Source organism: Providencia sp., from assembly GCF_003533305.1.
Taxonomy (GTDB): domain Bacteria; phylum Pseudomonadota; class Gammaproteobacteria; order Enterobacterales; family Enterobacteriaceae; genus Providencia.
Window position 1 is genome coordinate 57,672 of the sequence record NZ_DOEH01000021.1, and the last position, 57,671, is coordinate 115,342.

Here is a 57,671-nt window from a genome sequence, read left to right on the forward strand (position 1 = left end):
CATACCCTCACTGCCTTGTTATATAAGATAATATTCAGGTTATTCACAACTGAACCCGACGGTTATCCACAGTTAATGTGAACAACTTTATTCATCAGTTGAATGATTTTTCTCCACGTAAATACTTAATCCCTAACTTGTTCCAACAACCTTAATCTGTAACCACCATCTGCTAATCTACAGATTCATAACAATTTTTGTTATAGTCCCATACATATAGTTTTTACATCGCACTTATTGATATCTGGAATTATTTATATGACAAATTTCCTAGAGCTTTTTCAAGCTGTTGGTATAGGGCTCGTTTTACTGCTACCACTCGCTAACCCTCTGACAGCCATTGCCGTTATGCTCAGTTTGTCAGCGAATATGACAAAAGAACAACGAAATCATCAAGCATTTCTCGCATCGATTTTCGTCTTTATTATCATGACTGTTGCTTTTTATGCAGGCCAACTGGTTATGAATACTTTTGGTATATCAATACCAGGTTTGAGAATTGCCGGAGGACTTATTGTTGCATTCATTGGTTTTGGCATGCTGTTTCCAAGTAATGATAATTCTGATGAAAATAACTCCCCTTCTTTAGATGATCCTAATGTCTCGAAAAAACGTCAAGAATCACCCAGCATTGCATTTGTTCCTCTGGCGATGCCAAGCACTGCCGGTCCCGGAACGATTGCAATGATTATAAGCTCCACGGCATCCTTACAAGGCGATGTTGGCTTTGCACCTTGGATACTCAAGGTAGCACCTGTTATTACTTTCGTGATTACTAGCTTAATTGTTTGGATAGGTTTAAGAGGAGCAACTTCAATTATGCGTTGGCTTGGAAACAGTGGAATTGATGCAATTGGCCGGGTGATGGGTTTCTTGTTGATTTGTATGGGAGTGCAATTTGTTATCAACGGTATCGTTGAAATTGTCGCGCAGCTCCCACACCTAATAACTGAATATCAATAGCTTACGGCTAATGCATTATAGGCATTTTTAACTTTCCATAAATAACGTGGAGCCTGTGATGCAGGGTGTTTAGCCTGTACGTGCTGATAAAACTCTTCAGGAGATAAATTATTAATCATAGCAATAGCTCTGCCTTTATCATTATCAAAAGTTCTTAATAACGCTCCAGCGCCATTTACGTATGCGACAACCGTTGCATAGTACATTGTTTGCGGATGATTAATGCCTGCTAAATGTTGCTCTTTTAAAATACGAATATAAGTAGTGCCAATATCAATATTCTTTCGTGGATCTTTTAAATCCCCAGAGGTAGGTTCGCCAGATTTACCATGATAGCGATATGCATCACGCCCTGCCGTAGAAGCTTTTATTTGCATTAGTCCTATCGCGTTAGATTTACTCACAACTTCTGGCCTAAAATTAGATTCGACTTCAATAATGGCTCTGATTAAAGTCTCATCAACGCTATAGCGGGAAGCTGATTCTCGAATGAATTCATCGAATGGAGTACGAGGAAATGCCGTATTTTGTGTTGTGATTGGTTGTTGATTAGTGTTGTCCAACATACGCTGTTTTTTCACGGGGCGCTCGGAGGTACTTGAGCAACCAGCAAGTAGCAGAAGCACAAAGGCACTGCTTATCATTTTTTTCACTGTAGTAACCTCTGCGAATCAAGAAGATGAAAGAATAACTAATCACAAGAAAAATAAAATAATTTTTACTTAACTTTTACTAAAGGACGTGTTTTAGTCATAGATAATAGTAATCATAACCATAGATGAAATAACAAATTTAAATAGATAAAATGCTCTTTTCCATTATTTATACTCATTTTTCACAAATGATATTGATAATCATTATCAGTTGAGTTATAAAATATATTGGTTACATAACCACAGTAACAATACAGTTAAAATAATACTAAGCCAATAATATCAGGGTCAATTTTTATGAAGAACAAATTATCGCGATTATCTGCACCTCTACGAGCCATCCTATTTGCTTTAACTGCCATTTTATTTGTCAGCCAACCTGCTTTTGCTAAAAAATTCAAAGTAGTCACTACCTTTACGATCCTACAAGATATGGCTCAAAATGTAGCTGGTGACGCTGCCATTGTTGAATCAATTACTAAACCTGGTGCTGAGATTCACGGATATCAGCCTACTCCTAAAGACATTATGAAAGCTTATGACGCTGATCTTATTTTATGGAATGGCATGAATTTAGAAGTGTGGTTCCAGCGTTTCTTTGAAAATTTTCAAAATGTGCCAGCCGTTGTGCTAACTGAAGGTATTGAACCAATGCCTATCCGCGAAGGTGAATATAAAGATAATCCAAATCCACATGCGTGGATGTCACCTGCAAATGCAAAAATTTATATCGAAAACATTCGCCAAGCATTCGTTAAATATGACCCAGAAAATGCTGAGATTTATAATGCAAACGCCAAAAAATACGCACAGCAAATCGCAGAACTTGATGCGCCATTGCGTGAACGTCTAAATCGTATACCAGAAGATGAACGTTGGCTAGTTTCAAGCGAAGGTGCCTTTAGCTATTTAACTAAGGATTACGGATTTAAAGAAGTCTATCTATGGCCAATAAATGCAGAAGAACAAGGTTCTCCTCTACAAGTAAAAAAAGTCATAGATACCGTACGCAAGCATAAAATTCCAGTTGTTTTTAGTGAAAGTACAATTTCGGATAAACCCGCACGTCAAGTCAGTAAAGAAACGGGCGCGAAATATGGCGGCGTCCTTTATGTAGATTCCCTTTCTACCGAAAATGGCCCTGTACCCACTTATATCGACCTATTAACGACCACTGTAGACACGATTGCTAAAGGATTTTCACAGTAATATGAGTAACTCAAATCAATACCAAAATCCAAATCTAGTCGTTGATAATGCGACGGTGACTTATAACAATGGTCACACCGCCATTTATGATGCAAGTTTTAATATCTCTGGTGGATCAATTTGCGCACTTGTTGGCGTAAATGGTAGTGGTAAATCAACACTATTTAAAACGGTGATGGGTTTAGTGACCCCATCATCCGGTAGTGTCACCCTAAACGATCAACCAATAAAAGCCGCTTTGAAAGAAAACATAATTGCCTATGTTCCGCAAACAGAAGAAGTTGATTGGAACTTCCCAGTATTGGTTTCTGATGTGGTGATGATGGGACGCTATGGAAAAATGGGTTTTTTCCGTATCCCTAAAAAAGAAGATAAAGAAGCCGTCAAGGTAGCATTAGAGCGAGTTGACCTTTCTGGGCTTGAAGACAGACAAATTGGTGAGCTTTCCGGTGGCCAAAAAAAACGAGTATTTTTAGCTCGAGCCCTTGCTCAGCAAGGTAAAGTTTTGCTACTAGATGAGCCTTTTACTGGTGTTGATGTCAAAACGGAAAATGCAATCATTGACTTACTGCGTAGTTTGCGTGATGAAGGGCATTTAATCTTAGTCTCTACTCACAATTTAGGTAGTGTGCCAGAATTTTGTGACCAAGTTATTTTGATTAATCGTACCGTATTGGCAAGCGGTCCAACAGAGACCACATTTACACAAAGAAATTTACAACAAGCCTTTGGTGGTGTTCTGAGACACATTAACCTGTCAGGTCAAGAACTACATGACGATGATGATCCACGCTCAATTACCGTTATTACCGATGATGAACGAGCAGCTGTTTTCTATGGTCACGACCATGATGCACCGGTTAGGAAAAACCAGCCTAAGGAATCAGAATGATTGAGTTGTTACTACAGCCTTTTGAGTACAACTTTATGGCGAAAGCTATCTGGGTCAGTGCCATTGTTGGCGCAGTGTGTGCTTTCCTTTCGGCTTATCTGATGCTCAAAGGCTGGTCATTAATGGGAGATGCACTCTCCCACTCGGTTGTTCCGGGTGTTGCAGGTGCATATGCATTGGGCTTACCTTATGCCGCAGGGGCATTTTTTACCGGTATTCTGGCTGCACTTGCTATGACATTAGTTAAACATTTAACTCGTTTACGTGAAGATGCGGTCATTGGTTTTATTTTTTCGACTTTCTTTGCCGCCGGACTGTTAATTGTTTCGCTAAACCCAACTTCAGTAAATGTACAAAGTATTATTTTTGGTAATATTCTCGGTATTGCAGACGCCGACGTTCTACAAGTCGAGATCATTATCGCTGTGTCGTTCGTGGTATTAATGTGCTTATGGAAAGATTTATTAGCTGTCTTTTTCGATGAAAGCCATGCCCGCTCGATTGGATTAAATCCGTTACGCTTAAAAATAATTTTCTTTACCTTATTAAGTGCCTGTACCGTTGCTGCATTACAAACTGTCGGAGCAATATTAGTCATTGCGATGGTAGTAACCCCGGGTGCAACCGCTTATTTGCTAACTGATCAGTTTAAACGTTTACTGATTATTTCAGTCACTATCGGTACAGTAACCAGTGCTGTTGGTGCTTATGCAAGTTACTTCTTAAATGGCGCGACGGGTGGCTTAATTGTCACATTGCAAACTGTTATTTTCTTACTTGCGTTCTTCTTCGCCCCTAAACATGGTTTATTTGCTTCTCGCCGTAAGGCACGAAAAGAAGTCGCAATCTTGCACCAAGAAAAACAACAAGGAGCCTCAAATGAGTGATTTTATTGACTTGTTGATGGCACCATTTGCATTTCCATTTATGCAAAAAGCCTTGATTACCGCCATTGTGACAGGTACTGTCTGCGCCATATTGTCTTGTTTTTTAGTTTTAAAAGGTTGGTCTCTAATGGGAGATGCGATTTCTCATGCAGTGCTTCCCGGAATTATTCTTGCCTCTTTAATTGGGATACCTCTCGCCATTGGTGCATTTGCGTCAGGACTTTTTTGCGCAGTCGCAACCGGATACCTAAAAGAAAATAGCCGAATAAAAGAAGATACCGTGATGGGTATTGTCTTTTCGGGTATGTTTGCTATTGGTCTGGTTATGTTCGCAAAAATCGATACCGCACAGCATCTTACTCATATTTTGTTTGGTGATATTTTAGGTATTACCGATGATGAATTTAAGCAAATTTTATTATTTGCTGGCATCACAGTAGCTATCATTTTATTAAAACGAAAAGATTTCATGCTGTACTGTTTTGACCCTAATCAGGCTCGTGTCATCGGCCTTCCTGTCAAATTAATTCATTATGGATTACTTTCACTACTAGCCTTAACCATTGTGGCTTCGTTGCAAGCAGTTGGGATCATATTAGTCATTGCAATGCTAATATCCCCCGGCATCATTGCTTTCGTTCTATGTCGTAGCTTTGGCTGGATGCTGATTATTGCGGTAATTGCCTCTGTCACATCGAGTGTAATTGGGACTATTTTAAGTTTCCATATTAATGCAACCACAGGGCCGACTATCGTCGTGACTCAAGCGGTCTACTTTATTGTTGCATTAATATATAGCAAGTTAGTTTTAGCCCGGAAAAAATCAAAAATTTCGACTAATAATAAATTGCACGCTGCTTAAGATGTTATAAAAAATAGAACTAAATAAAAAAGGCCGAGTCAGGATATTTACCCTATTCGGCCTTTCTATTTGTCATTATCGTACTAGTAGTGAATTTATTTACTCATCGTACGAGGGCGGTTATATAGCACCTTATTGTGACTTTGATTTTGTTCATTCTGATTTTCATACACTTTCATTTCGCCACTGCCGGCAGCTAGCGCACGTTCAACAACTAATTCCCCGTCTGATGTACTAATAATTTCTTGCAACTGTTGATGTTGGCTACACCATATTGCATCTACATCTTTGTCTCGGTTAATATCTCTATCAGCTGAAAAAGCCACTGTACGTGTTTGAAAACGCGTTTGAGTTCCCCCTAATTCCAATCCATAACCTGGAGTTGAAGGATGTGTCACAACCACTTTTCCATCATCTAGCCATGACTTAACTGCATTATCGTTAACTTGATAACCTAATTGACTCAGACCATCTAATACCGTTTTTCTCTGCGCTTGAGCGATGATTTTCTGTTCCGCTTGCTCAATAATTACCTCAAGTTTTTCAATCATTTGTGTATATTGAATCAAGGTACCACTATTCATCAGTTTTAATGCATCCTCAATCACGGTACGGTCTGCATTTTCAAAAATAGCTAATTCATCAATTAATTGTTCAATTCTATCAACTAATTCTATTTTTTGCTGACTCTCTCTCAGCTGAGAAGCCATTGTTAATAGGAGTGAATCTGCACGCAAATGACGTTTTGAGCTTTGTTCCATTGCCTGAATCAAATTAAGCTGTTGCTCACTACTTTGAACTTCCTGAGTCGTACCGATTTGTTTTAGTTTTTCAATCATCAGTGCAATTTGTTCGCACTGTAAAGAAAATGGACTTTGGGGTGCACCACTATGCCAGAATTGCTTAACCTCTTCCGATTGCGCTTTTAATTCGCTCAATAACTGCTTTTCAACATCAGTTGGTTGTGTCGAATTAATTTCTAATACAGAAAGTGCGCGGAAAACTAACAGATTCATCTGCTCGACACTTAAACTACTCGCTTGTTCTAGCGCTGAAATCAAATCCGTTTCTGTTGGTAACTGCTGGCGAAGAAGTGCAATGAGCTCAATATAATTACGTTGTCGATATATCTCAGTCCTTGCGTTTAACGCTTGTTGATCAAGCCTTTTTTCCCTGACATCACGCATTTCCTCCATCAAGACCACAGTAAATTCTTTTACATCTTTATTGAGCTGTACTAAATGACGAGACGTCTGTTTTGCAATTTCTAGGGCATCCCTCTCAATTTTTGTATATATCGTATTCAGTTGTGAAATTCGCTTTTCGTTATAGTTTCCCTGTTGACTCAATTTTTGCCATTGTTTGAACAAACGATTCATCACCGCAAGCTGGCGACGACATTTGATTTCATTCATTTCTCTAACGGTAATGCGGTGAACGGATGAACTCATCTCTAAGCTACCTAACTGTTTTGGTTACAAATGCTCGTCATTGACGTCTTTGTGGTGGATGAAAGTAATAAAGCTTGATTCACAGCCTCAAATAAATGTTGTTGTGCCATAGTGCGGTCATAATACCATTCCTTGATGGAGACACGATGAAACACTGGAACCACTTGTTTTAGCACCATTTTACGCCATAATTCTCTTGCTCGCGCATTTTTCAATAAAGGATGAAAGGGCATATCGCACTCAATACCAATTAGAAAATTGCCGCTATTTTCATCCTCAATTAGGCAATCAAAATAAAATAAATCTGTCTGTTTTGATTGAGCAATTTTCCAGCCATTTAACTGAATAAATGCTTTAACAGATTCAATAAATGCATCTTGCTGATGATAACTAGATTCAATCGCAGTCTGAGTATGGCACATACGATTAAGCAAACGTTCATTCTCTTTTTGCATTAATGGGTTACATGCATTTGTCGCATAGGCTAAATAGCCTTGAAGATAATCGCGAGGGATATCAGGCTTTCTAAAGGTATTCAATAAGTCAGAAATTTCATCAATTGGCATTGATGACATAATAATGACTTGTTGACGGGCTCGCGTAATCGCAACATTTAAACGACGTTCCCCTCCTGTTTGCCCTAATACACCGAAATTTCGTCTAAATGTCCCTTGGGCATTTCGTCCAAAAGTGGTCGAGAATAAAATAACGTCCCGTTCATCACCTTGTACATTCTCTACATTTTTCACAAAAAATGACATGTCCTCATCATTTTTCTGCCGCTGGTTTTCTTGCGTATAAGCTTGTAAGAAATACTCATCTTGTTGCGCTTTAGCTCGAATATGTTGATTAATTAATAGTGCTTGCTTTTGATTAAACGTTACCACACCAATTGAAGGACGTTTTTCGAACGGCATTTGCCAAATTTTTTCTAGATGCTCAACAACTGCAATAGCTTCCGCTTCATTACTTTGATTGATATAAGTACCACCCACGGAGATTAAATGTAGTGGTTTTATTTTATTAACGGCGGTTGTTGAAAGCTGCGCTGGAATATTGAGACGATTTTCATAGAAAGCAAAATTTGAAAAATTAATTAGCTCTCGATAAGCAGAACGATAATGAATATCCAAAGTATGTACTGGCAATACAGTTCGGGCTAAATGCAATAAGTCTGGGCAATCAGTGATTTGACGATAGTCCCATTGAGCATCAGCTTGATCTTGCTGCTCATCAAATTCTTCATCATTGTCCTCTTCTTCTATCTGTTTACCCGTAAAAAACTTAGAAGGTGGCATCTGTTTTTCATCGCCACTTACAATAGCTTTTTTTCCTCTAAACAGAGTCGAAAGTGCAAACTCAATTGGCATTTGTGAGGCTTCATCATAAATTACGCTATCAAACATTGCCGCTTTAAGCGGTAAGACTTGGCTTGCAACATCAGGTGTCATCAACCAAATTGGGCGTAATTGCATTAATCCCATTTGGCTCCCTTCGCTAATAAATTCACGTAAACGCCTAGCACGAGGTCCGGCCAAACGCGTAATCTCTTCCCAATCCCGTCTCGACGCTAATTTCTCAATTTCAATATTTAGGGGAAGCGCTTGTTTATTAAAATCATGTAATTGCTTTTGAGCGTCTGTTAGTTGAGCCACATCTGACATAAACTGTAAATTATCCATTGCTAAAGCCGGTCTTTGCACTTCAAATTGTCTTTTTACGTAGATAAAAAATTCATATTTAATGGATTGAATTAATTCGTCAACCCAATCGCTTTCAACATAAGATGCCGTATCACCAAGCTTAGAATGCATTAAAGACAAGAAATACCAATGGCTATCAGTAAAATGCGCAGTTTGTTCTCTAAACAATTGAAATTTAGCTAGTTTAGGTAGCTCATTATTTAATTTCTCAAGCTCATTTGCCAGCGACTGTCCTAAATCGATCGCTTGACTAAATTGTTCAAAGCTCTCTTCTGTGAATGCATTTTGTAATACATGTAATAACCGTAAACTTTTTGCCTGCATTGTCGCTTTTAAAATAGCAGATTTAATTTCTAAGCATTGCTGAGTAAATATAAGCTGAGTAAATTCAGCCTGTGGCTGATTGGTTATCCCATTAATAATATGCTCCTGCTCGGGATATTGAGCTAATATCACCGCTGAGGATTCAACCTGTTTTAATTGTCCAATCAAAACATGCAATGCTTGCCGCCATTCACCATTTTGGGTATTAGTTTCAATGGACAATTGTTGATAAAAAGGTAAAAGCTCTTGATATAATAAGCGCCACTGTTGTTCAACTTTGATATTTTTAAGTAAAACAATGAGTTTTTCTTTATCACCAAACATTCCACTGGAGGCGATAAAGTTATTTAATCGACCTTGACGCTGATAATAAAATGGATTGATGAAACGGAAGAATGAACCTTCGAGTTTATCGGTAATAGCCCATGATAATTGTGCTAAAACTTGATTATTTATTGGTGCCAATAATTGAAATAATAAAGGATCGCAACCTAAGTCATCAATGGCTAATAATCGTTGATTTAATTGTTCGAGTTGAGCAATTAGACTATTTTCCACCCGCTCATCATCTCGCCGATTTAGAAACAGTACTAACCATTTCGATAAACATTGCCACTGTTCCACTGATTGTGATAACAAATGTTCTTCACATTGCTTAATCGCTTGCTCATGATTAGTTAACTGTGTAATCGTTATTTTGTTATAAGCAGAAGCATAAGCCTGTTCACGTTCCTTTTCTGTTTGGATAAACGGCACAATATATTGATTAACTAATTCATATTGCAGATCATTGACTGAAAATTGTGCTAACTTTCTTAACGCACTATTTTCATAGTCAAGTTGCCACCATTGTAGGCCATGTTGTCTTAAATCTTCGGTTAATACCTCAAAACTGTGTTTATTTAATAAACATAAATGTTCGGTAATTTTTTCGTTATCAAAATAATAATGTGATTTTTGCTCTAATTGAATTAGCCCTGTGAGCGCCTCTTTATATGACAACTTATATGTATTATCGACCTGATACATTGATTGATAATAATGGTCTAGTTTTTCTTCAAAACGTTGAACACGAGAAACAAGGTACAAACGCTGTTCTAGCCAATTTTTTTCATTATTTTCCTTGGCCCATAGCTGCTCAATTTGTTCTCTAACCGCTAAAATAATCTCTCTGCTTTTTTGGTTCTGATTAACCATCAGCACTCTGTCTGATAAACCACTCGCAACCAACCGCTTATAAACTACCTCTAATGCAGCAGGTTTTTGGCAAATCACTAATGCTGTTTTTTGTAAACCAATTGCATCTGCAATTAAACTCACAATAGTTTGGCTCTTTCCTGTTCCTGGCGGCCCTTCAATCAATAGCCCAGTATTGGTACGAGCGGTATTTACAATTTGTTCCTGTGAAGGATCGAGTAATGAAAGTGTGAATTGATTGATTGTAGATGCGTCAAAATGGACATCAGTCGAGCTGGATTTTTCGTTATCGCTAGAATGTAAAGGCAAGTTCAACATCGTGGCTAGAGCGGTTTGGTTAATCGGCAATGAGGCGATTTGCTGTAAGTCACTGCTCATTGCTTGACCAATAAATGAAGTATGGAACAACACCGCCGAACACACAATTTCAGCACTATTATCGGCGATTGCGTCGTCAATTATCGGTAACGGGGTCAAAATTGATTGTTTTACAGGCAATAAAGATGACAACGTATCCATAATATCTTCAATACTTAACCCTGATTTCGATAGTAATTTATCTAATACTTTTTGCCATTCATTGACAGCAGGGATCCCTACAAAATTAGCTAACGCCGGATTTAAACGAATTGCTGCTCTTTCATTATCGAAACTTAATTGAATTGGACGATTTTGAGCAATTGATGACAACAATGATACTGGCCACAAAAATAACGGGGCAATACGTGGTTTCACAAGATTCGGCTGAGTGTTAATCAATAAGAATGGAAAGCCAAGATACATGCCATTAATACCAGTATCTCTTTGATATAACTGCGTATTAGACTGTAGAATACGTAAGCGATTATTGACACCACTGCGTTGTAATAATAAGTCACTATCAATAGATACGCCGCTTTTTTTTCGGTTAATAATATGTTCGAGTAACACACTAGCACTATGTGCTGATGAGCTATGCAAAGAATTATCACATTCGGTTAGATCAACTCTGCCTGTATTTTGCGTTAAGCGCATACGAACTAAACTACCGCGTTGGGTGACAGAAATGAGTTTTTGCGAGAAAAAATGTAATACTTCTAAGATATATTTTTGTGACTCCGGAACTTGCCATTGATTTATAGGCACAGCCAACATCACTAATATTTTATTCAATGGTAAGCGACGAGTTAATAGATATCGTTCAGACCAGCTATCTAATTCTGCAATTCCAATTCTTTTAAAATCACTCAAACATTCACTCAATAATGAATATAACTCATTGCGAGGTAATAAAAGCTGCTGTCTCGCACTATCATCATTAAAATTATCAACATCATGTTGTTTCGCTAATACTGATGCTTCATTAATGATAGTTTCGAGGGATATTAATTGACCAATATCTGCACTTAATAACAAAATATAATCGACATCTTGCTTATTTTGACGATCAAATAGCGCTTGTAAACTTTCATTATGTGAATCAGGAAATTGCTGGTGAATAATATCCCAACGGGCTGATAATTGGCTTATAGATGTAATCAGTAAATAAAGCCGTAAGCTTTGTTCACTCAATAATATATTTTGTTGTTGTGCCCGCTGACGAACTTGATTTTGGCGATAATACAGCTGAACCAACCAATGCTGAGCATCAATCGCTTGTATATATTGACTTAATGGTTCACAAATAAGTTGATAAGCTAATGAAGGATTATCAAGTAACCATGATGGTGTAATAATCTCGCCACGATAGACAAATGGCATATTAGGATTGAGTATCTTCAACGCCAAAGTAAGTCTAATACTGTCGTCCATATCTTGATGAACTTGCATATCAACCAAGTTCTGTAATTGCTTAATCACCTGATTTGCATTAGTAAATTTAGCGACCCATGAGCTAATTTCACCACGCATCAATAATTGAACAGCCTCATCCCAATGCTTTTTCTCACCCGCCACCATCGCAAATGCATCGAGTTGACTGAACTGAAAACTAGCAAATTGGATTTGATGATTTTGTGGTTGAAAATTCTCGATTGAAGATTCAGGAGCCTGGACAGGATGACCTTGCAACCAAGCAGAAACTTGTGGCCACTGCCAACGCAAAAAGCGATCGCGGCACAATAACCCACGAAGTAACAATTGTGTATTGCTATCAATATCATCAGGTAAATCAATACCATTGGTCATAACTTGAATCAAAAAGGCATTATCTTGAATATGAGCAAAGCACTCACCTTGAGTCAATTGCTCAAGTAAAATAATCCCCAAACTCCACCAGTCTGACGCTGCACTCACTCCCCCAGCCAATGTTTCAGGCGCGCTATAACGGGAAATATCTAAAGGAGATACAATATCAAGATCAAATTCAGATAAGCATGCAGAACTATATTCAATCACAACAATATCAAGAGGATCACGACTGCGGATCAATAAATTTGATGGACGCAAGTCGCGATGCCGCAATCCGTGTTCAGTAAAAACAGCAATCGCTTGGCCCATTTCTTCAATTAATTTTGGGATCTCAGTGGGCTGCCAAAAGTCACCTTGTTCGATAAATTGGCTCAATGAACCACCACTAAGGCGTTCAGTGACATGCCAAGCCCGTTGCTGCCAGCGACCAATTTGATAAAATTCAGGAACATGGTCGGTAGGAATTAATTTTAGTACTTGATAAACAGCAGGATCGGGTTCTTCACCTTTTTGATAAAGCGTGAGAATGCCACATTGCCCTGTCGTTACATGGTTAACCAGATAGCGTTCTCTTGTACTATCAATCCCATTAATACGCTGCTCTAATTGCCAATCACCAATAATTTGTTTTGGCGATTCAGGAGCAAGCGCGTCTGTGTTTTCATGTACATGAGATGGTGCAGCGTCAGCGCCACAAGTAAAGCAGATGAAATCACCGTCGTTCATAGGATGACCATTGGTACAAACAAGCGATGATAACGACGGATTATCTGTATTTATTGATTCCGTTTCAACAACTGGTATGTCAATAAGACCAACACTTTCACCCGTTAATGGTCGCCAACCGGACTCATGAATAGGCTCAAGCGTTAAATCCCAGCCACAGGTTTTACTGTTATTTTGTTCAAGATTAATCATCCCTGCGCAAAAAATTTCAGTTAAAGGGCGTTCTGTATGGCAATGGGGGCAAAAGCGTATCATGGTCATCCGTTGTTCCAATATCGTTATTTTTTTAGTTGTTTTAATGGTTGTTCTTGCTGCTCAAGTAATAATCGTAAACGCTGCATATCATCACGCTGAGGAATACCGGTTAGAAAAATCCGTCCCGTTTCATCAACCGATAAATCCAAAACTTTATCTTTTGTAGTCATCGTTCTTTCGTACTGCTCAAAACGTTTTCGACCTAGCGCTGTTAACATATGTAATTGTTGGTTATCACTACCTCTGAGTATTTTAGTTTGTGTCGCTTTAACTTGAAAAGGCTCGCTGATCAGCGCATCTATTAATCCTTTCATAGCAGAAACTTGCGACTCAATTTTATGCCACTCATAACCGCTATAAACTAAAATATCTCCTTGAGAAATTTTGCGTATTGCAACTAACAAAGAATGCAAGGCCTCAGGTTGCTCAAAGGGTTCTCCTCCAGAAATAGTGATACCATCGGCAAAAGGCAACCAATCTTTCATTTGTTCAACCAGTACCTCAACCGTGATGCCATTATTTTTTACAGACCAAGTATCCGGCGATAAACACCCTTTGCAGCGTAGAGAGCAACCTTGCATCCAAATACCAATACGGTTACCTGGCCCTAACGTTGTGACTGGAAAATGCATGCGAGACAAACTAATTTCCATTACATTAATTCACCACAGGAGATAACGAAATTTGAGTTGTTCCGCCAAGAACAATATCAGTGATTTGATAAGCAGTACCGACTTGTAAATCGTTATCAAAAATTGCACGGGACAATGGATTAATTAAATGAGTTTCGAGTTGGTTACGAATACCGCGCCCACCATTGGACAGGTCAGTTAAACAGCAGTTATTGAGTATTTGCTTAGCGTTATTTGATATCGATATAACCAATCCTTGCTTCTCTATACCTAAAAGAATACTACTCACCATTTGTTCGAAAATTTGTTCAGCAACATCAGGACGAATAAAATCAAAAACAATAATATTCTCACCAATACGATTAAGTAATTCAGGGCGATTCAACACTAATTTAAAATGACGTTCTATCTCGCTTTTAACATTTCGAGTCACGGTTTCAAAAGGTTCATGAGGCTGTACGTTGGCAACTCGTTCCCCATTACTATCAAGTCGATAGATACCTAAATTTGAAGTAAAAATAATTAAAGATTCAGAGAAATAAACACGGTCGCCTCGCCCCGATGTTAAAACACCATCGTCAATAATTTGAAGAAACTTATCCATTAAATGAGGATGTGCTTTTTCAATTTCATCAAATAGAACAACACTAAATGGCTTTTCTCGAATTGCATTAGTCAATTCACCGCCAGAATCATAGCCAACATAACCTGGAGGAGCACCAATTAGCCGTTGGTCAGCATGTTCGGCACTGAATTCAGACATATCGAAGCGGATATACGCATTTTCATCACCAAAAAGTAATTGCGTAACCGTTTTTGCGAGCTCTGTTTTACCAACCCCTGTAGGTCCTGCTAAAAATACCACGCCTCGGGGACGCCCACCTTTATTACTTCCCACACCAGTCATTGCGCGTTTAATAATATCTAATAAATGGGTGACCGCATGTTGCTGGCCTTTAACTCGACGTTGAATAACGTCTGGCGCATGATGGATTTTTTGTTTATCAATTTTCTTCCAAGGGTCTTCGGTGATCCCGACTTTATAACGACGGACGGCATCACCGATTCGAATAACATCTACGTTTTCAATTCGTGCCAATTGAATAATTGCCGTTAAATCAAGTAATAACAATCCTTCTGTCTCATCGATAAAGTCATTTAAAAGACTTTCTTTTTCTGGCTCGCTAATTTGAGTAAAACCAGATAATGATCCTAACAATGTAGGCGCAAGTATACGCCGTATTTGACTATCCGGTTTTGCTACAGGAATTGCACGGATACGGGGGTTATTCACCAAGAACCAATCAGGTAAATCCGTTTCTTTTTCAACAATCCAAAATAATGAATTATAAAACGGTAAGTTATTCTCTCCAGCAGGACGAGCTTTGACTTGGTGTGAAGCCACTAATGCGCGCGTAAACAAGCCGTGTTCTGCTGGTGTTAAGTTATCTCGATGAGAAATTAAACATGAGGCAAAATCAATACAAAGTGCAATAGGTTGCTCTTTATAGTTTACAAATTTATCTAATATGTGATTGAGCATATCAATGCCACCTGCCGCTTTATCATCTGTGGTATTAAGGCCCAGATTTTGCATCAGCAAAGCGCCCTCTTGCGCATTATGCGCTAGGTTTGGTACCCATTGAAAACCCAATAATGGCGTATAGGTAATGATATGCGTATAACCAATTTCAAATAAGCTATTAAATAGCGATTGATTAAACGGTAAAGGCGTCACAATATTTGGTGCTATTTCACTGGCTTGTAAATCTCGAACATTACCAAATAAAACAAACTGGCTTTTCAATGGAATAAATCGAATTAAATCTCTTAACCAGCGTGGTTTTTCAAAATCAGCGCCCATATCATCCCTTATCTCAATCTTGATTTTGTTTGTCAGTTTACCTTAAATTGTGAATCAAAAGCTCGCTGATATTGTTTTGTATCCAGATTATCTGAACATTCTCAATTTAGATAAATTGTGATGTACTTCATTTACTGTGTCTTAGAATTATATGCAGACAAAATATCCTGCCAATTATTTCGTGATAGGCTCTTCTTTTTATACAATTATCACTATTAATTCCTAAACTGTCGCTATAGTATTGTATTAATGAAGACCAAAGCAAAGCGAGGTGGATCATGTGGCAAGCAATGTGTCGTTTATTAAGTGAACACTTAGGTGAAGCGGAGCTACGTAATAAAGTCATGCTATCAGGGGGTGACATTCACCATACATTACGCATTGACTACGGTGAACACACCGTATTCATTAAGCAAAATCGACGCGAGTTTTTGCCGCTGTTTAAACAAGAGGCTGAACAGTTAGAAATATTAGCAAAAAGCCAGACCGTCACTATCCCTAAAGTGTATGGTGTTGGTAGCAATAAACATCATAGCTTCCTCCTTCTTGAATATTTCCCATTAAAACCCTTTGACGCCACAAACGCTTGGCACTTTGGTCAACAACTTGCTCGCTTGCATCAATGGGAAGAACAACCGAGTTATGGTTTTGATTTTGACACTATGCTAAGTACCATCACCCAACCAAATAGCTGGGAAAAACGATGGAATTCATTTTTTGCAGAAAAACGCATTGGATTACAATTACAGCTTGCCTCTGAAAAAGGGATGGTATTTGGTGATATTCAATTGATTGTTGATATTGTTAAAAACCGTCTTTCGGGACATCAACCTCAGCCGTCTTTATTACATGGCGATTTATGGCCAGCTAATTGCGCAGTAACAAATCATATTGACGGTGTTCTCTATGATCCTGCCTGTTATTGGGGAGACAGAGAATGTGATATTGCTATGTTGCCTTTATATCATGAGCTACCAATTCAAATTATTGATGGCTATCAAAGCGTATGGCCGCTACCTAATGGTTTTTTGGAACGACAACCGATTTATCAACTTTATTATTTACTCAATCAAGCCAATATTTTTGGTAATGAACAAAGTTACCTGCAAGCAAGAGCGATCATCGATAAATTGATTGAAACACAATAAAATACTACGCTAGCGTAATGCCGAATCACTTAACTTTTTAAGTGATTCGGATAACTTATTAGACTCAATAACTATAATTTCTACGGTTAACAGAACCTACCAATTTAAAAAATTCAACATAAAGAAAATACCAATTCCTAGCACAACTGGCCAAAAATATAAAATAAAGAATTGTGTAAAAATAGTGTGTCGAGGGATAGTCACTTTAGCTTCTAATTCTTCTTTTGAAATCTCTATACCTTTGGCTTTTTCCAAAATTACGTGATCTTCAAGACTTTCACGAATAAACTTAATTTGTCTGTACATCCGCAATCCTGAAGCACTTAAAGCAAGCCCAACAAATATAAAAACAAAAATTACCGTAAAACTAATATTGTTAGCCGATAAACCATCTGCGGCATGAGGTATTGGTGAGTTATTCCAAAAAATATTAAGGAATGCGGTACTTTGGCGAGTCATTTCGGCCATCAATTTTATAAAATCATTCGCGACCGCATTAATCCCTTCACCTTCTAATCCTTTTATCGCTGCTAGTTTAATTAAAGAAGCTAACGTAGAAACTAACGCCACAAGAAATACAACCCACCCCAAAATACGTTTACCAATAGCGATATAACTAGCATTGCGGAAATTCATTGCAACTATTCCTTAACAATATTTATTTTTGTCACCCAATTTTCCTATTAATAATAGCTGAAATTGCCCATCCTCTACAAATTTCCATTTAGAAATGATAGTTTTGTTATCACTTTCAGATTATTCAAGTGCCCTATGCACTACCCTATGCACTAATGGGTTCAATATTAGCGCTAGCTGTATATGTCTAATCGGGTGCTGACTTGCTACAATGCATCACTCAAAGTAGGCGCTAACACTTTCAAGTTGCCAATCACAATGAGAACACTGTCTATTGTGATGTTTTATTTAGATTCAATCACTTGAAATCTGGCAAGAATACACTCATACATGAATGGAGTTTTGACATGTACCATAAATTACCTATCCAATCCGTTATTTTTGATATGGATGGCTTGCTAATAGACTCAGAGCCTTTTTGGGCACAAGCAGAACATGAGGTTTTCTCACAGTTGGGGCTTGATCTTTCTATCGCTGATTCACTTCCAGACACACTTGGGTTACGTATTGATCACGTTGTTGAACTTTGGTATCAAGCTTCACCTTGGCAAGGTTGTAGCCAAGAAGAAGCGAAACAACGAATTATTGACCGCGTTATTGGTCTAGTTGAAGAAACTCGTCCTGTTCTTCCTGGTGTCGAACATGCAATGGAATTATGTCGCTCTTTAGATTTAAAAATTGCCCTAGCCTCTGCCTCGCCGATGTATATGTTAGAAAGAGTTCTAGAGCTGCTTAATATTCGCCATTATTTTTCAGCGGTAGTTTCTGCGGCTGATTTACCCATGAGTAAACCGCATCCTGAAGTTTATCTTAAAGCAGCGGCACAACTGTCGACAAAACCAATCCATTGCGTCTCTTTAGAAGATTCATTCAACGGTATGATAGCGGCAAAAGCGGCAAGAATGCGCTCTATTGTGATACCGGATCGTCAACATTTCAACGATCCTCGTTTCGGATTAGCTGATGTGAAACTGGCATCACTCAATGACTTAACTGCTGAATATTTACGCTAATCATCGCCTCATAAATTAATAAGTGCGCTCCCCTATCCACTTTCGATAGGGGAATTTGCATCAGAGAATAAAATTCTTTTGTTATCTGCTAATAAATAAGAGTTTTTTTAACTTACTCCCTCTATCATATTCTTTTTAAACGTTTTATACTGCCATTTAACTGTATAGATAAACAGATGGTATTTTATCCACCATGACTGCTGAAGGGCATCTGCTTTTTTCCGTCGCCTCGTTAATAATGGCTCATAAATTACAATTAACGCCTGAGCTTGCTCAAGGTGATTGGCTGCACATGATCCCAGGAACGTTATTAGGTGCATTACTGCCCGATATTGACCACCCTTCATCTATCCCTGGGCGTCTGTTACGTATAGTCTCCCTTCCGATATCAAAACTCTGTGGCCATCGTGGCTTTACTCATAGCTTAATAGCATGGCTTATATTAATGATTTCCTGCTATCAATGGTTACCTGTTGATTGGGGTATTCCCAGTGATTTAATTCAAGCTTTTTTATTAGGTTATCTGAGTCATCTTGTCGCCGATATGCTCACTCCATCAGGGGTTCCTCTTCTATGGCCTTTACCTCAACGTTTTTGCCTACCATTATTACGCAGTAAAAATAGCAAACGAGGTGAGCGTTTTATTTCTGTTGTTTTGACTGTTTGTGCATGTTTGTTACCGGCAGGCTACCAGTTGGATTTTTACTTTCAAATTGAGAGCGCAATAAAATATATTCATAATCAAATGGATATACACTTGTCTACATAAACGCCGCTTTTGTAATATACTGTAAGCATGAATAAAACTATCTTATTACTTTTCATTATAAGAAATGTGTTTTATCACCTGATAACATATAACCAATTGTTAGAAGAAATATAATCCTTATAACCATGAAGGATTAAATAACAAGCAACGTAATTTAAAATCAGCGATTTGGAGTCCGGAATGAATATTCCTCTAATTATAAATTTACTCGTTTTTGTGGCATTACTAATACTGCTAGCAAAACTTGGTTCAAAAGGCTGGAGCCTGTCTAAAAAAGTATTGGTTGGTCTCGTTTTCGGTGTTGCTTATGGTGTCGTACTACATTTAGTGTACGGCAGCGGCCACCAAACAGTAAAAGACTCCATTCTTTGGTTCAATATCGTAGGTAATGGTTACGTTCAACTATTACAAATGGTCATTATGCCATTAGTTTTTGCCTCTATTTTGAGTGCGGTAGCAAGGCTACATAAGGCCTCATCACTAGGTAAAATTAGCTTTCTAACAATCGGCACGTTGTTATTCACTACGGCAATCGCTGCATTGGTTGGTATATTAATTGCCAATATGTTTGGGCTGACAGCTGAAGGCTTAGTTCAAGGCCAATCAGAAACAGCACGTCTAAGTGCTATCCAAACTAACTATATTGGTAAGGTTTCAGATTTAACGGTTCCACAACTGATTTTATCATTTATCCCTAAAAACCCGTTTGCTGATTTAACTGGCGCAAGTCCAACTTCTATCATCAGTGTTGTTATCTTTGCTGCATTCCTCGGTGTAGCTGCACTGCAACTATTTAAAGATGATAAAGAACGCGGTGAGAAAGCATTAGCGGCTATTGATGTGCTACAAGCGTGGGCAATGAAATTAGTGCGTTTAGTTATGCGTTTAACCCCTTATGGTGTTATGGCGTTAATGATAAAAGTCGTTGCGAGCTCTAATCTTGCAGACATCATTAACCTAGGGACATTCGTCATTGCATCTTATGTCGCTATTGCCATTATGTTTGTTATTCACGGCATATTAGTCGCATCAACAGGTTTGAACCCTATTACCTTTTTCAAAAAAGCAGGGCCTGTACTAACTTTCGCGTTTACTAGTCGTTCAAGTGCCGCAAGTATCCCGCTAAATATCGAGACACAAACACGTCGTTTTGGTATTCCTGAGTCGATTGCGAGCTTCTCTGCCTCTTTTGGTGCAACTATTGGTCAAAATGGTTGTGCGGGTATCTACCCTGCAATGCTTGCAGTCATGGTTGCACCGACGATGGGAATCAATCCATTTGACCCTCTGTGGATAGCAACGTTAGTGGGTCTGGTGACTATCAGCTCAGCAGGTGTCGCAGGTGTGGGTGGTGGTGCAACATTTGCAGCGCTAATCGTGCTACCTGCGATGGGACTGCCCGTCACACTTGTTGCTCTATTGATTTCCGTTGAGCCACTAATCGATATGGGCCGTACTGCACTTAACGTCAGTGGTTCTATGACAGCAGGTACCGTAACAAGTCAATTAATGGGCGAAACTGATAAATCAGTTTTCAATCAAGAAAATGATACTGAATTAAAGCATGTTTAATTATTAGTTCAGCTAATAGACCTGCCTTCTTAGGCAGGTTTTTTTTGCTTTAATTTATTGATTCTTAGTGACTATATACAAAAAAGGCCACACAATGCGCAGCCTTTGATTAAATTGATACAAGTAAAGCTTAAAAATGAAACTAAAGCTTATTTAAAATACCTCACATATACTTTTGATTATTTTATTATCTTTCTATTTTCATCAACAATATTTGAAAACTATGTTTCTATTACCTATATGAGAATAAAACATTGACGGTATTGCTAAACGGGCCTTGTTTAATCGTTGAATTATTTTCTTTAGATAATTCCGCTGAATAAAGGTAATTACCCGGTTTTTGCTGAGAAATAACACCTTTATAATATTCTTGATCAAAGCGAATTTCTTGCCCTAAACTTCTGTCTGTAATCGCCATCTGTAAGCCATTATCAAAAACTAAATATTTATTATTGACTACGCCTTTATTACTTTGAAATTTAACACTAACTTCCAGTGCGGCTTCACATGTTGAAACAGGCGTTAATGTTAAATTAAAATTTTCTTTTACTGTTTTATTATTTTCAAATTGGTCTGTCGTAAGCTCTTTAAAATCGACCACCTCATCACTCATCGTAACAATAGGTGTCGGGCAATAGTTAACTAATGTTCCTACCAGACGGATAGTGTAATTATCACCAATACGATTTCTCACACCATCCGTGTGATAACCGAGAGTAAAATTACCTGTATCAAATGATTTTAATGGTCCCGCTCCGCGCTTTATAGTAAACGTATGCCATAAAGCTATTGAATAATTACCTGTATTCCAATACCCAACCATTAATCTAGGTGTATTCAGTGCTGTAATTTCTACTTCATTAGTGTCATAAGCTGATTGATAAACTCTAACGCCACTAGAGAGAAGATAAGCTTTAGTTGATTCGGGCGTTTGATTGTAAAACCAGATAGTTCTATCCGCTTGAGATCCTGAAAAATTACAATTCCATGATATAGCTGAAAAACCACTACCTAATGTTGTTCCAGCAGGGATATTTCCTGGTATTGTATTCATATCAATAGATAGTAATGGCAAAGGGAACCACGCTCCTAGAGGAGTACATGTAACACCGGCATAAGAAAGCGCACTGAAAGTCAGTAATAACGAACTAAACACCCCTTTCTTAACTCTATTTTTTATTGTTTTGTTCATAAGGGATTTCATTTAAGTGTTCCTTAGCAGTTTTTATATATCTCACTGATATTTAGTAGGTTTGCATACTTTTTATCATTGCCATGTTAATGCAAATGCTAAATTTCACCTTGAACACATTTGCAATAATTTATTCTTAGCAAAATTGCATTCATGCTTTAGTAAACTTATAGTCACCAGTCGCTCTTCCATACTATTTTAGCTGTTTTAAATAAACATGCGTTGTTGGCTACGAAGAATACTACTCAGGTGGTGAGTAAATTGATATTCATAAGTTATTAATTTCGTCTATAGTGTGTAACTAAATATATTAACTGTATCAATACATATATCGTCTATATTTTCTATTAACGTTTCTTTAACTGGTCTAAATACTAACTCTGTTAATATTTGCATTATCAATTCCTCAGAAAACAGAAAATCCCGCGTTAAGCGAGGTTTCAATCTATAAATTATGTGGTAACCCATTAATTATTATCTAAATTTTTAATTAGTAATTTTGATAATGCAACGTTTTGACTTTTATTCTCAATAAGAATGAATATCATGCATCTGATTCATTGCCATTATAAGATTGTCTTCATAATGATAAAGGGATTCAGGGTAGTTAGTGACATCTTCAGACTGAGAAAATTTAATTTCTGAGAGTTTTATTTCTAAATTCGTATCAGTCACATTCATGTGAATTCCTTCCAGAACTTGCTGTAATTGATGTGCAGCTTTACCCCCTCCTCTATTTGCGTAGCTGACCATCATCGCCGGTTTTTTATTCCATTCTTTATACAAATGATCTATAGCATTTTTCAATGCCGCTGGGTAACCCCAATTATACTGTGGAAAAACGAATATATAGGCATCTGCTTCTTGAATTTTTTTGCTCCACGCAATTGTATGCTTATGCATATAAATACCTTCAGCAGGCAATCCAGGTTCATCATCCATTGGTAAATACCAATCTTTTAAATCAATAATTTCTGTAGAGTATTTTTGGCTTACCACATCTTTAACCCAGCATGCTATTTGTGGCCCAATACGCCCCTGACGAACACTACCAATTAAAATCTGAATATGCATACTTCAACACCCATAATTTTTAGAAATTTCATATCGTCAATAGAGATTTCCAGTAGAAAATAAGAACAGAGGCCAGCAACTGAATGAAAGCCCCCTGCATATAGTACAACGTCAAATGTCAGTCTTGTTTCTCTGTCATATAAATCTATGTTAAATGAAGCTTTAAATTTTTGGTTGATTATTATGCATAACTACACATGCAATAAAGATCATTATCAAAAAAATTGTATCGATATCAAGGTGTAAATACTCAAAAACTATTGGATCACAGATCACAAAAATTGGCAGATAATTATGACGATGACCATAGAAAAGAATGGCAAATTGATGTAATTTTAATAGTCTACTTTCTGTACTATTTTGAGGGTGAATTTCGCTAAGGTTTTGGGTAACTTTTTTAGCTTAAAAGATAAATAAGCATATAGGATTATTTTTTACTTAAAAAGTAATACTGCATAACTCAGCAATAAAAAAACAATAAAATACAATAGACTAGCCATCAACACTAAACAATTTAATTGCAGTTAATATTAATATTTCTAATGATTTTATAAATATGGACTCCTGTAATTATATGACCAATATTCATATACTAGAAACTAATTCCTCAAATAACCCTTGTATTAGCTGCGGTGCTTGTTGCGCCTATTTTCGTGTTTCCTTTTATTGGGCTGAAGCGCAAATAGGTGGCGGCACTGTACCACAACATCTAACAGAGCAAATCACACCATTTATGAGTTGTATGCAAGGAACTAATCAAAAACAAAATACACGCTGTACTGCGCTTAAAGGGAATATTGGGGAAAATGTTTCTTGTGCAATATATCACCAAAGACCAACGCCTTGTCATGAATTTGAGCAATCTTGGCTTAATGGGATACATAATGAAGCTTGCGATAAAGCTCGCGCGGCTTATGGATTAGCACCACTCGAGCCAAATCGGCCGCAAATTGCTTGTTAATCGTCAATGACCCAGAGCATTTCTGGGTTATCTTCCAAGCTAACTCAATTAGTATTGCAATCAACTCATCATGAGATTTCATTCATCACTTGCATTGCCAATTCAAATGAATATAACCGTGCTTGATGATCAAATATTTGTCCATTAACCATGATTTCATCAGCTTGCGTTTGACGTAATATCGATTCTAATCCATGACGAATTTTAGCTTTATCGCCGACCAAAGACATAGCGAGTGCCTGCTGAACCCCAAATTGTTCTGCTGGAGACCAAATAGTTTCCATATTTTCGACTGGCGGTGGGAGTTGAGAAGTTTGTCCACGACGCAACATAACAAAAGCTTGTTGCATAGACGTAAATAGAAACTCTGCATCACGATTGCTATCTGCGGCAATAATATTAATGCATACCATTGCATAAGGCTTAGCTAGCCTATCTGAAGGTTTAAAGTTAGCACGATATAATTCCAACGCTTGTAATAACAAATCGGGGGCAAAATGTGATGCAAAAGCAAAAGGTAATCCCATTTCAGCCGCAAGCCTTGCACTATATAAACTGGAACCTAATAACCATACGGGTACCTTTTCACCAAATCCAGGAACTGGACGCACGGCAGGATCAGGATCGGTCGCATCAAACCAATTCACTATTTGAGCAACATCTTGGGGAAAGTTATCGATATCATTATTCATATGGCGACGCAATGCTTGCATCGTTTGCTGATTACTGCCCGGAGCACGCCCTATTCCAAGGTCAATACGTTCAGGATACAGTGTATTTAATGTACCAAATTGCTCAGCAATGACCAAAGGTGAATGATTTGGTAGCATAATGCCACCAGAACCTAAACGAAGTGTGCTTGTATTCGCCGCAAGGTAACCAATCAAAACGGACGTAGCCGCACTCGCAATTCCCGTCATATTATGATGTTCTGCTAACCAATAACGATAATAGCCTTGCTTTTGTGCCATTTTCGCTAAATCTAGAGAATGAGAAAATGCCTCTTTTGCAGTCGAACCTTGAGTAATCGGCGCTAAATCGAGTAAGGAAAGTGGAATTTTTTTATCTGACATGACAACTCACTTAGTTAGTTTTTTATTAACTCTGTAGCCATCCTAGACGATAACCTCCCTGTTCACCAGCTATTGGAATGTGCTCAGCACAACTGGACTAAAACTTAATATTTTGACTTTTAATCGGTACAGAAATAGCGAATAAATAGCAATATGAGCCAAACATGAATAAAAAGTGCAGTAATTATGAAGCTTCAGTCAACAGAGGTAAAAGCGATTGCGAGAAGAAATGAATTCATCGAGTATCTAGTTATCGAAAACATAGAGGGATAGATGATGAAAAAAATTAATTCAGGTTTACTTGCTTTAGTCTTAATGTCAGTAGGGTTTGTAGCAGTCGCTAACAGTGCGAATAATAACCATACTCCGCGCCAAAACATGGAAAACAGCTCGCCACGCCAACATATGGGAAATCACCATAACATGGTGTATAGCGTAACGGAACAAACAACTACACCTAATGAAACAATAAAAAAAATAGCCAATAATGTGCCAAAAATTGAAGATGGTAAACGCTACATCGTTAAGGTTGCAGTAATTGAAGTTCCTGAAAATTCAAATAAATATACGATGCCAGCACCACTGCCAGTGAACAAACCCGTAACACAATAATCTGATTGTATTGGTGAACAAATGGTTGAATATAATTTAAGTGTTCGGTAATACCTTTCACAACGATATGTATAACCGCATAGTATCTATTGCCAATAAAATATATGTTAATCAGATAATAAAAATTTTATATATATCCTACGATTGCCTCTGTTTACAGAGGCTTTTTTTTGTACTTAATCCTAATTACTTTTTAAGCACTGGTAAAATTACATTATTACGACTAATCTTTAAATCGAAGTAACTAAAGATAATTTGTTGTAAACGTAATTTCCATTAATAGTATCTATAAAAGTTATTGATAATATTCCATTTTCTCATATAACTTGAATTACCTTATATATTGAATACCTTATACAAACTGAAGTTTTTATATAGATTAAATTTCCAACCTCAATCAACCTTAATATAGTTAAAATTATTTTGGAGCTAACCATGGGTTATTTTGAACTAAAAAAATCGACCAAAGATGTGGCTCAGCCTTATTACTTTGTTTTAAAAGCTGCAAATCATGAAATCATTGCGACAAGTGAAATGTATGCATCAAAACAATCAGCACTAAAAGGCATAGCCTCTGTCCAGAAAAATGGTTCCACCGAAACAATAAATGATTTAACTGCTTAAATGTCTGTTCCCTACCGATAAGGTAGGGACAGCTTTGACAATATCTATTTTAAAACCAAATGGTTATGATTACGCTATATCTCGATGTTACTACTAAAGAATCCAACGTAGCAACGCGGTTACCGCCGCCGCAGATAACACAATCAAAATAAATGGTTTTTTAAACCACGTTAAAATACCAGCCACCAAAACACCAACGACTTTAGGTAAATCAGACAGGTGACTTCCATCAAAGATTGTTGAAGTCACTGCAACAGAGAATAAGATCACAATCGCCGCCGCTGAAAATAGAGCCTGACTGTTGTCGGATAAAACTATTTTATCTTTTAGAATAGCGCCAGATGCGCGCATCAAATACGTACCAATAGCCAATATTAAAATACCCGCTAAAATAAGCCATGGATTATCCATCATAATTATTTCCTTATATAAATAACTAGGCTCAATAACGCAAGCAAAACGGGTATTCCCGCCGGTAATACTGGAGTCACAGCAACAGCAATCACAGCCCCAATAATTGCAGTGATCCTCAAACGTTTATCTTTTAGCGCCGGTAATGATAATGCTAAAATGATCGCGGGAAACATTGCATCCATTCCCAACACATGAGTATCATTAATGAAGCTACCCAGCGCCTCACCAATCAAAACACCTGCGGGCCAACAAATTAAGATCCCTATCCCACATAACCAAAATGCAGCACGTTTTTCTGTTTTATTTTCTTGTGCTAAACCAAATACGACACTTTCATCATTCATAATATGATATCCCAGTAGTGCTTTTGGCCCTTTTCCTGCCAATTCGCTGACAGCAAAGCTAAATGGAATATGTCGCGAGTTTACCAATAGCCCCGCTAATGCCGCCGAAATAGGGCTTCCTCCCGTAAAAATAACACCAATAAATAAAAATTCTGATGCCCCAGCTAAAACTAAAATAGACAGAGTCAGGGGCACCCATAAATCAAATCCTTGGGAATGGGCCAGTGCCCCATACGAAATTCCAACAATAAGGTCTGCAATACACACCAGTGTAATATTTTTCACTGTGTTATTATTAAGTGTAGAAGTTAGCATAATTCAACCGTTCGATATATAATACGTTCGTTCATTATGTCGATGATTATCGCTAAGTCAATCAAAATAGGATATTAAAATTGAGCTTACTTTCGCCCCCTATCGAACTGATATCAAAAGCACTCGCCCGTGAGAGATTAAAAAGCGGGTTATCTTTATCTGAATTATCTCGTCAGGCAGGGATCGCTAAATCGACTTTATCCCAATTAGAATCAGGCCAAGGTAATCCCAGTATTGAGACGTTATGGGCACTTTGTATTGCTTTAGATATTCCATTTGCTCGTCTCATTGAAGATAAACGAGAAACAGTAACGGTGATCCGTCATGGTGATGGTGTCCAAATCAGTGCTGAACATGCTAATTATTTAGTTTTTTTACTTTCGTCGGCACCCTCTGATTCACGACGTGATATTTATACCGTGGTTGCTCAACCAGGTCGTGACCGCATTTCAGAACCCCATATGCACGGTGTGAGTGAACATATTATTTTGATGTCAGGTAGAGCCTTAGTCGGCCCGCTTGATAACCCAACAGAGTTGCACCCCGGCGACTATATTCATTATCCTGGAGATGAGCCTCATATTATGCGGGCACTTGAACCTGATACGATGGCTGTAATGGTTATCGATAAACAAAATTAGCACTTAATTAGATATAATTATCGATAATGCATTTAATATTTTCATATCTTATAATTTGACCTTTAAATTTACAGGACGATGCGCAATGACATATTACGAAGAAATAGTTAAAAAAGTTGATTTAAAATTAGACGAAAATATTGTTCATAACATGAATGAATTGCTCACACAGTTATCTCATGATGCGGGATTAACAGACGAACAGAGGTTTGAGCAGCAGCAACGTTTAAGAGACGCCATTTTTGTTCATCATAACCAATAAAGATTATTAGGGTTTCCACCCTAATAATCCATTAGCATCGTTTAAACAAAAAGCACTGGCAATAGGGTTAACGCTAATCCTGGTATAGGTAATAATATCAATCCGAAAGCCATAATAGAGATCATTTAAAAGTTCTCTTGCTGTAAATATGACCAGGCGTACTGTGCATAAAGCTCTGCACCTGTTGCCATCGCGTCTTCATCAACATTAAAACAACCATGATGATGCGCCCATTGGGTATCTTTTTCTGCATTACCTGAACCTAATAAAGCAAAACAGCCCGGTATATTTTCGATATAGAAACTAAAATCTTCACCGCCCGGTGTCGGTTTTTCAAACATTAACGTTTCTTCGCCGAAAGCCTGTTTAATCACAGATTGTGCTAGCAGTGCACTACGCTCTTCGTTGATAACTGGTAATGTTCCATAAATGTAATCTACTTCTGCCGTTGCGCCATACATTGCAGCTGTATGCTCTGCATAACGACGAATAGCCGCTTCAATGCGGGTACGAGTTTCTAGATCAAAACAGCGAACAGTCCCGTCTAACACCGCATTTTCTGCAATAACATTAAAGCGGGTACCCACCTCCATTTTTCCGATGGTGACAACCGCAGAATCAAGTGAGGAAGTTTCACGGGAAACTATCGCTTGTAAGTTCATCACAAAGGAAGAGGCAACAATAGCTGCATCAACGGTAGCTTCAGGCATCGAACCATGTCCACCGCGACCTTTAAATTTTACAATAAGTAAATCCGCAGAAGCAAAAGTTCCGCCTACATTACAAGAAACCTTGCCTGACGCCGTAGTAGACCAAATATGCATACCAAATACGTTATCCACGTTTTCAATTGCACCTTGTTTGATCATTGCGCTTGCACCTTTCGCGGTTTCTTCAGCTGGTTGAAAAATCAACCTAATATTACCTTTTAGCTGATCACGCACTTCATAAAGAGCTTTTGCGGCAGTCAGTAGCATTGAGGTATGCGCATCATGTCCACAAGCATGCATTTTACCTTTGATTGTCGATTTATACTCTAATGAATCATTCAACTCTAAAACAGGTAATGCATCGATATCCGCTCGCAATGCAACGGTTTTACCTGGTTTACCGCCTTTGATTTCAGCAATAATTCCCGTTGGCTCGGTAAGTCGATATTCAATGCCAATTTTTGCCAGCTCTTGGGCGATGCGCTGGGTCGTTCGGACCTCTTCCCATGATAACTCAGGGTTTGCATGGAGCTCACGACGAAATGCAATCATATCTTGTGTATGTTTTTTGATTGCAGCTGCAATTGTTGTATTGACCATTTTTTTACCTTTTGCTTTTTTGCAGACACTTTAATTGCAATTTACTTTTTACAATTTAGTTATATGCAATTTATTGTTCTAATAATTTATAATGATTAACATTCAGTCAGCGATTTTACTGTAGCAAACATCAGATCCACACCGCGTGCGATTTGTGCATAATCAGTCCATTCATCAGGGTGATGACTTAAACCGTTACGGCTAGGCACAAAAATGAGTCCTGTCTGAGTAATGCCTGCAAAAATCATCGTGTCATGACCTGCACCGCTCACCATGGTACGAAAACGTAAATTTTGTGCACTGGCGTGCTGTTTCATTAATTCACAAATATCACTATTCAATACTGTCGGCTTCACATACAAAGGCTGAGCAATAGCGCTAGTAATATTGAATTTTTCGCTTTCTTGCTCTGTTAATTCAATAACTTGCTCAATGACCTTTCGTAACGCAACATCATTTTTTGAACGAATATCGACACTAAAAATAACTTCACTTGGAATAACATTTGCACCATTGGGCATCACATTTAAGCGCCCCACCGTCGCTACCGTATTATCGCCCGCAGCCTTAGCAAGCTCGGGTATATGACTAATAATATGGCTAGCACAAACTAATGCATCTGCACGCATATTCATTGGCGTAGTACCTGCATGGCCTGCTTTGCCCTGAAGTTTTATTTCTAATTGACTAATACCAACAATGGTATCGACAATTCCAACATCTTCATTGGCTTGCTCTAATACAGGACCTTGCTCAATATGTAATTCTAGAAATGCTTTCACCGACTCTGGTTTCAGCACCGCTTCATGGGCTTTATCTGCATTGAAGCCTACTGTCGCCATACGCTGCGCGGCACTTATACCTTGCCTATCTTTTAACTGATGAAGTTCTTTACTACCAATCAGTCCGGTTATCACACTAGATGCCATCAAACCACGACCAAAGCTCGTTCCTTCCTCTTCAACCAGTGCGATCACCTCAAGTGGATAACGTGGCTGGAGGTTTTGCTCACGCAGACGCGCGACCACATCCAATCCAGTGATAATGCCTGCTGGGCCATCAAAAGCCCCACCATTAGGCACCGAATCAAAGTGGGAACCAATAATCACCGCCGGAAGCTCAGGCTGTTGTCCTTCTAATCGACCATAAATATTACCAATCGCATCTTCACGGACAAGCAAACCTAATGCAGTCATTTCTTGTTTTAAGTAAGCACGAGCTTGACTATCTTGCTCGCTATAGCTCATGCGCGTAGTACCTTGCCCAGGTGTTAATGTATATTCCGCCAATTGCTCTAAATGACGTTGTATTCTAGAAATACTTGTTTCCATAATAATTACCCTGCAACCGGAACAATGTAAGCAACCATAATCCCAGCTAAGACCACTGAAACCATCGTAACCGAAATGAAGCCACCGACTAACATAGGCCCTAACATGTGACTTGTAAGTATTTGACGCTCTTTCTCATCTTTGGTTAAGGCATTAATCGCTTCATTAGTGATAATATAATCTGCTGGAAAACCATATAACGCTGTTAATGAAACCGCAAAAGCCATCTCTTTGGAAACACCTAAAATTCGACCTACTATCCATGAAGCAATATACATACCGATAACAGCGGCGACAATTAACACGACCATCGGATAAACAAGGCGTAATAGCATATCGGGAGTTGCATGATTTAATGTATCAAAAATAAATAACATTAATCCCATGATGGCAAAACCAAAACCATTGGCTTTTTGCAATGGTTGTCTTTCTAAAAATCCAGCCGACGATGCAATAACACCAAATAATAAACATAATACAAATGGGCTAATGCTAACGTATGGCGCGGCCCATGAAGAAACAATGTAAGCGATATACCCCACAGCCGCTAATCGTAAAAATTTAAAGTAGCTAGTATTATAATGAGAAGGTATTTTTTTAAACATACGCGGCATTTCATCTTCTGAAACCAACGTTTTAACTTCAACATCATTAGCCCCTTCCGCAGCTAATGATTCATGCCATTTCCCACTACGATACTGCTCTAAAACACGACGCCCTTCTCTTTTTAACATAACTGCTGTTAGTGGATATCCCGCAAAGCCTTGCATAACATAAATTAAGATGGCAAAAACAGAAAGATCAACAAGACCCGCCTCCGCCGCACCCTTTGACATAATTAATGAAGAGACAATGCCGCCCACCAGCGGTGGTATTGCAACCAATACGGTATTTAAATCAAACAGTGCCATCCCGATGATATAAATAAAGACGATGATGCCTAAAATACCGGATAAGGAAATTAAAATTGTTTTCCATTGTCGCAGTAATTCCTTAAGCGATAATAAGGTTCCCATATTGGTTATCAATAAATACATCAGTGATACAGCAACCACTTGTGGAATACCGGCAATGCTGACAATATCTTTTGGAAATATAGTCCAATAGCCAACCAAAAATAAAACAGCACAAACGAAAACCGATGGGATCCATGCTTTGGTCCTCACCGCTATCGCATCCCCGATATACAATATCCCCACTATAAGAAACAGCGCTAACATCTGTGACATGACTTTTTCCCCGAATGTATCTTTTTTTAATTGTTTATTTTTAGTTTTACAAACTTTTTATCTTACATTGAGACAGATTAAAATTTTGCTTATGAATGTTATATAACCAATATTAAGAGTAATTATCTATACTTATACAAAAACGCAACAAATTTCATAATATCATTGAAAATCCAGATGTATAGGTCACAAAACCAGGATGATAGAGATAGGAATAATCAGAGATAATAAATCTTATAGTCAGATATAATAAAGCTTAGCTATATACTTCCCATATCCTCTAGCAACCTAACAGAGAATTAGTGTTAAATTCTTATTTATATGTTTTTTTTAACGGTATAATCTTCAGGTTAATTTTTAAACCATGAAATTATATTCTATTACCTAGGCTTATATTTTTAATTACACATGACAACAATCTAAAAAAGACACAACAATAACAAGGAATTTTTTCTTTGAACCATATATTCTACTTTTTTATATTTTTGAGTTATTTCCCTTTCAACATAAACATAAAAGGCGTAAAAATCTTTAAATGTAATAAATAAAAAACCTCACAAATATATTAAATATTGATGAGGTTGTTTGAATTCGCAAAATCAGGTTTACAACATTATTTGAGTTTAATCCCTAATACATTACTGATTTGCAGCTGACTGCTCTGATGAAACAACTACATTTTTAATTTTACGGTTATTTTCAAATCCAGGTTGTGGCACTTTAATAAAGAAAGTTAAAACACCCGCAAATATATACAAACCAGTGTAAGCCCAAACAACACCGACAATATCAAAAAAAGGAAGAAATAAACTCGCAATAGCCGGCGCAGCAAAATTACTAAGACCAGCAGATAAGTTGTAAATAGATACCGCAGCACCTTTATGATGAGGCTCTATACTTGGGAATACTGCCGTCATAGGGACAAATGCGGCAACAAATATTCCTAACATAATGGCTGGAATTAATGCAATCGCGAAATTATGACCAAAATATACGGGTAGGTAATAAAACATTAAACTCGATACAGCCATACCTAAACAACCAAACCATCTTACTTGACGGATCCAGCCGATATGTTCTCCAACAATACCCCAAAAAATATTGGTGAAAATAGTCACAAAAAAGAACACTGCCCAAATTTGTAGCCACTCAGAAATAGTAAACCCTAATCTATCAACAAATAATAATGGCATAATAATCGCAAATCCAAATAGCGAAATTGTATTAATTATACGAATGATACTTGCCATAAGAATATTTTTATTGGTAAATAAAATTGTCGCAGCACGTGACAGCTCGGACATTTTATCTTTCATCGGTAAATTTACTTTCGAGCGATCAACAGGCACATTACGGAGACTAAAATAAGCAATTGCTCCCCCAATGGCAACCCAACCTATCGCCATCCAAAGTGTTCCCGTCTCCCCCATATATGGGATGGAAAAACTCGGTAAATAGCTACCAATAACACCGATACCCACTGAATACATCGCCCAAAACCACCCTGTCGCTGCCGCTAAATGCGCGCGAGGAATAACTTGAACCAACATCATCATAAATGAATAGATAAATAGTGGATAAGCCAAACCACGGATACCATAAAATAACAGCATCATTGAATAGCTTTTCATTCCGAGTCCAAATGCCATGAATAAAACATGCATTACGATCCACAACACGAAACCTATCATCATGGCTTTCAATGGAGTGATAATTTCAGCAACTACGCCCGACGCCCAAGCCGCTACCGCAGCCATTAATCCATATACAGTGAAAACCATCGCAGATTGTGTCGGTGTAAAGCCAAGATCAGTAATATGTTTAGATAGAAAGGCCATTTCAAAACCATCACCGCTCATAAAAATAGCGATAGCGATGAAACCCCAGAACAAATGCTTAGGTAATCCAAGCCAATACTGCTTTTGCTCCATTGCAGTTTCCTCTTTTTTAAATTGTAGTTTTATTAATTAAATGTTTTTTAAATCGAAAACACATAAAGTAACGACGGCTTGTAGGGTAAATAACCGCCGTTACTGGTCCTATCACGGCATTAATGCTCTTGCTTGTTTTTGCTGTTGATACAATAATCTAAACACATCTAAACGTTGCTTAAGCCAGACTTGGTTATCTTTACAAGGCAAAAAAGTGCTCAGAACATCGGGTTTACGGCACACCAGCTCTTCAATTCCACCATCCGCTAACCAAGCTAGGCGCGCAGCACCGAGTGCACCAGAAGAGCTCGCAGGATGGGTAACTATTGGAATATCAATTACATCCGCAATAAGCTGTGCCCAAATAGGACTCCGAGCCCCTCCTCCTGTTAAGCTACAACAGCTGACTTGTGTTCCTGTTTCTTTAAGCACCTGCATGCCATCTGCAAGTGCAAAAGTAACGCCTTCAATAACAGCAAAACCCAGCTGTCCACGGGTCGTTTCATTTTTCAGTGCAAAAAATGATCCTGTCGCAAAAGGGTCGTTATGAGGCGTCCTTTCCCCTGAAAGATAAGGCAAAAATACGGGGGATTGTTTTTTCTGTTCTTCACTCAATTGACCAACTTCGTCCATCAATTGATTTTCTGTTGTCGACAATAGCTGGCACAGCCAACGTAAACAATTTGCTGCACTCAACATCACACTCATTTGATGCCAACGGTTAGGTAGTGCATGAGCAAAAGCATGTACCCCCTTATGTGGCGCGGCTTGTAATTGATTGTTAACCACAAAAATCACGCCAGAGGTACCCAATGAAATTAAAGCATCACCTTCATTAATCGCGCCAACACCAACCGCAGAAGCCGCATTGTCCCCCCCACCACCAGCGACGATGACATCTGCACTTAGCCCCCAATGCGAGGCAAGATCAGCGCTTAATACACTACTTTTCTCAGAACCCTCCACTAATGATGGCATTTGTTCACGAGTCAAATTTGTTGCAGCCAATAATTCATCAGACCAATCGCGCTTTGCGACATCTAACCATAAAGTTCCCGCAGCATCAGACATCTCGCTAACAAACTCACGAGTCATCTTCCAACGCAAATAATCTTTCGGTAGCAATACCTTTCCAATTTGGCTAAAAATCTCAGGTTCATGACGTTCAACCCACAATAATTTAGGGGCAGTAAAGCCTGGCATGACCAAGTTTGCCCCTATAGTCAAAAATTGCGGGTAGTTTTCCATTAGCCAATTACATTCATTCGCACTTCGGGTATCGTTCCAGAGGATACAATCACGTAGCACATTATTTTTTTGATCAAGTAAAACAGCACCATGCATCTGCCCAGATAAACCGATAGCTTTTATCGCCGCCCATTCTTTAGGTGCCTTTTGTCGTAATGTTGCGGCAACCGCATTGGTCGCTTCCCACCAGCTATCAGGAGATTGTTCTGCCCACTGCGGATAAGGTCGTTGTACGGTTAAAGCCATATGACTAGACGCAACAATTTCACCGCCTCCATCAATCAATACCGCTTTAAGCTCTGAAGTGCCAAGGTCAATTCCGAGATACATGACAAATCTCCTTTACAATGTCTGTTCTGGCGATTTAAGCCAGTTTTCAATATTTGCCACGGTATTTATCATTAATGTATGAAATTCAGCCGAATTGGCTAATGAGCCAAATAACGTTTCATCTGCAACAAATTTATCGAGCGCATTATCAGCGTTCATCAGCGTTTGGTAATAGGCCACATCCAAAACACCATCTTGGTATTCATAAGGCAATTTTCCTTGCGCCCAACGTTTAAGGAATACAAAAAATAGTGCGGGTAGCACCGCTGTCGCACTTGGCGTTTGTTGTTGTTCATAACGTTCTTGCAATGTCGGCGTAATGAATCCTGGGATCTTAGATAAACCATCCGCGGCAACACGTTGATTTGTATCTTTAATATAAGGGTTACTAAAGCGCGCTAATACCACATCGCGATACTGCTCTAAATCTAACGGGCTCGGAGACAATGACGGAATAACATCTTGGGTAACATAATTCCAAGCCATTTGTTTGATAGGCAACTCACGGGTACTGTCATCGATAAAGTTCAAGCCAATCAACGTTCCCGCCCAAGCGATACAGCTGTGGCTCGCATTTAAAATACGAATTTTGGCTTCTTCCCATGGCAATACAGAATCCACCATTTCTACATCAACTTTTTCCAGTGCAGGACGCCCATTGATAAAATCGTCTTCTATTACCCATTGAATAAAAGACTCTCCCATAACAGGGGCTTTATCATCCCATCCCGTATGTTGCTTCACACGCTCAGCAACATCTGGCGTTGGACGAGGTGTAATTCTGTCAACCATAGTATTCGGTGAACGAGTTTGATTTTTTACCCATTCATATAATTTGATTTCGCCCTTTAATTGTAGAAAAGAGAGAAAACCATGTCTAAAGCGTTCACCATTATGGCGTAAATTATCACAATTAAGTAAAGTAACCGCTTCCCCATGAGCCGCTAAACGTGCTCGTAAAATATGTGCTAATGTGCCGTAAATAGTACGCAACTCACCTTTCAAATCTGCTTTAATATCAGATTGTTCACTATCTAATTCATGTTGAGGTGTTAAATAATAACCGCCTTCAGTCACAGTAAAAGCAATAACGCGAGTTTCTTTTTCACAACCTTGCTTAACTAATTCTGTTAATTTTTCGTCCCAATGCAAAATTTTACGCACCGACGTGATTTTTTCATATTTGCGTTCACCTTCAGGTGAAACCGTTTCAAGTGTGTATTCACCATTTTGTTTTGCTAAGTTGTCTAATAGTGTGTTGGCATCGTTACGAATATTCCCCAGCGCAATCGACCAACTATCATCCCCTTGCTGAATTAAACGGTGTAAATACCAAGCTTGATGCGCACGATGAAATGAACCTGCGCCGATATGCATCCACACCGATTTTTGTTTTAACATTGTGACTCCTCAACCTGAATTGGATATTTGTTTATTTATAGGGCATATGCCCATTTGTTATAGTTTAGTTTCAATAGCATTAATATTACTGCGATAGCGCTCACAGTATTAACTTTTGCCCTTTTAATAAACATTTGCCCAAAACTACAATAATCGCCATAATTAGGCTGAAGATAAATAATGGCTCATATCTCTTGTTCACTGACTCATAGTTCATTGACTAATTAATCATCCGTCCATGGCTCATAAACACAATAATAAAAAGTGGGGAAATACGAATGCTGCGAGAAATGAAAAAAATGGAGCAAGCCGCACGCGCAGCTTGGCTATATTTTGTTGCTGGCAAAACACAGCAAGAGATAGCCCATGAATTAGGATTATCAAGGCAGGTCGCTCAGCGCCTAATATCGCTAGCAAAAGAACAGGGAATGGTACATGTTCAGATAACGCACCCAATAACTGAATGTTTAAAGTTAGCCACTGAAATACAGGAACAATATCAGCTAACACACTGTTATGTGGTTCCTTCGGGAGAGCTTGATGCAGAGTCAGTATTAGATATGATAGCTGTCGCGGGTGCAGAGTTGATGGAACAACTTATTGATAAAGAAGAGCCACAGGTGATTGGTATTGGATCTGGCCGAACTTTGCGCCATATTATTGATGCATTGCCCAATTTAAACACTCCTCAACATCAATGTGTTTCATTAATTGGTGCCATTGCACGAGATAGCTCTGCAACGCGTTATGATGTTCCCCTCAGCTTTGCTGAAAAATTACATTGTCGGCACTACATCTTACCGGTGCCATTATATGCAGATAGTCCTGAAGATAAAGCAATGTGGTGCCAACATCGTGTTTATAAAGACGTAACTGAAAAAGCTATCAATGCTGATATTACCTTTTTAGGCATTGGTGAGGTTGGTATTGGCTGCCCTTTGAATTCAGAAGGTTTTATTACTGATAAGCAAGTTGCAATGTTACTTGAAAAAGGCGTTGCAGCAGAAATGCTTGGGCATTTTATTCAAGCCAATGGAGAGCGACTGTCTACCGAACTTGATGATACACACACCAGCGTACCGCTAGAAGCACAGACAAAAAAGCCTGTCATAGCCTTTTCCGGTGGCATGCATAAATATAAAGCCGTTAAAGCTGTGCTTAATGGCCGTTGGATATCAGGGCTCGTCACCGATGAAGCCACCGCCCGTAAGTTACTTACAGATGCCTAACTCCATAGTTTGAATTAATTCAAGCGGTAATAGATTCAATCGCTTGAGCTAATTCAATTAGGTTATTTAGCCTTGAGCTAGCCAGTTATGACACAGCATTCCAAGTAAAGTAAAGAGTAGAGCACCGATAACATGAATGGCTATCGTGCTAAAAGCAAAGGCTAATTTTCCTTCTTGAATGAGCACCAAAACTTCCAACGAAAAAGTTGAGAAAGTCGTAAATGCACCACAAAAGCCTGTCACGATAAATAATTTATAGGTTGAACTGATATTGGCACTTGCAAAATAAGAGATAGCAAACCCAATAATAAACCCACCAATTAGATTAACAAATACGGTTCCAAGAGGAATATTGGGATAAAAGTGATTGAGTTTCAAACTAACAAACCATCTTAGCCATCCCCCTAAAACTGAACCGACGGCAATAGCGAAAAGCGCTGCATACATAGATAATTCCCTTAAAACATAACGGGGGAATAAATGAAAGGAAAAACCTTGAGATACATTTATGCCCTAAATTTAGGGCACATAATACCTACGTACCCTATCGATTGAAAAGGTTAACGTAGGCATCATCAGCCACAATGGGCGGTTTATCACAGGAGGAATACCATCTCCCTAAATATTATTACCACAAAATAATATGGCAAATCATGAGTTCATGTAAACGTATTTAATTCCTAATTGCCATTAAGATTTAAACTGCTAGTCGTATGATGAAAATCATAGCCCCTGATTAGCCATCAAACATATCACCATAATGCAATGTGAATTAGCTTTCAAATAGCGCATAATATTAGTTATATCTAAATTGATATGAAACAACGCACAAAATTAGATAATAGGATAAAACGAGTCAATACCTAACATGGATAAAAAAACGTGCTTTTACAACTGACAAATATTGGCTATCAAATTGATAAAAAAATCATTCTCGATAATGTGCAGATTAACTTAGCGGCAGGTGAATTCAAATTAGTTACTGGTCCTTCAGGCTGCGGTAAAAGCACATTATTGAAAATAATCGCTTCATTGATTCCACCGAGTAGTGGAAAAATTATTTTCGAAGGGCAAGATATCGATACCATATCACCTGAAAACTATCGTCAGCAGGTATCTTATTGCACTCAAACTCCGGCATTATTTGGCACCACGGTCTATGACAATTTATTTTTTCCTTACCAAATTCGCCATTTACCACTCAATAAAAGTAAGATTTTAGATGACCTGCACTACTTTTCGCTATCTGAAGATATTATTCATAAAGGCATAAATGAACTTTCAGGTGGAGAAAAACAACGAATATCATTAATTCGAAATCTACAATTCTTGCCAAAGATCCTCTTATTGGATGAAATTACCAGTGCTTTAGATGAAGACAATAAAACTAAAGTAAATGAGTTAGTTCATCAACTTGCTGTGAAAAATAACATTGCAATACTGTGGGTAACTCATGACCAAAATGAGATATCTCACGCTGATGATATTCTTGTTCTTCCCGTCCATCATATTGAATAATAGGAAATAACCGTGCATCAACCGACTATCTCAAATGAATCGCTTGGTTTTTCTATCATGTTAGTCTTAGTGGCTATTTTTATTAGCCATAAAGAAAAACTGTCACTGGAAAAAGATATTATCTGGAGTACCTGCCGAGCCATTATTCAGCTACTTATTGCAGGCTATATTTTAAAATACATATTTAATGTCGATAATAAAATTTTGACCATCGCACTGGTTATGTTTATTTGCTTCAATGCTGCGTGGAATGCGAAAAAAAGAAGTAAATATATTGATAAGATATTTGTAACGGCATTGATTGCGATTACCTCTGGAACCTTTTTAACCTTACTTGTTTTAATTGTGAGCGATGCTATTGCCTTCACCCCAATGCAAGTCATTCCGATTACAGGCATGATTGCAGGTAATGCAATGATTGCTGTCGGCTTGTGCTTTAATAATCTTGGGCAACGTTTTAGTAGCCAACAACAACAAATTCAAGAAATGCTCAGTTTAGGAGCCACACCAAAAATTGCTTCTGCCACCATTATTCGAGAAAGTATTAGAGCTTCGTTGATCCCAACAGTCGATTCAGCTAAAACCGTCGGTCTTGTTAGCCTTCCAGGGATGATGTCTGGTTTGATATTTGCGGGCGTTGACCCATTAGAAGCCGTAAAATACCAAATCATGGTCACTTTTATGCTATTAGCCACTGCTAGCCTTTCAACAATCTTAGCCGGCTATATGACGTACATTAAATTTTATAATCAACGCCATCAACTGCTTATCGAAACATTGAATAAATAATACCTCATATTTACCGCTTGGATTTTCCTATAACTCTGCATTAAATAAAAGGGAACCCTCAAGCGGCATATAAATATACTAATATTCATTGAGTTTTGCAGACCGCAATAGGGGAGACCTCAATAAGCTGTAGTTTATTATTTTCTTCGTCAATCAGCCTGAAAATATGATCCAACATAGTAGGAACATCTTGTTTCACCATTTCAATATCATTGCCCAATAAAGCGACAAATGGGTCCCAATCAAAACACCCCATTACCGGCTGGCGTGTGCCTATTAATGACATTTTGAGCAATCCGCTCATGACTCCTTCTAAGGAAATAGTAGAGTTGACAAATAAACCACATTGCTCAATTTTTTGAATATTAACAAAATTATATAATGCTTTCTCTGCTTTTTCTGCCGCATAACCGCAAGTCAAAATATGTTGTTCAGGAACGATAATGCCTAACTCTCTATGTGCATCAATAAATCCACGAATACGTTCACGGGTGTTATGATCGCGTTCCCTCCCCCCAATAAAAATAAGGGATTCTAACGATGCCTTTTTATTCATTCTATTTAGCAAAATACGTTGGGTTAACGCTTTAGCACCACTAAAATTATCAGAAATAATTGATGAAGCTAGCGTTCCCGGTAAATCTAAGTTCAAAGTAGCTACTCCAGATGCATGGCATACCTCAGTAATTTTATCTGGATTAGTTGCCCCTGTTGATATAAGCCAATCAACTTGATGAGAAATCATTGTTCGAGCCGCTTCTAGCTCTAACACAGGGTCACGTCGAGTACAGGTAATAATTGGAAATAATCCCCGTTCACGCGCCATTTCTTCAAAATGTTCAACAATTGAACCAAAGTAACGGTTATCGTATTTAGGCACTAACATGCCGATAATTTTTGATTTATTACTGCGCAATAAACTCGCTTGTTTATTGACTGCATAATTTTGTTCCTGTGCGATACGAATTATTTTTTCAGCCAACTGCGCGCTAATACGCCTTTTTTGCCAATTACCATTAAGCACAGCGCTTACTGCACTGGCTGAAACGCCTGCCAGTTCCGCAAGGTCATAGATGGTTGTTTTCTTATTTTGTCTGATCTTTGTCACAAATATCTATCTCCATTTTTTGCTAGCTTGACACCAAAGATGAAAACTCGCAATACTGCTACATCGATTGAGCAAGGTTGAAATTGATGAAATGTTGAGTTGATATCCTCGTATTAGCTATTTCTAGCGCTATAAATAAATGTCAACACGTCTTCATAACAATCAAGCCAGCTTATGAATCATTTTCATTTCATTGAATTTATCAAATTTTATTTTTATCTCTTTTTCTAAATAACCGATTGGAGTAATCATAATGGCCATATCACTTGAAAATAAAGTTGCAGCAATTACAGGCGCAGCTTCCGGCATAGGTCTTGAATGTGCTAGAACCCTTCTTAAAGCAGGTGCAAAAGTTGTTTTAATTGACCGCGCAGAAGAAAGACTTAATCAACTAGTCGCAGAGCTCGGTGAAAATGCAATTCCATTAGTCATTGATTTAATGAAACCCGAGCAAGTCGATGGCATGTTAGATGCTATTATTAAAAAAGCAGGCGGTTTAGATATATTTCATGCCAATGCAGGCGCATATATTGGTGGTCCTGTTGCAGAAGGTGATGCTGACGTTTGGGATAAAGTTTTAAATTTAAATATCAATGCGGCATTTCGTTGTGTTCGCACTGTGCTACCACATTTTATTGCTCAAAAATCAGGTGATGTTTTATTCACCAGTTCAATAGCTGGCGTAGTGCCTGTCATTTGGGAACCAATCTACACCGCTTCAAAATTTGCCGTTCAAGCATTTGTCCATTCAACTCGTCGCCAAGTTTCAGAACATGGTGTTCGCGTTGGTGCTGTATTGCCAGGCCCTGTTGTGACTGCTTTGCTCGATGATTGGCCAAAAGAAAAAATGGAAGAAGCTTTAGCGAACGGTAGCTTAATGCAACCAATTGAAGTCGCGGAAGCCGTATTGTTCATGCTAACTCGCTCGAGAAATGTCACTGTACGTGACCTTGTTATTTTACCAAATAGTGTCGACCTCTAGTTTTACTTTTTAAACGCTGAGATAAATACTCAGGAGGAAAAATGAATAGCCCAAAAGAACAACAAATAAAGAGTGATAAAGTGGTTATTGGCATTGATGTCGGCACAGGTAGCGCACGTGCGGGCATTTTTGATATGACAGGCAAAATGCTTGCATCAGCTAAACAAGATATTACTCTTTACCGAGACAGTGCTCATTTTGCAGAACAATCAAGTGATGAAATATGGGAAGCTGTATGCCATTGTGTGAGGCAAGCCATGGCCTCGTCTCATACTTCTGCACAACAAGTTTCAGGTATCGGTTTTGATGCGACTTGTTCACTTGTCGTACTTGGCCATGATAAACAGCCTATTTCTATCAGCCCAAGTGAGGACCCAAATCGTAATATTATTGTTTGGATGGATCATCGAGCAACCGAACAAGCTGAACGTATTAATAAGTTAAAACATCCTGTTTTAAACTATGTGGGAGGAAAAATCTCCCCTGAAATGGAAACACCTAAAATTTTATGGCTAAAAGAAAATCGTCGACAATCCTATGATAATACATGGCAATTTTTTGACTTAGCCGATTTTCTAACTTGGAAATCCACTGATTCATTAGCTCGTTCAACCTGCACAGTAACCTGCAAATGGACTTACCTTGCTCATGAAAAACGTTGGGATGCAGATTACTTCCAACAAATTGGTTTATCAGAACTCGCCGATGAAAAATTTGCACGTATTGGTCAACAGATTGTTGAACCCGGCACACCTTGTGGCCAGGGTTTAACCCTGCAAGCCGCGCAGCAAATGGGACTTTTAGTAGGAACCCCTGTTGCCGCAGGGATGATTGATGCTCATGCAGGTGGAATCGGCACTGTCGGAGTAAATGGAGATGCCACAGCAAACATGGCTTATGTTTTTGGCACTTCATCTTGCACCATGACGACAACTCAAGAACCAGTATTTATACCTGGCGTTTGGGGACCTTATTATTCAGCCATGGTGCCAGGTATGTGGTTGAATGAAGGAGGCCAAAGTGCAGCAGGAGCTGCTATCGACCAACTACTTTCCCTGCACCCTGCCGCAATACAGGCTAAAGCACTGGCTAAAGAACAACACAAATCACTCCCTGTGATGTTGGCCGATATGGTACTGCAACAAGCTACCTCGCCATCTCAAGCAGTGGAATCCGCTAAAGGTATCCATATAGTTCCTGAATTTTTAGGCAATCGAGCTCCTTTTGCCGATCCACATGCACGCGCTGTTATCGCAGGTCTTTCAATGGATAACAGCATTGATAACTTATTATCATTCTACATTGCGGGCATTTGTGGGATTGGTTATGGATTAAGACAAATTATTGAGGCTCAAGCACAATCGGGAGCTTCAATTGAAAATATCGTAGTTAGTGGAGGCGCAGGACAGCACCCGTTGGTACGTCAATTATTAGCCGATACATGCAATGTGCCGGTCATTTCAACCCAAGCAAGTGAACCTGTTTTACTTGGCTCTGCCATACTAGGCGCCGTTGCAGGTGGCCTTTGCAATACTGTAGCACAGGCAATGGATCAATTTTCAACTATTGATCTGACTTACCAACCCAATGGCGATTACCAAGAACAACATAACATTCGTTTCACTTCATTTTTGAATTTGCAGCAATGTGCAAGAGAACTAAAAGGTTAAGCACATTAAAAATAGAGAAAGCCTACTCAGGTTTTCTCTATTCTCACAATGGTTATTTTCAATTCTAACTAAGCACGTATCTTCCCAAAAGACACAAACTAATGACAAAAATCATTCACAATATTTATGCCACATCGACTCAATCATTTCCATCGGTAATAAATCATAATCACCTTCAACTAATGGTATTGATAGCGATACTCGCCCATCAAGATTATTATGCACCTTAACGATAAATTTTTTATACCCTTCTAGTTTCTCATTATTGACCCGAAATACTTCACCGCAAACATATCCCAGATCACCTTTATCTGATGTTTGGCGAACAAAATTATATTTAACATTTTTAAATGAAGCAGTTTCTGGATAGGATAAATAATCCTCAACAGTAATTTTTGCTAAGCTAACCAAATCAGGTTTAGGTGCATAGTTAACTGTAACTCCCAACAAAAAGGCACATCCTGTTAGCAAAAGGATCGTGAGCAATTTTATTATATTCATATATTAAGCTCTCATAAAACCAGGTTTTACACCAATTGCAAAAATCTAATACGATTATCGTAATAAGATAATAGTTAATCCCTATGTCAAATATCGATATTTAACTTTAAAAAATCATCACTTACTTAAATATGTTTTATAAGCGATGGCTCATACACTAAGGCTATCGTGCAAAGAGCTAACACTAATTAAAACAAATAGACATAATTAATAAAACGCTAATATTGAGTATTTATACACTTTTACCTATAAGGGGAGTAAGTATAACAGCATCACTAGTGTAATATAAATAGCAAACAAAAGATTAACTATTACCAGTTGTATTTTTTATCTTAGAAATATTTCAATTCTTACAATATTAAATATAAAAATTTACCTTAACTATTAACCACACCTTAATTTTCCTATGGTTTTGGCATTATAAAACATAATAAATTAAGAATAAACATTTCCAATTGTTAATAAACAACCAACAATGGTAAATAAACTCAGCCAGAGAGTAAAATGTATTTTATACAAAGAAATTAAATATTAGTAATTTTAGAAAAAAACACAAAAATCACAATAAATCTTATTATTCATCATGATACAAAAGTAACTCTAACTTTATTAAAATATAAAATCACATAATAAAAATATAAGAGCCATCTCCCTAGAAAATCCATCTCTTTATTTTTCAATCAAGAAACCCACGTATCTCATTGATATTAATTAATTATATTCAGAAGGGAAATATAAAAACACCTTTAAACACCCACAACTTCGTATTTTTAACAAAAAATATACAAACTAAAAATCATAAGATTCTTTAACGCTATTTTTCTCACTTATCGTTTCTACACAACTTAAATTAAGAATTATAGATAGTTACAGAAACCATAATTCAAAAAAATTACAGAATATTCCTATCTAATATTAGGTAAAACGCAAATATAAAATTATCCGACTAATAATGATAAAAAAAAAAATTAAAATCGTGTAGCATTTGTTCTCAATAAAAAGGGTAAACCATGACAAATATTCAATTATTATTACTTGCAACCAATAACATAAAACAAAACATTAACTTAAGTCACTCACAGGAGTCTTATGTATACCAATATTACCATGCCAATATTGCCAGCAAATACTCCAGTGTTAAAAGTTTCTTAGAAAATTTCATTCAACAAACAGCACACACACTAGAAAGTAATCCTGAATTAAGCCAGCAACGCCTTAAAATTTATAACGAAATTGAAAATTATTTGAATGCAGCTGAAGCTCGTTTTCTAAAGCGTCAAAGTCTTTTGCAAAATACTAATAAATAAAAAAAGGCCTCATAATAAGAGGCCTTTAAACATGAAATTTAAATACACCGAGTCAAAACAATTTCCAGCTCTAACTTTCCCTTTAAAGCTGCATACTCTTATTTATTGTAAATATCGATTCAATTTTTTATTGCTCTTGTAATTCTAGCTCAACAATAACAGGCAGATGGTCGCTTACACCAGACCATTGAAAATCTTTACTGTCCGTTGGGATCTGCATATTTTTAACATCCCACACTTGCCCCTTAAAGGTGAAAATATGGTCAATATCAATAGCTGGGTTTACCGCTGGCCAAGTACGATAATCAACACCTTTTTTCAGTACTGGATTCCATAAGTAATTAATTTCTTGGGTCGGTAATTCATTAGCCGTTGAATTAAAATCTCCGGCCAAAATTTTAATTGAAGCCGCAATATTATCAAAATCGGTCGAGGTATCACCAATACTTGCATCTAAAATATGACGCACTTGACCAATACGTACCGTTGGATCTTTCTGCCAATCCAAATGAGTCCCCATGATAATAATCGGTGTATCAAAGCCCGGCTTGGTGATTTGAGACAACAAAACCACACGTTGTTCAGCCTCCCCTGATGGCAAATTAATAACTTGGGATTTTTCAATTTTATATTTTGATAAAATACCTACGCCATACTCACCACCATCAAAATCTAAAGCTTTACCAAAAGCAAAATGCATTTTATTTGCTTTTGCGATTTCTTCTAATTGGTGTACTTTTTTACTCCGTGCCGTCTTATTATCTATTTCTGTTAATACAATGACGTCTGCATCTATTTTAGCGATAGCTTTATTCAAGTTGGTTAAATCAGCCACATCTCCTGAAAGCTCATTTTTACCTATATTATAAGTCGCTACTTTGATCGTTGGCTTATTCGCGGTATACACCTTATTTGGTGTTCCACCATTTTGAACCATAAGAACTTCAGAGCCCGTAGTTGCTGCTGTCGCACCACAAGAAACTAAAATTGCGGCTGAAACGAATGCTTTTAATAATTTTATTTTCATAATTTCCCCTGTAATCATTTCACATGATTATATTTCGTAGCAAAAATGACGTTAACGCGCCATAACGTAATGGCAAAAATCAACCATCTTGATACGCTATCATGAAATAGAAATGATGCAGTGACTCAGCTTGCAAACTTATTTTTAGACAAAAAAAAACAACCTATTTTATTATCATAAAGTGAGTCAAATCACTTTATGATGAATCATATTTAGATATTTCAAGATTAAATGTGAAGTTAAAATGGGCATCACAGATTCTCCGAAACTAGACCAGTAAAAATACCACGTTAGGCGCTTTGCCTTGCTTCGAATTTATAAGGGAAAACAATTTCTTCATGTAGAGCTTCAACATCACAATCGACATCTACCAACCATTTCTGTAATCTTTTCGCTGTTTCCCGCGCCATTTTACTGTAATCAATTCGCACTGAAGTCAAAGACGGATGAATATGATCGCAATTTGAAGAGCCTTCTACACATGCAACCGCAAGCATTTTTGGTACTTTGATTAATCTTCTTTGACACTCAAAAATCACACCAAGTGCAATCATTTCATGGCTACAAATAACGGCCTCAAGCTCTGGCTGTCGCGTTAGCATTTCACTAATAGCTTGGCGACCAAAATCCATAGTCGCAATATAAGGCGTTGTAATACTTTGCTCGGCACTGAGATTATGGTTAAGCATAGCTTTATTCCAACCACTTAACTGCTGACTTTGCATTTTATTGTCCATTTGAGCACCAATATACCCAATTTTTTTATGTCCTTTTTGTAACATATAGTGAGTAAGAAAATTAACCGCATCACCAATATTACTTTTAATATTTAAAGCAAAAGGATGTATTGATTCCCCTGCTACACCGAGTACAGGAATATCAAGATTTAGAAGAGTGTTAAATACACTTTCAGAATTAATTGCGCCAAAAATTATCAGTGCTGCTGGGTTACTTTGTAATAACGTGAACAATACTTCTGATTCTTTTTTTTGCTGATAATCATGGCTACCAATAACAACCTGGTAATTATTTTTGTTTAACACTTCTTGTAATGATTGCAGGAATACTGAACTGGCGTTATCGCGAAGAGAAGGAACCAACACGGCAACAGTTCTGCTCTGCCCTGATGCTAAAATACCCGCCGCAGAGTTTGGGATATACCCTAGCTCCTCAATAGCTTCATTGATCTTCTCTCTAAGCTTATCTGAAACCAATTCAGGCGTACGCAAAGAACGAGATACCGTCATTGATCCCACGCCTGCATATTTTGCAACATCTTGTAATGTCACTCTTCCTGTATTTTTTCTTTTTCGTATTTTTTGCATAGAATATTTTTTAGTTTCTCTAAAAGTATTGCCTATCCCGCTTAACTTACCACAGGTTGGATTTGTTAATTAACCGGCAATCATGCTTGTTTTCACTTTATTGTCTATATTTACCTAAAATGATAGCGCTATCACGAAAACGACAAATACTGCTAGATAGCGCTACCATAGATCACTACTATTCGTTTCATTAATAGAAAAGCTAAAAAGAACTGTAACGATACCAGGAGTAAGTTTTATGTTGACGACATTACTAACACCAAACGTCATCCAAGTCGTAAATAGCGCCACTGACTGGCGTGACGCGATAAAAATAGCCTGTACCCCCTTAATTAATAATAAGTTCATCGAACCACGATACATTGACGCCATAATTCAATCGCATGAAAAAATAGGTCCTTATTATGTATTAGGCCCTGGTATTGCGATGCCACACGCGCGTCCTGAAGATGGTGTAAACCAATTATCTCTTGGACTTACCGTGATTAAACAAGGTGTTGAGTTTGGCTCTGATGGAAATGACCCAATCAAATTGCTCATTGTTCTTGCTGCTACAGATAGTAATAGCCATATCGGCGCTATCGCTAAGCTTGCCGAGCTATTTGATAATCAAGAAGATATTGATAGCATCATGCAATCAGAAAACGTAGATGACATTCTTAAAATCATCGCTAAATATGAATAATTGGGTATTAAGGTAAATATTATGAAAATTACTGTTGTTTGTGGAAATGGTCTTGGTACGAGTCTAATGATGGAAATGAGCATTAAGACAATATTAAAAGATCTACAAGTTAATGCAGAAGTTGACCACGTTGACCTTGGCTCAGCAAAAGGTACCGTGAGTGATATTTTTGTTGGCACAAAAGACATCGCAGAACAACTTGTTGCTCAACAAGTTGATGGCGAAATCGTTGCACTCGAAAATATGATAGACAAAGTGGCGATGAAAGATCGCCTCAGTGCTGCGTTAATTAAACTCGGCGCAATGTAAGCGGAGGCAATATGTCATTTTTTCGTTTTCTGATGCAAGATGTTTTATCTGAACCAGCAATTTTGGTCGGTCTGATCGCATTAATTGGTTTGATTGCTCAAAAAAAACCCGTTACTGAATGCATTAAAGGTACTATCAAAACCATTATGGGTTTTGTGATCTTAGGTGCTGGTGCAGGCCTAGTTGTCAGCTCTCTAGGTGATTTCTCTGCTATTTTCCAACACGCATTTGGTATTAATGGTGTTGTACCGAACAATGAAGCGATTGTTTCTATCGCTCAAAAAAGTTTCGGTCGTGAAATGGCAATGATTATGTTTTTTGCGATGTTAATCAATATTTTGATTGCTCGTTTAACACCATGGAAATTTATCTTCCTTACTGGTCACCATACATTATTTATGTCCATGATGATCGCCGTTATATTATCAATGGCAGGAATGGAAGGAACAGCATTAGTTGCACTCGGTTCAATCATTGTAGGCGTTTGTATGGTCTTCTTCCCTGCCATCGCACACCCATATATGAAAAAAGTAACTGGTTCTGATGATGTTGCTATCGGTCACTTTTCGACAATTTCATATGTATTAGCCGGTTTCATTGGTAGTAAATTTGGGAATAAAGCGCATTCAACTGAAGATATGAATGTACCAAAAAGCTTGTTATTCCTACGTGATACTCCTGTTGCTATCTCTTTCACTATGTTCATTATTTTTATCATTACCTGTTTATTTGCAGGCGGTGATTATGTTCGTGAAGTCAGTGGTGGCAAAAACTGGTTCATGTTCTCATTAATGCAATCCATTACTTTTGCTGCGGGTGTTTACATCATATTGCAAGGTGTGCGTATGGTAATTGCAGAGATCGTACCTGCATTTAAAGGTATCTCAGATAAATTAGTGCCAAATGCAAAACCTGCATTGGATTGCCCAGTTGTTTTTCCTTATGCTCCGAACGCGGTTTTAGTTGGCTTTTTGAGTAGCTTTGCAGCAGGTGTCATTGGTATGTTTATTCTCTATGCCTTAAACATGACCGTGATTATCCCAGGTGTTGTCCCACACTTCTTCGTTGGTGCTGCTGCTGGGGTCTTTGGTAACGCAACGGGTGGACGTCGTGGTGCAATCTTGGGTGCCTTTGCTCAAGGTTTATTGATCACATTTTTACCTGTGTTCTTGCTACCTGTTCTTGGGGACATTGGTATTGCGAATACTACCTTCAGTGACGCGGACTTTGGTGCCATCGGAATTTTATTAGGTATTATTGTTCGTTAATCATCAAGCTCTCCGTTAGCACAAGCTTACGGAGAGCTAAAATATAAATAAAACTATTTTGAAATCCAAGCTCCATCTCTAAACAGAAACTCTTGTAACAATGCTAAATCATCAGGCGTTACATGGATTACTCCTTCCCCTGGAATATCAATCTCAGCAATCATAAATAATGCCAATGTCGTTAATGATGGTAAGATTATTATCAACCAATTCTTTCCTTTCGTTCCTCGAATGTTATAGCCGATTAAAATATTTGAACAAATCGCAAAGAAAATAAGTAAAAACCACGTTGCATTAGGTATTTGATGACGCCAACTAGCCATAGTTTTTTGTTGGGAGAGATATAAATCACTAAATGACGATAATACAGAGGCAACAATAGGATTCGGAGATTGATTTGCTTCTTTTACTGCAATACTCCACAGTTGGCTTTGTTTATCGAGAGATATCATTCGCCATTGATTATTTTCATCACTGACCCCTGACTTAAAAAACTCAATACGAGCTTCTAGATACTGTTGTAGTAATTGTGAAGCTTCAGCTTTATCAGTACTATTATTTAATAGTTGAGCTCGTTGATATGCAGTACCTATTGCTATTGCTTCATTTTCCTCAGTTTGTTGTCGATTATTGTAACCATTAATAGAAATCGATAGCACAAAACCGATGAGCAAGCCTAGCAACGATAAAATAGCACCTAGAATAATTTTAGCTTCGTCATCTGATGCTTCTTCATTTGCCGCTTTGCGTTTAAAAATATACTTACCAATATAAGCGGCCAGCACTAATAAAATAAAAGTAACAACAAACAACAAAATTGAATCAATCGGTGAATCATTAATTAATTCAGAAATATTAAACATAGAATATACCCGCAGAATAGATTTTCCGATGATATACCATAATACTAATATAATTATCTAGTTATTAAGTACTTACAGGCTCATTTCAGATATTATATCTAAGATTATATCTTTTAATGATGAAATACAGGTCGGCTACATATCCATATCCCATTAATATAGTATAAATGCGCAAAATTTAATATAAGTTCTATTATGCTTTAGCTAAAAGCAATATTGGTATAAAAACGACCAATCTAAATATTATCATCCATTATCAACAATAGTAGTATTACGAATAAGATAATGGTGAATAATATCACTTAAGGTTGGGTTATTTTCATCGATAACCTCGATACTGTGCTGTTTAAAAAGTGCGGTACAAACGCCCATACCTACCTTTAAAGTCCCATCAAAATGACCACTATAGATATGCTGACTGCCACATGAAGGACTATTCGCTTTGAGAACTACTAAATCTATTTTATTTTCTTTTAGCATATTTAGGGCAATATGAGCACCTTGAATAAACTGCTCAGTCACATCATTCCCTAAACTCTCTATGACTTTAGCGTTACCAGCTAAAACATCGTCACCATTTCCATCTATAATTTCTGCTGATGGTCTCGGAGTAGGTAAACCGCCCAGTACTTCAGGGCAAATACCGATAACTAAACCAAGATCATAAAGTTTTTTCAATGGGGAATATAATTGATGTTTACCATCATATCTAACGCAATAACCAAGTAGGCAGGAACTTACTGCTATCATTAGCAACCTCAATGACTTTATCTATATTTATCGTACAGAGGTAAATTTTAATTCTCAGTGTAGACAACCAATTAGAGAACTAGCGCATTTATCTTCATACCAAAAAACCGCCAAAAATACTCATTGCATAGTATCTATAAATAAAAGGCTAAACACTAACAAATTTATTAAATCATTATGATTACTCTAAGATAAAAAATAGCCCACTCTATTACTAGGTGAGCTATTTTATTCACTATAGTTTAAATTGATAACAATCTACTATTAACTAAAGTAAAATTATAATAATAAACAAAATGTTATGATTAATTACTACGCATATCCATAATCATCTTACCATCATAATCTGCACCAACAACAATATTAGGGACTTCACCTTTATATTTTTGTGCTTTTATCTGTTCTATTTCCAATCTCTTCCAATTAATCATTTCTTGTGTAATTGTACGTTGCAATATGGCGTTTGATTCCGCTTCTTTTTGTGCTGCATATAATTTTGCATCCGCTTCTTGGCGCATAGCAAATGAACTTGCTTGCGCATTACGTTCTCTAGCAATAGCTTGTTGTTCTGATGATTCTCTTTCAGCCTCAGCTATTACTACCTTTTTCTGTGCAAGTTCACGCTCTTTTTCTGCTTCTGCTTTCGCTTGATTGATTTGCTCTTGGCGCATTTTTGTATTAACGACCTGCTCTTGAACTACCTCAGGTAAGGTAATATCTTGGATCATAATTTCTTTAATAGTATAGCCATAAGGGGATGCATAATTTTGAATAGCATCACGAATAGATTCTTGAAGTTTTCTTTGAGTATCAGCGGTATACAAATCTTGTGCATTAGCAACATCTTTACCAAATTCTAAAATAGTCGATATTAATTTCTGGCGAACATATTTATCAAGAGCTTCGCTTTCCGTTCCTCCATTAATTCGTAACATAGGCGCTTTTACACCATCAAATTGCAACATAACAGTAATATCAACTATCGATTTTAATTTATCCTGCGAAGGCACACGTAATTCTTTTAAAGAAACTCGGATATCTTTTGTTGAGTAGGTATCAAAGTTAGTAAATGGATTAATTGGAAAATGTAGTCCTGCATCATAAGCCACAGGATCAACTTTTCCTAAAAAAGTTCCTACTTTAACTGAGCCATCTTGTACAATCGTATACGAATTTATACTTACCAATCCTAAAACTAATAATATAGCAGCAGCTATAACTAATTTTATCATCGATTTAAACTGCATCTTCTTATCCCTATCTAGTTATTGTCATTATAATAAAGCGCTTATTGTCCTTACTATAAAAATAACTACAAGTGTAACAATCCTAAAATAAATATTGTTAGCCATTGCAACGATGTGATAATTTTTTTTGATAAAATAATAACTGTCTATTTAATAACCAAATATTTTTAAGATAATTGTATGGATTTCATAATGCAGAAGATAGTTTATTATCTTCCGTTTCATTTACTATATTAGTTAGATTATACCAGATCACTGTTTCCTTAATAAGTTCTTCTGTAGCATCAATAAAGTCATCGGGTGATTTAATTGATAACTCATTCAATATGATGGGGAGCTCGGTACATCCCATTATAAATTTATTCATACCTAATGATTTAAGTTGGTTAACATAAGGAAAGATTAATTCTTTAGCCAACTCCAGATCTCCTGACTTATATGAAATAATACTTTGCATTACCTTATATTGATTAACTTCATCTGGTACAAAGCATTCAATTCCATAATTCCTTAGTTTTTCTTGATATAATTTTGTATAAATAGTCGCGCTTGTTGCTAACAAAGCAACTTTTTTAATACCTGAGTTAATGATTTTATTACAGGCAGCATCAATAATACTAATAAAATGAATATTAACAATTTTCTTTAGATCTTCATACCAATAATGTGCCGTATTACAAGGCATAATAATACAAGACACACCTGCATTTTCGAGCAATTTAAGTGAATCTATCATTGCAGGTAAAGGTGATAACCCTTGATGAATAATATTTTCTGTTCTATCTGGAATATCAGGAATAGAAACGATAATAATAGGAATATGATCTTGGTCTTTTTTCGCATGTGTATTAGCTATCAATTTTGAAAAAGCATCAGCCGTTGCACCAGGTCCCATTCCACCTAGCATACCTATTATTTTTTTCATATAGCCTCCTTGAAATTAAATATATTTTGACACAATGCTGCCTTTCAGTAATTGCAGAGTTTCGCTAAGGTATGCTAAATTTGCATAATAAATTAATAACTAAAATAATTTGGTGGAACAATGATCAGTAATTTAGAAATAAAATGGCTACATGATATTGTCGTATTAGAAGAATATCGAAGTTTTACTTTAGCAGCAGAAAAACGAAATATTTCTCAATCCTCTTTTAGTCGACGCATTCAATCTATTGAGTCTGCCGTAAGTTTTGAAATATTTGATCGAAATACAAATCCGCTTCAACTTACGCCCCAAGGAAAAAACTTTATTGTTTATGCCAGAAACTTACTTGATGATATCTATTTCCAAATAAATAAAATTAAGGGCGTAGATAATAGCAAACAACGTATTAATATATCAGCCGCACATTCACTTTCTGTTTTTTTACTACCTGATTTTATTTCTCAGTTTTCTCATGATACTGACAAAATATTTTTTGTTGAATCTATCAATGTTGACGAAGCCGTTTACAAATTAAAAGATGGACAAAGTGATTTTATTCTTTCATTTTATAATGAAGAGCTCATGTCATCTCCATTCTTGCATGCGAAAATACTCGAAAGTCGCTTACATTTAGTCTCTTTGTGTGATGTCCATAAGCAACCTATTTTTAAATTAGGTGACCCATTATTACCCTTAATGAAATATACCGATGAAAGCTATATGGGCCGACAAGTTAATCAATTAATGAGTAAACTAGATAATTTGTCTTTTGAATTATCATTTGTTTCTTCTATGAGTGATGTATTGAAACGTATGATACTCAATGGGAGTGGTGTTGGTTGGTTACCTGATTATTCAATTAAGAATGAAATTGAAAAAAAAGAATTATCTATTTTAGATGATCAACTTTCTATCACAATGGGAGTTTATATTTATCGTACCGAAGCGAGGCTAAATATTTCCTCTGAGCGCTTTTGGCAATTTATGCGCAACCAAAAATTATAAATAATACGATTTTTATTACCCACTTCCTTCTTGCGTAATTATTCACCTAATTCATTACGCTAAGAAGGAAGCGGTTTTTAAAGCTCTATTAATATTGGAGTTATGATGTTGTGGTTACTTTTTCATTTAAAGTAACGTCAGGTTCTTCATGTAAGTTCCCTTTTCTCTCTTCTAATCGAGAGATCACAGCGGTTGAAATACTGTTGCCGACTACATTTGTTGCAGTTCGTCCCATATCAAGGAACTGATCGATACCAAGTAACAATAAAATTCCCGCTTCTGGCAAATTAAACATCGGTAAAGTTGCAGCGACAACCACAATTGATGCCCTTGCGACCCCTGCCATTCCTTTACTGGTAACCATTAAGGTTAATAAAATCAAGATTTGCTCAGTAATACTTAAATCTATGCCGTAAGCATTTGCGATAAATAAGACAGCAAAAGATTGATACATCATAGAGCCATCAAGGTTAAATGAATAACCTAAGGGTAAAACAAAACTAGTAACTTTCTTAGGCACACCATATTGGTTCAATGCTTCCATCGTTTTCGGATAAGCAGACTCGCTGCTGGCAGTAGCGAATGCAAGAGCAACAGGTTCTCGAATTAATTTACCTAAATTAAAGACTGATTTTCCTAAGAAGAAATAACCCGCACTAAATAAAACCACCCATAATAAAGCAAGCGCCACATAGAATAGGCCAATTAACTTACCATAGTCATATAGTAACCCTAAACCTTCTACTGTTACCGCAGAGGCAATTGCTGCAAATACCGCGATAGGTGCAAAACTCATGACGTAGTCAGTCACGCGAAACATAATGCGAGACAAATCTTCAATTAGTGTCACAATTGGGCTTTTTTTATCTTTACAAATAAACGCTAATCCTGAACCAAAAAATATTGAGAAAACTAATATCTGTAAAATCTCATTATTCGCCATTGCTTCTGCAAAACTTTTCGGAAAAATATGCGTAATAAAGGCTTTTAATGTAAATCCTGAAGTATTTAATCCACTATCAACCGCGACTGCTGGTACAGCTAAATTAAGCCCTACGCCTAATTGGAATACATTAACAAAAATCATACCAATCGCTAATGAAATAATCGCGGCGCTAATAAACCAAACCATTGCTTTAATTGTTATGCTACCAACGGAAGATGAGCCCCCCATAGAAACAAGACCTGAGACAATAGTCGCAAATACAAGTGGAGCAATAATCATTTTAATTAAACGCAAAAATACATCTGTAATAATATTCATATAAGAAGCAATATTTTTTGCCTCTTCTACCGATGCGGCGTAATTATGACATCCCCAACCTAATATAACGCCAAGCCCTATTGCAATAATAATTTGCTTCATCAATTTTTGTCTATTCATTCGGACCCCTATTGTATTTATCTAAAGTCTTTGATATTAACAAGACCCTTTTATTGAGGCGACTCTTGAGCCTAAAATGGATAGTTACATTTTTTTAACTTAAAGAGAAATGCAAATGGACGAAATAGTATGCAAAAAACGCATAGCCATCCAAGTAATTACAACCAATTGAATCATAACGAAATTAATAAAACTTATTTAGCATCACATTTTAAAATTCAATATTTCCATCAGTTTTATTTAATTATCTTAATTGACGTTATGCTTTATTTTTTTAATTTAAAAATCAATCTTAAGCTAAATCACTCATTTAAAATTAACATTTTTGAACTTATTTCCCTTAATTGCTTACAGTATTGGTCAGCGATAGCCTCATTCTTAATATTTGTAAATCCTAGCATGAGTATTTGCTTATTACTGCTATTCATACTCCACTCATCAAGTGATTCTAGACCAAAACCATTTTGATTCGCGACTGCTGCAAATTGTTTTGATGATTGGCCATTAATAATTTTCACGACAATATGCATACCACCCGATTGCATTTGAATTTCAAAAATCT

General features: G+C 37.3%; 52 protein-coding genes, 1 pseudogene and 1 riboswitch (1 of these 54 only partly in view). Of the genes and pseudogenes, 25 read left to right on the forward strand and 28 right to left on the reverse strand.

The window, feature by feature from the left end:
* The first annotated feature begins 258 nt into the window (after positions 1-258).
* Positions 259-963, forward strand: a complete 705-nt coding sequence (locus DD649_RS12790; RefSeq protein ID WP_294107865.1) for a MarC family NAAT transporter — start codon at positions 259-261, stop codon at positions 961-963.
* On the opposite strand, the gene DD649_RS12795 is transcribed toward DD649_RS12790, so the two are convergent.
* Positions 957-1,616 (reverse strand): transglycosylase SLT domain-containing protein, encoded by a 660-nt coding sequence (locus DD649_RS12795; RefSeq protein ID WP_336430823.1) that lies wholly within the window; start codon positions 1,614-1,616, stop codon positions 957-959. The two genes, DD649_RS12790 and DD649_RS12795, sit on opposite strands and share 7 nt — an antisense overlap.
* 297 nt (positions 1,617-1,913) lie before the next feature.
* Here DD649_RS12795 and DD649_RS12800 point away from each other — a divergent pair, with 297 nt between their 5' ends.
* The 4 genes from DD649_RS12800 to DD649_RS12815 are packed head-to-tail and all read left to right on the forward strand — an operon-like array spanning position 1,914 to position 5,466.
* Positions 1,914-2,825, forward strand: a complete 912-nt coding sequence (locus tag DD649_RS12800; protein WP_294107472.1) for a metal ABC transporter substrate-binding protein — start codon at positions 1,914-1,916, stop codon at positions 2,823-2,825.
* Position 2,826: 1 nt separating this feature from the next.
* Complete coding sequence (locus DD649_RS12805; RefSeq protein WP_336430824.1) at positions 2,827-3,717, forward strand: manganese/iron ABC transporter ATP-binding protein; 891 nt, start codon at positions 2,827-2,829, stop codon at positions 3,715-3,717.
* Positions 3,714-4,604 carry a metal ABC transporter permease gene (locus DD649_RS12810; RefSeq protein ID WP_336430825.1) on the forward strand — a complete coding sequence of 297 codons (891 nt, stop codon included), beginning with the start codon at positions 3,714-3,716 and terminating at the stop codon, positions 4,602-4,604. The genes DD649_RS12805 and DD649_RS12810 overlap by 4 nt, the downstream gene beginning before the upstream one ends.
* Positions 4,597-5,466 (forward strand): metal ABC transporter permease, encoded by an 870-nt coding sequence (locus DD649_RS12815; RefSeq protein ID WP_294107476.1) that lies wholly within the window; start codon positions 4,597-4,599, stop codon positions 5,464-5,466. The genes DD649_RS12810 and DD649_RS12815 overlap by 8 nt, the downstream gene beginning before the upstream one ends.
* A gap of 95 nt (positions 5,467-5,561) precedes the next feature.
* On the opposite strand, the gene DD649_RS12820 is transcribed toward DD649_RS12815, so the two are convergent.
* The 4 genes from DD649_RS12820 to DD649_RS12835 are packed head-to-tail and all read right to left on the reverse strand — an operon-like array spanning position 5,562 to position 15,787.
* Positions 5,562-6,917 carry a hypothetical protein gene (locus DD649_RS12820; protein ID WP_294107478.1) on the reverse strand — a complete coding sequence of 452 codons (1,356 nt, stop codon included), beginning with the start codon at positions 6,915-6,917 and terminating at the stop codon, positions 5,562-5,564.
* A gap of 11 nt (positions 6,918-6,928) precedes the next feature.
* Positions 6,929-13,297, reverse strand: a complete 6,369-nt coding sequence (locus tag DD649_RS12825; RefSeq protein WP_294107480.1) for an AAA domain-containing protein — start codon at positions 13,295-13,297, stop codon at positions 6,929-6,931.
* 17 nt (positions 13,298-13,314) lie between these two features.
* Positions 13,315-13,944 (reverse strand): 4Fe-4S single cluster domain-containing protein, encoded by a 630-nt coding sequence (locus tag DD649_RS12830; protein ID WP_294107482.1) that lies wholly within the window; start codon positions 13,942-13,944, stop codon positions 13,315-13,317.
* 4 nt (positions 13,945-13,948) lie between these two features.
* On the reverse strand, positions 13,949-15,787 hold the full coding sequence (locus DD649_RS12835; protein WP_294107484.1) for an AAA family ATPase: 1,839 nt from the start codon (positions 15,785-15,787) through the stop codon (positions 13,949-13,951).
* A 278-nt stretch (positions 15,788-16,065) separates the two neighbouring features.
* Between DD649_RS12835 and DD649_RS12840 the strand changes: the two genes are divergently transcribed.
* On the forward strand, positions 16,066-16,935 hold the full coding sequence (locus tag DD649_RS12840; protein WP_294107487.1) for a fructosamine kinase family protein: 870 nt from the start codon (positions 16,066-16,068) through the stop codon (positions 16,933-16,935).
* 96 nt (positions 16,936-17,031) lie between these two features.
* Here the strand turns inward: DD649_RS12840 and DD649_RS12845 are convergent, their stop codons facing one another.
* Positions 17,032-17,571: a YniB family protein gene (locus DD649_RS12845; RefSeq protein ID WP_294107490.1), complete on the reverse strand. Its 540-nt coding sequence runs from the start codon at positions 17,569-17,571 to the stop codon at positions 17,032-17,034.
* Between the two features lie 347 nt (positions 17,572-17,918).
* Between DD649_RS12845 and hxpB the strand changes: the two genes are divergently transcribed.
* From hxpB to DD649_RS12860, 3 genes are all read left to right on the forward strand, one after another.
* Positions 17,919-18,584: a hexitol phosphatase HxpB gene (hxpB, locus tag DD649_RS12850; protein WP_294107491.1), complete on the forward strand. Its 666-nt coding sequence runs from the start codon at positions 17,919-17,921 to the stop codon at positions 18,582-18,584.
* A gap of 193 nt (positions 18,585-18,777) precedes the next feature.
* Positions 18,778-19,353 (forward strand): metal-dependent hydrolase, encoded by a 576-nt coding sequence (locus tag DD649_RS12855; RefSeq protein ID WP_294107493.1) that lies wholly within the window; start codon positions 18,778-18,780, stop codon positions 19,351-19,353.
* A gap of 180 nt (positions 19,354-19,533) precedes the next feature.
* On the forward strand, positions 19,534-20,925 hold the full coding sequence (locus tag DD649_RS12860) for an L-cystine transporter (protein ID WP_294107495.1): 1,392 nt from the start codon (positions 19,534-19,536) through the stop codon (positions 20,923-20,925).
* Positions 20,926-21,157: 232 nt separating this feature from the next.
* On the opposite strand, the gene DD649_RS12865 is transcribed toward DD649_RS12860, so the two are convergent.
* Together DD649_RS12865 and DD649_RS12870 are read right to left on the reverse strand one after the other, a co-directional pair.
* Complete coding sequence (locus DD649_RS12865; RefSeq protein ID WP_294107497.1) at positions 21,158-22,117, reverse strand: hypothetical protein; 960 nt, start codon at positions 22,115-22,117, stop codon at positions 21,158-21,160.
* A gap of 528 nt (positions 22,118-22,645) precedes the next feature.
* The gene (locus DD649_RS12870) at positions 22,646-23,191 is read right to left on the reverse strand and encodes an NAD(P)H-dependent oxidoreductase (protein ID WP_336430826.1); all 546 of its coding nucleotides are present in this window, start codon (positions 23,189-23,191) and stop codon (positions 22,646-22,648) included.
* Between the two features lie 194 nt (positions 23,192-23,385).
* Between DD649_RS12870 and DD649_RS12875 the strand changes: the two are divergent.
* Both DD649_RS12875 and DD649_RS12880 read left to right on the forward strand, forming a co-directional pair.
* A pseudogene (locus DD649_RS12875) lies at positions 23,386-23,571 on the forward strand (hypothetical protein); the annotation flags it as partial.
* Between the two features lie 194 nt (positions 23,572-23,765).
* Entirely contained in the window at positions 23,766-24,152 is a 387-nt protein-coding gene (locus DD649_RS12880; RefSeq protein ID WP_294107500.1) for a YkgJ family cysteine cluster protein, read from the forward strand.
* A 68-nt stretch (positions 24,153-24,220) separates the two neighbouring features.
* On the opposite strand, the gene DD649_RS12885 is transcribed toward DD649_RS12880, so the two are convergent.
* Complete coding sequence (locus tag DD649_RS12885) at positions 24,221-25,225, reverse strand: luciferase-like monooxygenase (RefSeq protein WP_336430827.1); 1,005 nt, start codon at positions 25,223-25,225, stop codon at positions 24,221-24,223.
* A gap of 276 nt (positions 25,226-25,501) precedes the next feature.
* Here DD649_RS12885 and DD649_RS12890 point away from each other — a divergent pair, with 276 nt between their 5' ends.
* Complete coding sequence (locus DD649_RS12890) at positions 25,502-25,837, forward strand: hypothetical protein (RefSeq protein WP_294107503.1); 336 nt, start codon at positions 25,502-25,504, stop codon at positions 25,835-25,837.
* 435 nt (positions 25,838-26,272) lie between these two features.
* Positions 26,273-26,461: a YegP family protein gene (locus DD649_RS12895; RefSeq protein ID WP_294107504.1), complete on the forward strand. Its 189-nt coding sequence runs from the start codon at positions 26,273-26,275 to the stop codon at positions 26,459-26,461.
* A gap of 93 nt (positions 26,462-26,554) precedes the next feature.
* Here the strand turns inward: DD649_RS12895 and DD649_RS12900 are convergent, their stop codons facing one another.
* The gene (locus tag DD649_RS12900) at positions 26,555-26,872 is read right to left on the reverse strand and encodes an AzlD domain-containing protein (RefSeq protein WP_294107867.1); all 318 of its coding nucleotides are present in this window, start codon (positions 26,870-26,872) and stop codon (positions 26,555-26,557) included.
* 5 nt (positions 26,873-26,877) lie between these two features.
* Entirely contained in the window at positions 26,878-27,534 is a 657-nt protein-coding gene (locus DD649_RS12905; RefSeq protein WP_294107506.1) for an AzlC family ABC transporter permease, read from the reverse strand.
* 80 nt (positions 27,535-27,614) lie between these two features.
* Between DD649_RS12905 and DD649_RS12910 the strand changes: the two genes are divergently transcribed.
* Both DD649_RS12910 and DD649_RS12915 read left to right on the forward strand, forming a co-directional pair.
* Positions 27,615-28,175 carry an XRE family transcriptional regulator gene (locus tag DD649_RS12910; RefSeq protein WP_294107508.1) on the forward strand — a complete coding sequence of 187 codons (561 nt, stop codon included), beginning with the start codon at positions 27,615-27,617 and terminating at the stop codon, positions 28,173-28,175.
* A gap of 85 nt (positions 28,176-28,260) precedes the next feature.
* Positions 28,261-28,437: a DUF2526 family protein gene (locus DD649_RS12915; protein ID WP_294107510.1), complete on the forward strand. Its 177-nt coding sequence runs from the start codon at positions 28,261-28,263 to the stop codon at positions 28,435-28,437.
* Positions 28,438-28,562: 125 nt separating this feature from the next.
* On the opposite strand, the gene DD649_RS12920 is transcribed toward DD649_RS12915, so the two are convergent.
* The 6 genes from DD649_RS12920 to dalD form a co-directional block, all read right to left on the reverse strand.
* Positions 28,563-29,747: a M20 family metallopeptidase gene (locus DD649_RS12920; RefSeq protein ID WP_294107511.1), complete on the reverse strand. Its 1,185-nt coding sequence runs from the start codon at positions 29,745-29,747 to the stop codon at positions 28,563-28,565.
* 95 nt (positions 29,748-29,842) lie between these two features.
* The gene (locus DD649_RS12925; protein WP_294107513.1) at positions 29,843-31,078 is read right to left on the reverse strand and encodes a Zn-dependent hydrolase; all 1,236 of its coding nucleotides are present in this window, start codon (positions 31,076-31,078) and stop codon (positions 29,843-29,845) included.
* Between the two features lie 5 nt (positions 31,079-31,083).
* Entirely contained in the window at positions 31,084-32,307 is a 1,224-nt protein-coding gene (locus DD649_RS12930) for a hypothetical protein (protein WP_294107515.1), read from the reverse strand.
* 638 nt (positions 32,308-32,945) lie between these two features.
* On the reverse strand, positions 32,946-34,238 hold the full coding sequence (locus tag DD649_RS12935) for an MFS transporter (RefSeq protein ID WP_294107517.1): 1,293 nt from the start codon (positions 34,236-34,238) through the stop codon (positions 32,946-32,948).
* Between the two features lie 111 nt (positions 34,239-34,349).
* Positions 34,350-35,816, reverse strand: a complete 1,467-nt coding sequence (xylB, locus tag DD649_RS12940; protein ID WP_336430828.1) for a xylulokinase — start codon at positions 35,814-35,816, stop codon at positions 34,350-34,352.
* A gap of 12 nt (positions 35,817-35,828) precedes the next feature.
* Positions 35,829-37,217 (reverse strand): D-arabinitol 4-dehydrogenase, encoded by a 1,389-nt coding sequence (dalD, locus tag DD649_RS12945; RefSeq protein ID WP_294107523.1) that lies wholly within the window; start codon positions 37,215-37,217, stop codon positions 35,829-35,831.
* 278 nt (positions 37,218-37,495) lie between these two features.
* Here dalD and DD649_RS12950 point away from each other — a divergent pair, with 278 nt between their 5' ends.
* Complete coding sequence (locus DD649_RS12950; RefSeq protein WP_294107525.1) at positions 37,496-38,446, forward strand: sugar-binding transcriptional regulator; 951 nt, start codon at positions 37,496-37,498, stop codon at positions 38,444-38,446.
* A gap of 66 nt (positions 38,447-38,512) precedes the next feature.
* Here the strand turns inward: DD649_RS12950 and crcB are convergent, their stop codons facing one another.
* Positions 38,513-38,893 (reverse strand): fluoride efflux transporter CrcB, encoded by a 381-nt coding sequence (gene crcB, locus DD649_RS12955; RefSeq protein ID WP_294107527.1) that lies wholly within the window; start codon positions 38,891-38,893, stop codon positions 38,513-38,515.
* A gap of 112 nt (positions 38,894-39,005) precedes the next feature.
* Positions 39,006-39,073, reverse strand: a riboswitch (Fluoride riboswitch).
* A 255-nt stretch (positions 39,074-39,328) separates the two neighbouring features.
* Here crcB and fetA point away from each other — a divergent pair.
* Positions 39,329-39,964: an iron ABC transporter ATP-binding protein FetA gene (gene fetA, locus DD649_RS12960; RefSeq protein ID WP_294107529.1), complete on the forward strand. Its 636-nt coding sequence runs from the start codon at positions 39,329-39,331 to the stop codon at positions 39,962-39,964.
* Positions 39,965-39,976: 12 nt separating this feature from the next.
* On the forward strand, positions 39,977-40,753 hold the full coding sequence (gene fetB, locus DD649_RS12965; protein ID WP_294107531.1) for an iron export ABC transporter permease subunit FetB: 777 nt from the start codon (positions 39,977-39,979) through the stop codon (positions 40,751-40,753).
* Between the two features lie 85 nt (positions 40,754-40,838).
* Here fetB and DD649_RS12970 read toward each other — a convergent pair whose 3' ends face one another.
* Complete coding sequence (locus DD649_RS12970) at positions 40,839-41,861, reverse strand: LacI family DNA-binding transcriptional regulator (RefSeq protein ID WP_336430829.1); 1,023 nt, start codon at positions 41,859-41,861, stop codon at positions 40,839-40,841.
* A 253-nt stretch (positions 41,862-42,114) separates the two neighbouring features.
* Here DD649_RS12970 and DD649_RS12975 point away from each other — a divergent pair, with 253 nt between their 5' ends.
* Both DD649_RS12975 and DD649_RS12980 read left to right on the forward strand, forming a co-directional pair.
* A complete protein-coding gene (locus tag DD649_RS12975; RefSeq protein WP_294107535.1) occupies positions 42,115-42,843 on the forward strand; it encodes an SDR family oxidoreductase in 729 nt (242 codons plus the stop codon).
* A gap of 41 nt (positions 42,844-42,884) precedes the next feature.
* Positions 42,885-44,513 carry an FGGY-family carbohydrate kinase gene (locus DD649_RS12980; RefSeq protein WP_294107537.1) on the forward strand — a complete coding sequence of 543 codons (1,629 nt, stop codon included), beginning with the start codon at positions 42,885-42,887 and terminating at the stop codon, positions 44,511-44,513.
* Positions 44,514-44,624: 111 nt separating this feature from the next.
* Here DD649_RS12980 and DD649_RS12985 read toward each other — a convergent pair whose 3' ends face one another.
* Positions 44,625-45,014: a hypothetical protein gene (locus DD649_RS12985; protein WP_336430830.1), complete on the reverse strand. Its 390-nt coding sequence runs from the start codon at positions 45,012-45,014 to the stop codon at positions 44,625-44,627.
* A 1,010-nt stretch (positions 45,015-46,024) separates the two neighbouring features.
* On the opposite strand from DD649_RS12985, the gene DD649_RS12990 reads away from it, so the two are divergent.
* Entirely contained in the window at positions 46,025-46,321 is a 297-nt protein-coding gene (locus DD649_RS12990; protein WP_294107540.1) for a hypothetical protein, read from the forward strand.
* A gap of 127 nt (positions 46,322-46,448) precedes the next feature.
* On the opposite strand, the gene DD649_RS12995 is transcribed toward DD649_RS12990, so the two are convergent.
* On the reverse strand, positions 46,449-47,342 hold the full coding sequence (locus DD649_RS12995; RefSeq protein ID WP_294107871.1) for an endonuclease/exonuclease/phosphatase family protein: 894 nt from the start codon (positions 47,340-47,342) through the stop codon (positions 46,449-46,451).
* Positions 47,343-47,638: 296 nt separating this feature from the next.
* Positions 47,639-48,673 (reverse strand): LacI family DNA-binding transcriptional regulator, encoded by a 1,035-nt coding sequence (locus DD649_RS13000; protein WP_294107542.1) that lies wholly within the window; start codon positions 48,671-48,673, stop codon positions 47,639-47,641.
* A gap of 238 nt (positions 48,674-48,911) precedes the next feature.
* On the opposite strand from DD649_RS13000, the gene DD649_RS13005 reads away from it, so the two are divergent.
* The 3 genes from DD649_RS13005 to DD649_RS13015 are packed head-to-tail and all read left to right on the forward strand — an operon-like array spanning position 48,912 to position 50,935.
* The gene (locus DD649_RS13005) at positions 48,912-49,358 is read left to right on the forward strand and encodes a PTS sugar transporter subunit IIA (RefSeq protein ID WP_294107544.1); all 447 of its coding nucleotides are present in this window, start codon (positions 48,912-48,914) and stop codon (positions 49,356-49,358) included.
* Between the two features lie 21 nt (positions 49,359-49,379).
* The gene (locus DD649_RS13010) at positions 49,380-49,667 is read left to right on the forward strand and encodes a PTS sugar transporter subunit IIB (protein ID WP_294107546.1); all 288 of its coding nucleotides are present in this window, start codon (positions 49,380-49,382) and stop codon (positions 49,665-49,667) included.
* A gap of 11 nt (positions 49,668-49,678) precedes the next feature.
* A complete protein-coding gene (locus DD649_RS13015; RefSeq protein WP_294107548.1) occupies positions 49,679-50,935 on the forward strand; it encodes a PTS ascorbate transporter subunit IIC in 1,257 nt (418 codons plus the stop codon).
* 53 nt (positions 50,936-50,988) lie between these two features.
* Here DD649_RS13015 and DD649_RS13020 read toward each other — a convergent pair whose 3' ends face one another.
* The 4 genes from DD649_RS13020 to DD649_RS13035 form a co-directional block, all read right to left on the reverse strand.
* On the reverse strand, positions 50,989-51,798 hold the full coding sequence (locus DD649_RS13020; RefSeq protein WP_294107550.1) for a hypothetical protein: 810 nt from the start codon (positions 51,796-51,798) through the stop codon (positions 50,989-50,991).
* A gap of 246 nt (positions 51,799-52,044) precedes the next feature.
* Complete coding sequence (locus DD649_RS13025; protein ID WP_336430831.1) at positions 52,045-52,548, reverse strand: DUF523 domain-containing protein; 504 nt, start codon at positions 52,546-52,548, stop codon at positions 52,045-52,047.
* 305 nt (positions 52,549-52,853) lie between these two features.
* Positions 52,854-53,795 carry an SPFH domain-containing protein gene (locus DD649_RS13030; RefSeq protein ID WP_294107552.1) on the reverse strand — a complete coding sequence of 314 codons (942 nt, stop codon included), beginning with the start codon at positions 53,793-53,795 and terminating at the stop codon, positions 52,854-52,856.
* 187 nt (positions 53,796-53,982) lie between these two features.
* On the reverse strand, positions 53,983-54,720 hold the full coding sequence (locus DD649_RS13035; protein WP_336430832.1) for an amino acid racemase: 738 nt from the start codon (positions 54,718-54,720) through the stop codon (positions 53,983-53,985).
* Between the two features lie 120 nt (positions 54,721-54,840).
* On the opposite strand from DD649_RS13035, the gene DD649_RS13040 reads away from it, so the two are divergent.
* Positions 54,841-55,725, forward strand: a complete 885-nt coding sequence (locus tag DD649_RS13040) for a LysR substrate-binding domain-containing protein (protein WP_294107556.1) — start codon at positions 54,841-54,843, stop codon at positions 55,723-55,725.
* A 100-nt stretch (positions 55,726-55,825) separates the two neighbouring features.
* Here DD649_RS13040 and DD649_RS13045 read toward each other — a convergent pair whose 3' ends face one another.
* Both DD649_RS13045 and DD649_RS13050 read right to left on the reverse strand, forming a co-directional pair.
* Positions 55,826-57,109 carry a dicarboxylate/amino acid:cation symporter gene (locus DD649_RS13045; protein ID WP_294107558.1) on the reverse strand — a complete coding sequence of 428 codons (1,284 nt, stop codon included), beginning with the start codon at positions 57,107-57,109 and terminating at the stop codon, positions 55,826-55,828.
* 302 nt (positions 57,110-57,411) lie between these two features.
* Positions 57,412-57,671, reverse strand: the 3' end of a protein-coding gene (locus DD649_RS13050) for a PLP-dependent aminotransferase family protein (protein ID WP_336430833.1). 1,207 nt of this gene lie beyond the right edge of the window; 260 of the gene's 1,467 nt are visible here — the last part of the coding sequence; the start codon falls outside the window, past its right edge; its stop codon occupies positions 57,412-57,414.

Bases quoted from the DNA above. Each gene is read 5' to 3' on its own strand.
- DD649_RS13030 (WP_294107552.1), bottom strand. From the start codon at position 53,795: ATGCAGTTTAAATCGATGATAAAATTAGTTATAGCTGCTGCTATATTA.
- DD649_RS12890 (WP_294107503.1), top strand. From the start codon at position 25,502: ATGAAAAAAATTAATTCAGGTTTACTTGCTTTAGTCTTAATGTCAGTA.
- DD649_RS12805 (WP_336430824.1), top strand. From the start codon at position 2,827: ATGAGTAACTCAAATCAATACCAAAATCCAAATCTAGTCGTTGATAAT.
- DD649_RS12930 (WP_294107515.1), bottom strand. From the start codon at position 32,307: ATGTCACAGATGTTAGCGCTGTTTCTTATAGTGGGGATATTGTATATC.
- DD649_RS12880 (WP_294107500.1), top strand. From the start codon at position 23,766: ATGACCAATATTCATATACTAGAAACTAATTCCTCAAATAACCCTTGT.
- DD649_RS12810 (WP_336430825.1), top strand. From the start codon at position 3,714: ATGATTGAGTTGTTACTACAGCCTTTTGAGTACAACTTTATGGCGAAA.
- DD649_RS12920 (WP_294107511.1), bottom strand. From the start codon at position 29,747: ATGGTCAATACAACAATTGCAGCTGCAATCAAAAAACATACACAAGAT.
- DD649_RS12885 (WP_336430827.1), bottom strand. From the start codon at position 25,225: ATGTCAGATAAAAAAATTCCACTTTCCTTACTCGATTTAGCGCCGATT.
- DD649_RS12985 (WP_336430830.1), bottom strand. From the start codon at position 45,014: ATGAATATAATAAAATTGCTCACGATCCTTTTGCTAACAGGATGTGCC.
- DD649_RS13040 (WP_294107556.1), top strand. From the start codon at position 54,841: ATGATCAGTAATTTAGAAATAAAATGGCTACATGATATTGTCGTATTA.
- DD649_RS13020 (WP_294107550.1), bottom strand. From the start codon at position 51,798: ATGTTTAATATTTCTGAATTAATTAATGATTCACCGATTGATTCAATT.
- DD649_RS12980 (WP_294107537.1), top strand. From the start codon at position 42,885: ATGAATAGCCCAAAAGAACAACAAATAAAGAGTGATAAAGTGGTTATT.
- DD649_RS12925 (WP_294107513.1), bottom strand. From the start codon at position 31,078: ATGGAAACAAGTATTTCTAGAATACAACGTCATTTAGAGCAATTGGCG.
- dalD (WP_294107523.1), bottom strand. From the start codon at position 37,217: ATGTTAAAACAAAAATCGGTGTGGATGCATATCGGCGCAGGTTCATTT.
- DD649_RS13000 (WP_294107542.1), bottom strand. From the start codon at position 48,673: ATGCAAAAAATACGAAAAAGAAAAAATACAGGAAGAGTGACATTACAA.
- DD649_RS13015 (WP_294107548.1), top strand. From the start codon at position 49,679: ATGTCATTTTTTCGTTTTCTGATGCAAGATGTTTTATCTGAACCAGCA.
- DD649_RS13010 (WP_294107546.1), top strand. From the start codon at position 49,380: ATGAAAATTACTGTTGTTTGTGGAAATGGTCTTGGTACGAGTCTAATG.
- DD649_RS12935 (WP_294107517.1), bottom strand. From the start codon at position 34,238: ATGGAGCAAAAGCAGTATTGGCTTGGATTACCTAAGCATTTGTTCTGG.
- DD649_RS12845 (WP_294107490.1), bottom strand. From the start codon at position 17,571: ATGAATTTCCGCAATGCTAGTTATATCGCTATTGGTAAACGTATTTTG.
- DD649_RS12865 (WP_294107497.1), bottom strand. From the start codon at position 22,117: ATGAACAAAACAATAAAAAATAGAGTTAAGAAAGGGGTGTTTAGTTCG.
- DD649_RS12830 (WP_294107482.1), bottom strand. From the start codon at position 13,944: ATGGAAATTAGTTTGTCTCGCATGCATTTTCCAGTCACAACGTTAGGG.
- DD649_RS12800 (WP_294107472.1), top strand. From the start codon at position 1,914: ATGAAGAACAAATTATCGCGATTATCTGCACCTCTACGAGCCATCCTA.
- DD649_RS12825 (WP_294107480.1), bottom strand. From the start codon at position 13,297: ATGACCATGATACGCTTTTGCCCCCATTGCCATACAGAACGCCCTTTA.
- DD649_RS12820 (WP_294107478.1), bottom strand. From the start codon at position 6,917: ATGAGTTCATCCGTTCACCGCATTACCGTTAGAGAAATGAATGAAATC.
- DD649_RS12895 (WP_294107504.1), top strand. From the start codon at position 26,273: ATGGGTTATTTTGAACTAAAAAAATCGACCAAAGATGTGGCTCAGCCT.
- DD649_RS13005 (WP_294107544.1), top strand. From the start codon at position 48,912: ATGTTGACGACATTACTAACACCAAACGTCATCCAAGTCGTAAATAGC.
- DD649_RS12790 (WP_294107865.1), top strand. From the start codon at position 259: ATGACAAATTTCCTAGAGCTTTTTCAAGCTGTTGGTATAGGGCTCGTT.
- DD649_RS13025 (WP_336430831.1), bottom strand. From the start codon at position 52,548: ATGATAGCAGTAAGTTCCTGCCTACTTGGTTATTGCGTTAGATATGAT.
- crcB (WP_294107527.1), bottom strand. From the start codon at position 38,893: ATGTATGCAGCGCTTTTCGCTATTGCCGTCGGTTCAGTTTTAGGGGGA.
- DD649_RS12900 (WP_294107867.1), bottom strand. From the start codon at position 26,872: ATGGATAATCCATGGCTTATTTTAGCGGGTATTTTAATATTGGCTATT.
- DD649_RS12860 (WP_294107495.1), top strand. From the start codon at position 19,534: ATGAATATTCCTCTAATTATAAATTTACTCGTTTTTGTGGCATTACTA.
- DD649_RS12815 (WP_294107476.1), top strand. From the start codon at position 4,597: ATGAGTGATTTTATTGACTTGTTGATGGCACCATTTGCATTTCCATTT.
- hxpB (WP_294107491.1), top strand. From the start codon at position 17,919: ATGTACCATAAATTACCTATCCAATCCGTTATTTTTGATATGGATGGC.
- DD649_RS12975 (WP_294107535.1), top strand. From the start codon at position 42,115: ATGGCCATATCACTTGAAAATAAAGTTGCAGCAATTACAGGCGCAGCT.
- DD649_RS12950 (WP_294107525.1), top strand. From the start codon at position 37,496: ATGCTGCGAGAAATGAAAAAAATGGAGCAAGCCGCACGCGCAGCTTGG.
- DD649_RS13045 (WP_294107558.1), bottom strand. From the start codon at position 57,109: ATGAATAGACAAAAATTGATGAAGCAAATTATTATTGCAATAGGGCTT.
- DD649_RS12855 (WP_294107493.1), top strand. From the start codon at position 18,778: ATGACTGCTGAAGGGCATCTGCTTTTTTCCGTCGCCTCGTTAATAATG.
- DD649_RS13035 (WP_336430832.1), bottom strand. From the start codon at position 54,720: ATGAAAAAAATAATAGGTATGCTAGGTGGAATGGGACCTGGTGCAACG.
- DD649_RS12835 (WP_294107484.1), bottom strand. From the start codon at position 15,787: ATGGGCGCTGATTTTGAAAAACCACGCTGGTTAAGAGATTTAATTCGA.
- xylB (WP_336430828.1), bottom strand. From the start codon at position 35,816: ATGTATCTCGGAATTGACCTTGGCACTTCAGAGCTTAAAGCGGTATTG.
- DD649_RS12840 (WP_294107487.1), top strand. From the start codon at position 16,066: ATGTGGCAAGCAATGTGTCGTTTATTAAGTGAACACTTAGGTGAAGCG.
- DD649_RS12870 (WP_336430826.1), bottom strand. From the start codon at position 23,191: ATGCATATTCAGATTTTAATTGGTAGTGTTCGTCAGGGGCGTATTGGG.
- DD649_RS12905 (WP_294107506.1), bottom strand. From the start codon at position 27,534: ATGCTAACTTCTACACTTAATAATAACACAGTGAAAAATATTACACTG.
- DD649_RS12915 (WP_294107510.1), top strand. From the start codon at position 28,261: ATGACATATTACGAAGAAATAGTTAAAAAAGTTGATTTAAAATTAGAC.
- DD649_RS12990 (WP_294107540.1), top strand. From the start codon at position 46,025: ATGACAAATATTCAATTATTATTACTTGCAACCAATAACATAAAACAA.